Origin of the sequence: Lysinibacillus sp. A1, from assembly GCF_000801965.1 — a bacterium.
GTDB lineage: Bacteria > Bacillota > Bacilli > Bacillales_A > Planococcaceae > Lysinibacillus > Lysinibacillus fusiformis.
This window is the reverse complement of the sequence record NZ_JSZM01000023.1, coordinates 57672-115342: the sequence shown is the minus strand read 5'-3', so window position 1 is coordinate 115342 and position 57671 is coordinate 57672. Positions and strand designations below refer to the sequence as shown.

61 protein-coding genes and 1 riboswitch (2 of these 62 cut by a window edge) are annotated in these 57671 nt (G+C 37.4%); of the genes, 19 read left to right on the top strand and 42 right to left on the bottom strand.

The genetic code is table 11. The features are described from left to right. From PI85_RS18130 to mutY, 7 genes are all read right to left on the bottom strand, one after another. Positions 1–512, bottom strand: partial view of an ABC transporter substrate-binding protein gene (locus PI85_RS18130; protein WP_036120507.1) — the 5' end (the start) only. The gene continues 1108 nt to the left of window position 1, outside the view; the window shows 512 of its 1620 coding nt (coding positions 1–512); it begins with the start codon at positions 510–512; the stop codon falls past the left edge of the window. 31 nt (positions 513–543) lie between these two features. Then, positions 544–1524, bottom strand: coding sequence for an ABC transporter ATP-binding protein (locus PI85_RS18125; protein WP_036120511.1), 981 nt, complete (start codon positions 1522–1524; stop codon positions 544–546). After that, positions 1499–2512, bottom strand: coding sequence for an ABC transporter ATP-binding protein (locus PI85_RS18120; protein WP_036120514.1), 1014 nt, complete (start codon positions 2510–2512; stop codon positions 1499–1501). Before PI85_RS18120 ends, PI85_RS18125 begins: the two co-directional genes overlap by 26 nt. A 305-nt stretch (positions 2513–2817) precedes the next feature. Further along, complete coding sequence (locus PI85_RS18115; protein WP_196244069.1) at positions 2818–4542, bottom strand: ABC transporter ATP-binding protein; 1725 nt, start codon at positions 4540–4542, stop codon at positions 2818–2820. 226 nt (positions 4543–4768) lie between these two features. Further along, a complete protein-coding gene (locus PI85_RS18110) occupies positions 4769–5317 on the bottom strand; it encodes a DUF402 domain-containing protein (RefSeq protein WP_036120520.1) in 549 nt (182 codons plus the stop codon). Positions 5318–5597: 280 nt separating this feature from the next. Further along, entirely contained in the window at positions 5598–5774 is a 177-nt protein-coding gene (locus PI85_RS24005) for a gamma-type small acid-soluble spore protein (RefSeq protein ID WP_008173504.1), read from the bottom strand. Positions 5775–5854: 80 nt separating this feature from the next. Continuing rightward, positions 5855–6901 (bottom strand): A/G-specific adenine glycosylase, encoded by a 1047-nt coding sequence (gene mutY / locus PI85_RS18105; RefSeq protein ID WP_036120523.1) that lies wholly within the window; start codon positions 6899–6901, stop codon positions 5855–5857. Between the two features lie 200 nt (positions 6902–7101). On the opposite strand from mutY, the gene PI85_RS18100 reads away from it, so the two are divergent. Beyond that, positions 7102–8088, top strand: coding sequence for a metal-dependent hydrolase (locus tag PI85_RS18100; protein WP_036120524.1), 987 nt, complete (start codon positions 7102–7104; stop codon positions 8086–8088). A gap of 35 nt (positions 8089–8123) precedes the next feature. Here PI85_RS18100 and PI85_RS18095 read toward each other — a convergent pair whose 3' ends face one another. From PI85_RS18095 to recX, 3 genes are read right to left on the bottom strand one after another with little or no spacing between them, the layout of a single operon-like run. After that, positions 8124–8393 carry a YfhJ family protein gene (locus tag PI85_RS18095; RefSeq protein ID WP_036120527.1) on the bottom strand — a complete coding sequence of 90 codons (270 nt, stop codon included), beginning with the start codon at positions 8391–8393 and terminating at the stop codon, positions 8124–8126. Continuing rightward, positions 8394–8723 (bottom strand): YfhH family protein, encoded by a 330-nt coding sequence (locus tag PI85_RS18090; RefSeq protein ID WP_008173513.1) that lies wholly within the window; start codon positions 8721–8723, stop codon positions 8394–8396. Continuing rightward, entirely contained in the window at positions 8720–9523 is an 804-nt protein-coding gene (gene recX / locus PI85_RS18085; RefSeq protein WP_081937138.1) for a recombination regulator RecX, read from the bottom strand. Before recX ends, PI85_RS18090 begins: the two co-directional genes overlap by 4 nt. A gap of 159 nt (positions 9524–9682) precedes the next feature. Here recX and PI85_RS18080 point away from each other — a divergent pair, with 159 nt between their 5' ends. The 3 genes from PI85_RS18080 to rlmD are packed head-to-tail and all read left to right on the top strand — an operon-like array spanning position 9683 to position 12883. Then, a complete protein-coding gene (locus PI85_RS18080) occupies positions 9683–10591 on the top strand; it encodes a TIGR01777 family oxidoreductase (protein ID WP_036127359.1) in 909 nt (302 codons plus the stop codon). Positions 10592–10647: 56 nt separating this feature from the next. Next, complete coding sequence (locus tag PI85_RS18075; RefSeq protein ID WP_008173518.1) at positions 10648–11472, top strand: polysaccharide deacetylase family protein; 825 nt, start codon at positions 10648–10650, stop codon at positions 11470–11472. 37 nt (positions 11473–11509) lie between these two features. After that, complete coding sequence (gene rlmD / locus PI85_RS18070; protein ID WP_036127362.1) at positions 11510–12883, top strand: 23S rRNA (uracil(1939)-C(5))-methyltransferase RlmD; 1374 nt, start codon at positions 11510–11512, stop codon at positions 12881–12883. Positions 12884–13219: 336 nt separating this feature from the next. Here rlmD and PI85_RS18065 read toward each other — a convergent pair whose 3' ends face one another. Together PI85_RS18065 and PI85_RS18060 are read right to left on the bottom strand one after the other, a co-directional pair. Then, positions 13220–13855, bottom strand: coding sequence for a hypothetical protein (locus tag PI85_RS18065; protein ID WP_036120535.1), 636 nt, complete (start codon positions 13853–13855; stop codon positions 13220–13222). Between the two features lie 236 nt (positions 13856–14091). After that, positions 14092–15276, bottom strand: coding sequence for an MFS transporter (locus PI85_RS18060; RefSeq protein ID WP_036120538.1), 1185 nt, complete (start codon positions 15274–15276; stop codon positions 14092–14094). 362 nt (positions 15277–15638) lie between these two features. Here PI85_RS18060 and PI85_RS18055 point away from each other — a divergent pair, with 362 nt between their 5' ends. Beyond that, positions 15639–15824 carry an SE1561 family protein gene (locus PI85_RS18055; protein WP_008173529.1) on the top strand — a complete coding sequence of 62 codons (186 nt, stop codon included), beginning with the start codon at positions 15639–15641 and terminating at the stop codon, positions 15822–15824. 44 nt (positions 15825–15868) lie between these two features. On the opposite strand, the gene PI85_RS18050 is transcribed toward PI85_RS18055, so the two are convergent. Further along, positions 15869–16669 (bottom strand): YwqG family protein, encoded by an 801-nt coding sequence (locus tag PI85_RS18050; RefSeq protein WP_036120541.1) that lies wholly within the window; start codon positions 16667–16669, stop codon positions 15869–15871. A 190-nt stretch (positions 16670–16859) separates the two neighbouring features. On the opposite strand from PI85_RS18050, the gene PI85_RS18045 reads away from it, so the two are divergent. Together PI85_RS18045 and PI85_RS18040 are read left to right on the top strand one after the other, a co-directional pair. After that, positions 16860–18395, top strand: coding sequence for a fumarate hydratase (locus PI85_RS18045; RefSeq protein ID WP_036120543.1), 1536 nt, complete (start codon positions 16860–16862; stop codon positions 18393–18395). Between the two features lie 260 nt (positions 18396–18655). Next, complete coding sequence (locus PI85_RS18040; RefSeq protein WP_036120545.1) at positions 18656–20560, top strand: heavy metal translocating P-type ATPase; 1905 nt, start codon at positions 18656–18658, stop codon at positions 20558–20560. 64 nt (positions 20561–20624) lie between these two features. Here the strand turns inward: PI85_RS18040 and PI85_RS18035 are convergent, their stop codons facing one another. Further along, a complete protein-coding gene (locus PI85_RS18035) occupies positions 20625–21542 on the bottom strand; it encodes a YihY/virulence factor BrkB family protein (protein WP_036120547.1) in 918 nt (305 codons plus the stop codon). A gap of 22 nt (positions 21543–21564) precedes the next feature. Next, the gene (locus PI85_RS18030) at positions 21565–21891 is read right to left on the bottom strand and encodes a hypothetical protein (RefSeq protein ID WP_025115821.1); all 327 of its coding nucleotides are present in this window, start codon (positions 21889–21891) and stop codon (positions 21565–21567) included. 178 nt (positions 21892–22069) lie between these two features. On the opposite strand from PI85_RS18030, the gene PI85_RS18025 reads away from it, so the two are divergent. Next, on the top strand, positions 22070–22291 hold the full coding sequence (locus PI85_RS18025) for a DUF1128 domain-containing protein (RefSeq protein WP_036120551.1): 222 nt from the start codon (positions 22070–22072) through the stop codon (positions 22289–22291). 56 nt (positions 22292–22347) lie between these two features. Here the strand turns inward: PI85_RS18025 and motB are convergent, their stop codons facing one another. Next, complete coding sequence (motB, locus tag PI85_RS18020; RefSeq protein ID WP_008173542.1) at positions 22348–23112, bottom strand: flagellar motor protein MotB; 765 nt, start codon at positions 23110–23112, stop codon at positions 22348–22350. After that, a complete protein-coding gene (gene motA / locus PI85_RS18015) occupies positions 23096–23899 on the bottom strand; it encodes a flagellar motor stator protein MotA (protein ID WP_036120556.1) in 804 nt (267 codons plus the stop codon). Before motA ends, motB begins: the two co-directional genes overlap by 17 nt. Positions 23900–24088: 189 nt before the next feature. On the opposite strand from motA, the gene PI85_RS18010 reads away from it, so the two are divergent. From PI85_RS18010 to PI85_RS18005, 3 genes are all read left to right on the top strand, one after another. Further along, the gene (locus tag PI85_RS18010) at positions 24089–25330 is read left to right on the top strand and encodes an aminopeptidase (protein ID WP_036120560.1); all 1242 of its coding nucleotides are present in this window, start codon (positions 24089–24091) and stop codon (positions 25328–25330) included. A gap of 138 nt (positions 25331–25468) precedes the next feature. Further along, positions 25469–25603, top strand: a complete 135-nt coding sequence (locus PI85_RS25080; protein WP_255350107.1) for a hypothetical protein — start codon at positions 25469–25471, stop codon at positions 25601–25603. Between the two features lie 177 nt (positions 25604–25780). Continuing rightward, complete coding sequence (locus PI85_RS18005) at positions 25781–26344, top strand: carbonic anhydrase (RefSeq protein ID WP_008173550.1); 564 nt, start codon at positions 25781–25783, stop codon at positions 26342–26344. Between the two features lie 71 nt (positions 26345–26415). On the opposite strand, the gene PI85_RS18000 is transcribed toward PI85_RS18005, so the two are convergent. After that, on the bottom strand, positions 26416–27003 hold the full coding sequence (locus PI85_RS18000; protein WP_012292083.1) for a GNAT family N-acetyltransferase: 588 nt from the start codon (positions 27001–27003) through the stop codon (positions 26416–26418). 174 nt (positions 27004–27177) lie between these two features. Then, positions 27178–27987, bottom strand: a complete 810-nt coding sequence (locus PI85_RS17995; RefSeq protein WP_036120566.1) for a polyphosphate kinase 2 family protein — start codon at positions 27985–27987, stop codon at positions 27178–27180. Between the two features lie 200 nt (positions 27988–28187). Here PI85_RS17995 and PI85_RS17990 point away from each other — a divergent pair, with 200 nt between their 5' ends. Further along, entirely contained in the window at positions 28188–28901 is a 714-nt protein-coding gene (locus PI85_RS17990) for a hypothetical protein (protein WP_036120569.1), read from the top strand. 27 nt (positions 28902–28928) lie between these two features. On the opposite strand, the gene map is transcribed toward PI85_RS17990, so the two are convergent. Together map and thiT are read right to left on the bottom strand one after the other, a co-directional pair. Then, positions 28929–29684, bottom strand: coding sequence for a type I methionyl aminopeptidase (map, locus tag PI85_RS17985; RefSeq protein ID WP_036127365.1), 756 nt, complete (start codon positions 29682–29684; stop codon positions 28929–28931). Positions 29685–29854: 170 nt separating this feature from the next. Next, positions 29855–30415: an energy-coupled thiamine transporter ThiT gene (gene thiT, locus PI85_RS17980; protein ID WP_036120572.1), complete on the bottom strand. Its 561-nt coding sequence runs from the start codon at positions 30413–30415 to the stop codon at positions 29855–29857. A 134-nt stretch (positions 30416–30549) separates the two neighbouring features. Then, a riboswitch (TPP riboswitch) is annotated at positions 30550–30657 on the bottom strand. Between the two features lie 125 nt (positions 30658–30782). On the opposite strand from thiT, the gene PI85_RS17975 reads away from it, so the two are divergent. Beyond that, positions 30783–31106 (top strand): DUF4870 domain-containing protein, encoded by a 324-nt coding sequence (locus tag PI85_RS17975; RefSeq protein WP_008173564.1) that lies wholly within the window; start codon positions 30783–30785, stop codon positions 31104–31106. 52 nt (positions 31107–31158) lie between these two features. Next, positions 31159–31284, top strand: coding sequence for a hypothetical protein (locus PI85_RS25075; RefSeq protein ID WP_255250400.1), 126 nt, complete (start codon positions 31159–31161; stop codon positions 31282–31284). 40 nt (positions 31285–31324) lie between these two features. On the opposite strand, the gene PI85_RS17970 is transcribed toward PI85_RS25075, so the two are convergent. The 9 genes from PI85_RS17970 to PI85_RS17930 form a co-directional block, all read right to left on the bottom strand. Further along, on the bottom strand, positions 31325–34405 hold the full coding sequence (locus PI85_RS17970) for an SbcC/MukB-like Walker B domain-containing protein (protein WP_036120576.1): 3081 nt from the start codon (positions 34403–34405) through the stop codon (positions 31325–31327). Continuing rightward, positions 34402–35559, bottom strand: a complete 1158-nt coding sequence (locus tag PI85_RS17965) for an exonuclease SbcCD subunit D (protein WP_036120579.1) — start codon at positions 35557–35559, stop codon at positions 34402–34404. The genes PI85_RS17970 and PI85_RS17965 overlap by 4 nt, the downstream gene beginning before the upstream one ends. Positions 35560–35682: 123 nt before the next feature. After that, positions 35683–36594, bottom strand: coding sequence for an SGNH/GDSL hydrolase family protein (locus PI85_RS17960; protein ID WP_036120581.1), 912 nt, complete (start codon positions 36592–36594; stop codon positions 35683–35685). A gap of 31 nt (positions 36595–36625) precedes the next feature. Next, entirely contained in the window at positions 36626–37855 is a 1230-nt protein-coding gene (locus PI85_RS17955; protein ID WP_036120582.1) for an aminopeptidase, read from the bottom strand. A 1-nt stretch (position 37856) separates the two neighbouring features. Then, positions 37857–39005 carry a DEAD/DEAH box helicase gene (locus PI85_RS17950; RefSeq protein ID WP_036120585.1) on the bottom strand — a complete coding sequence of 383 codons (1149 nt, stop codon included), beginning with the start codon at positions 39003–39005 and terminating at the stop codon, positions 37857–37859. A gap of 218 nt (positions 39006–39223) precedes the next feature. Continuing rightward, positions 39224–39925 (bottom strand): aspartate/glutamate racemase family protein, encoded by a 702-nt coding sequence (locus PI85_RS17945; protein WP_036120588.1) that lies wholly within the window; start codon positions 39923–39925, stop codon positions 39224–39226. Further along, the gene (locus PI85_RS17940; RefSeq protein WP_036120591.1) at positions 39922–41154 is read right to left on the bottom strand and encodes a hypothetical protein; all 1233 of its coding nucleotides are present in this window, start codon (positions 41152–41154) and stop codon (positions 39922–39924) included. The genes PI85_RS17945 and PI85_RS17940 overlap by 4 nt, the downstream gene beginning before the upstream one ends. A 57-nt stretch (positions 41155–41211) precedes the next feature. Next, positions 41212–42201 (bottom strand): C39 family peptidase, encoded by a 990-nt coding sequence (locus PI85_RS17935; protein ID WP_036120594.1) that lies wholly within the window; start codon positions 42199–42201, stop codon positions 41212–41214. 178 nt (positions 42202–42379) lie between these two features. Further along, positions 42380–43876, bottom strand: a complete 1497-nt coding sequence (locus PI85_RS17930; RefSeq protein WP_081937139.1) for a class I adenylate-forming enzyme family protein — start codon at positions 43874–43876, stop codon at positions 42380–42382. Positions 43877–44123: 247 nt separating this feature from the next. Between PI85_RS17930 and PI85_RS17925 the strand changes: the two genes are divergently transcribed. Continuing rightward, positions 44124–44729 carry a metallophosphoesterase gene (locus PI85_RS17925; RefSeq protein ID WP_036120597.1) on the top strand — a complete coding sequence of 202 codons (606 nt, stop codon included), beginning with the start codon at positions 44124–44126 and terminating at the stop codon, positions 44727–44729. A 45-nt stretch (positions 44730–44774) separates the two neighbouring features. Here the strand turns inward: PI85_RS17925 and PI85_RS17920 are convergent, their stop codons facing one another. The 6 genes from PI85_RS17920 to PI85_RS17895 all read right to left on the bottom strand — a co-directional run bounded on the left by PI85_RS17920 (position 44775) and on the right by PI85_RS17895 (position 48447). After that, on the bottom strand, positions 44775–46526 hold the full coding sequence (locus PI85_RS17920; RefSeq protein ID WP_036120600.1) for a protoglobin domain-containing protein: 1752 nt from the start codon (positions 46524–46526) through the stop codon (positions 44775–44777). 277 nt (positions 46527–46803) lie between these two features. Next, positions 46804–47388 carry a DUF305 domain-containing protein gene (locus PI85_RS17915; protein WP_036120603.1) on the bottom strand — a complete coding sequence of 195 codons (585 nt, stop codon included), beginning with the start codon at positions 47386–47388 and terminating at the stop codon, positions 46804–46806. A gap of 103 nt (positions 47389–47491) precedes the next feature. Then, the gene (locus tag PI85_RS17910; protein WP_225316096.1) at positions 47492–47668 is read right to left on the bottom strand and encodes a cysteine-rich CWC family protein; all 177 of its coding nucleotides are present in this window, start codon (positions 47666–47668) and stop codon (positions 47492–47494) included. A 79-nt stretch (positions 47669–47747) separates the two neighbouring features. After that, complete coding sequence (locus PI85_RS17905) at positions 47748–47945, bottom strand: hypothetical protein (RefSeq protein ID WP_008173593.1); 198 nt, start codon at positions 47943–47945, stop codon at positions 47748–47750. Positions 47946–47958: 13 nt separating this feature from the next. After that, on the bottom strand, positions 47959–48171 hold the full coding sequence (locus PI85_RS17900; RefSeq protein ID WP_191967641.1) for a hypothetical protein: 213 nt from the start codon (positions 48169–48171) through the stop codon (positions 47959–47961). Between the two features lie 42 nt (positions 48172–48213). Further along, a complete protein-coding gene (locus PI85_RS17895) occupies positions 48214–48447 on the bottom strand; it encodes a hypothetical protein (RefSeq protein WP_036120611.1) in 234 nt (77 codons plus the stop codon). 122 nt (positions 48448–48569) lie between these two features. Between PI85_RS17895 and PI85_RS17890 the strand changes: the two genes are divergently transcribed. Beyond that, positions 48570–49064 carry a L,D-transpeptidase family protein gene (locus PI85_RS17890; protein WP_036120614.1) on the top strand — a complete coding sequence of 165 codons (495 nt, stop codon included), beginning with the start codon at positions 48570–48572 and terminating at the stop codon, positions 49062–49064. A gap of 39 nt (positions 49065–49103) precedes the next feature. Here the strand turns inward: PI85_RS17890 and PI85_RS17885 are convergent, their stop codons facing one another. Next, positions 49104–49868, bottom strand: a complete 765-nt coding sequence (locus tag PI85_RS17885; RefSeq protein WP_036120616.1) for a DUF2935 domain-containing protein — start codon at positions 49866–49868, stop codon at positions 49104–49106. A gap of 282 nt (positions 49869–50150) precedes the next feature. Here PI85_RS17885 and PI85_RS17880 point away from each other — a divergent pair, with 282 nt between their 5' ends. Continuing rightward, on the top strand, positions 50151–51755 hold the full coding sequence (locus PI85_RS17880) for a ribonuclease J (RefSeq protein ID WP_369794270.1): 1605 nt from the start codon (positions 50151–50153) through the stop codon (positions 51753–51755). Positions 51756–51804: 49 nt separating this feature from the next. On the opposite strand, the gene PI85_RS17875 is transcribed toward PI85_RS17880, so the two are convergent. Continuing rightward, on the bottom strand, positions 51805–52491 hold the full coding sequence (locus PI85_RS17875) for a restriction endonuclease subunit S (protein WP_036120621.1): 687 nt from the start codon (positions 52489–52491) through the stop codon (positions 51805–51807). Between the two features lie 201 nt (positions 52492–52692). On the opposite strand from PI85_RS17875, the gene PI85_RS17870 reads away from it, so the two are divergent. Beyond that, positions 52693–53082 (top strand): helix-turn-helix domain-containing protein, encoded by a 390-nt coding sequence (locus PI85_RS17870; protein WP_025115796.1) that lies wholly within the window; start codon positions 52693–52695, stop codon positions 53080–53082. A 32-nt stretch (positions 53083–53114) separates the two neighbouring features. On the opposite strand, the gene PI85_RS17865 is transcribed toward PI85_RS17870, so the two are convergent. Beyond that, positions 53115–53990: a radical SAM/SPASM domain-containing protein gene (locus PI85_RS17865; protein ID WP_036120625.1), complete on the bottom strand. Its 876-nt coding sequence runs from the start codon at positions 53988–53990 to the stop codon at positions 53115–53117. A gap of 180 nt (positions 53991–54170) precedes the next feature. On the opposite strand from PI85_RS17865, the gene PI85_RS17860 reads away from it, so the two are divergent. Next, the gene (locus tag PI85_RS17860; RefSeq protein ID WP_036120628.1) at positions 54171–54581 is read left to right on the top strand and encodes a hypothetical protein; all 411 of its coding nucleotides are present in this window, start codon (positions 54171–54173) and stop codon (positions 54579–54581) included. 53 nt (positions 54582–54634) lie between these two features. Here PI85_RS17860 and PI85_RS17855 read toward each other — a convergent pair whose 3' ends face one another. The 3 genes from PI85_RS17855 to PI85_RS17845 all read right to left on the bottom strand — a co-directional run. Then, the gene (locus PI85_RS17855; RefSeq protein ID WP_036120631.1) at positions 54635–56038 is read right to left on the bottom strand and encodes a SpoVR family protein; all 1404 of its coding nucleotides are present in this window, start codon (positions 56036–56038) and stop codon (positions 54635–54637) included. A gap of 45 nt (positions 56039–56083) precedes the next feature. After that, on the bottom strand, positions 56084–57241 hold the full coding sequence (gene yhbH, locus PI85_RS17850; protein WP_025115793.1) for a sporulation protein YhbH: 1158 nt from the start codon (positions 57239–57241) through the stop codon (positions 56084–56086). 173 nt (positions 57242–57414) lie between these two features. Further along, positions 57415–57671 carry the 3' end of a PrkA family serine protein kinase gene (locus tag PI85_RS17845; protein WP_036127370.1) on the bottom strand. Its footprint extends 1639 nt past the window's final position, so the window shows 257 of its 1896 coding nt (coding positions 1640–1896); its start codon lies off the right edge, out of view; it ends in the stop codon at positions 57415–57417.

Here is a 57671-nt window from a genome sequence, read left to right as displayed (position 1 = left end):
GTATAGTCACCCTCTGCAGTTACTGAGTCAATGATTTGCTTGTCACCAATTAGAAATTGCGAACTAAAGTATGGGTGTTTATCCGCGCCTGATTTCCAACGTTCAATATTCTTAACAACAGCCTCAGCATTGAAGTCTGTGCCATCATGGAATTTTACACCTTCCTCTAGCTGGAAAGTATATGTTAAACCATCCTCTGATGCCTCCCATGATTTTGCTAACCCTGGCTGAATCGTTACATCTTTTTCACCAAAGTTTACTAATGTTTCATAAATATTAGCTGTCACCGTAAAGGATTCACCATCTGTGACAACAGCAGGGTCAAGTGCTACAGAATCTCCTCCACGACCATACACTAAAATTTTTGGATCGCCACTGCTAGCTGTATCGCCACTAGTTGAAGTATCTTTACTACCCGTATCCTTTGTATCAGAGCCGCCACAAGCTGCTAAGATCGTCGAGAGAATAAGGAGCAGCATTACACCTAAAGTCCAGAGCTTCTTTTTCTTCATTCAATTTCCCCCTATGTGGTTTTTATATCATTTAATGTTGGAGTGCCTCATATAGATGGCAAGCAACATAATGACCTGGTTTCACTTCTTGCATTTTAGGTACTACCTGTGAGCATTGTTCCATTTTAAAAGGACATCGCGTATGGAATGTACAGCCACTCGGCGGATTGGATGCACTCGGAATATCTCCAGTAATAATCATTTGTTCACGTTCAAACGTTGGATCTGGCACTGGGACCGAAGATAAGAGTGCTTGTGTATATGGATGAAGCGGTTCAGCATATAAGTCCTCACTCGCTGTCAACTCTACTAATTTACCTAAATACATGACGCCAACACGATTGCTAATATGGCGCACAACCCCTAAATCATGAGAAATAAAAATATAGGTTAGCTTTAAATCCTTTTGTAGCTTTTGCAATAGATTTAATACTTGTGCCTGTATGGACACATCCAATGCCGATACCGGCTCGTCCGCAATGAGCAAACGAGGATTGGTCATTAACGCACGCGCGATGCCAATTCGTTGCCTCTGACCACCACTAAACTGGTGAGGATAGCGTTTGATATGATATTCATTCAATCCAACAATCTCCAGTAGCTCCAACACTTTCTGTTTTCGCTCCTTGGCATTACCTATTCCATGAACAATAAGAGGCTCCTCCAATATTTTCCCGATGTTATGGCGAGGATTTAATGAAGCATAGGGATCCTGAAAAATCATTTGAATATCTCTACGCGCCTTCCTCATTTCATTGTTGGATAATTCTGAAATCATTTTACCTGCGAATTCAATGTTTCCTTCAGTAGGCTCTAGTAACCGCATTAGTAAACGACCTGTTGTCGATTTACCACAGCCTGACTCACCAACAATCCCTAATGTTTCTCCTTCAAAAACTTCAAAGGAAACATCATCTACTGCCTTTACATCCCCTGTTTGTGTATTTAGGACTCCTTTGCGGATCGGGAAATATTTCTTTAAGCCATCAACCTTTAATAACACTTTCGACACGTTGCTCCACCCCCTGCTTCTCTAGTAAAAAACATCTCGATTTATGCTGCTCTGCTGCTTTAAATAAAGGTGGTGTTTCCTGTAAACAACGTTCCATTGCGTATTCACAGCGTGCCGCAAAACGACACCCTACTTGAATACTTCCTGGTTTTGGTACACTTCCAGGGATTGAATATAAATTATCCTTTTTAAAACGCATATCAGGCACTGATTGAATAAGACCTTGTGTATAAGGATGCTTCGGATTAGAGAATATTTCTTGAATCGGTGCTTCTTCTACAATTTGTCCAGCATACATGACAATCACACGCTCACATGTTTCTGCTACAACACCTAGATCATGTGTAATTAACAGGACTGCTGTATTCAATCGTTTATTTAAGTCCTTCATTAGCTGTAAAATTTGAGCTTGAATCGTAACGTCCAAAGCAGTTGTCGGTTCATCCGCAATTAAAACCTGTGGATCACAGACAAGTGCCATAGCAATCATGACCCGTTGACGCATACCACCCGATAGCTGATGCGGGTAATCCTTTAGTAAGTCTTCAGCACGTGGTAAACCTACAAGTTTCATAATTTCAACAGCTCTGGCAAACGCTTTCTTTTTCGACCATTTTGGATTATGGATTAAAATGGCTTCTTTTAATTGATCACCAATTGTAAACAACGGATTTAGTGAAGTCATAGGCTCCTGAAAAATCATAGCTATGTCTTTTCCACGTATTTTCTGCATTTGTTTTTCTGTACAATTCACTAGATTTTTATTATCCAGCAATATTTCACCACCTGTTATTTTGCCTGGGGGTGATGGAATTAATCCCATGATGGATAGTGACGTAACACTTTTACCACTTCCCGATTCGCCGACAATCCCTAATATTTCTCCTTCTTGGACAGAAAAATCAATATCATCTACAGCAGGAATTTGTCCATTATCTGTGAAAAAGGTTGTTCTTAACCCTTTTATTTCTAGTAGCTTTTTCCTCATGCGCAACGTCCCACCCTACCTATATTTTACTTAATTGTATAAATTATATTAACAGAATACTATAACTTTTGTTAAATTCCCTATTTTCAGATAATTCTAACTAAAAATCATCACTCTTTCAATCATTAATATTCTGCAATTTACGTAGTTTTTCTGCATCATTCGCCTTCAGTATTAATTACATCTTATAAAGTAATATTTTTATATAGATTTTCAAAAAAAAATAGCCTTCCATTTTTAAAAAATGAAAGACTTTTTTTGAAAAAAATTTCACAATTGATGATTTTTGTGTACATTCACTACTATTACTCCAAATGTTGCACTTGGAATAAATCATAATATGTCCCTTGCTTTGTCATTAATTGCTCATGATTACCGCTTTCGATTAATTGACCATGGTCTATAACAAAAATTTTATCAGCATGAGTGATGGTCGAAAGACGATGAGCAATAATTATAGTTGTTCGCTCATGAGCTAGCTCCTCTAATGATTCTTGAATCAATGCTTCACTCTCTAAATCGAGCGCTGAAGTTGCTTCGTCAAGAATTAAAATCGGAGGATTTTTTAAGAATACTCGAGCGATGGCAACTCGTTGTTTTTGCCCACCTGATAGTTTTACTCCTCGTTCACCTACTTTAGTGTCATAACCATTTGGCAGAGTCATAATAAAATCATGGGCATTCGCCGCTTTGGCAGCCTCTATCACTTGCTCATCTGTAGCATCTGGTTTTCCCATTAGAATATTTTCTTTAACGGAGTCACTGAAAAGTATATTATCTTGGAGGACAATTCCTATTTGAGAACGTAGTGAATGCAATGTAACATCTCGTACATCCTGTCCATCAATCGTTACGACACCATCGGTTGCATCATAGAAACGAGGAATTAAGCTAATAATCGTGGATTTACCGCCACCACTCATTCCAACGAAGGCGACAGTCTCACCAGGATTAATAGTGAAATTGATGTTATTTAAAATAGGTACGCCTTCTTTTTCATATTGGAAAGATACATGGTCAAAACGAACTTCCCCCGTAGCGGATCGTAAATCACGCGCATCAACTTTATTTTTCACTTCATATGGTTCATCCATTAAATCAAACATTCGATCCATGGACGCAATGGATTGTGTCAACGTTGTTGAAGAACTAACAAGACGGCGAAGTGGGCCATACAATCGTTCGATATACGCGATAAAGGCAACCATTGTTCCAACAGATAAAGTACCATTTATGACTTCATAACCTGCATAAGCAATGACTAGTAAAGGCGCTACATCTGTAATAGTATTTACCACAGCAAAGGATTTAGCATTCCACTTTGTTTGATCAAGGGCCTTCTCTAAAAACTCCCCATTTGCTTCATCAAATAATTTTTGTTCATGCTTTTCTAGCGTAAAGCTTTTTATAATACTCATACCAGCTACTCGTTCATGTAAATAGCTTTGTACACCTGCAAGTGCTTGAGAACGTTTACGTGTTAAGTCCCGCAGTTTTCCAAAAAAGTACTTCACACTCAATGCATAAAACGGGAACGCTAATAAGGCCACTAATGTGAGCTTAATATCCATGGTTAGCATAATAATTACTGCAATCACAATAGTTGCAAGGTCTAGCCACACATTCATTAAACCCGTCATCACAAAGTTCTTCGTTTGCTCAACATCATTGATGACCCTAGAAATAACATCACCAGCACGTGTATTGGCATAATATTTTAAGCTTAATCGTTGTAAATGTGCGTAGATTTCTTTCCGAATATCAAACAGCACCTTATTACTAACATGTTGTGCAAAATATTGACGATAGTACTCGATTGGTGGACGAATAATAAAGAACACAATAATCGTTCCGCCCAGCCAATATAACAGCTCTTTTGTTTTTTCTCCATCTGTTAAGTCGTCCGCAGCAATAATATCATCCAACACAATTTTAATGAGTAATGGAATAAATAATGGAATAGCAAATTTAACTATACCAATAACAATCGTTAGAACGATTTCCCAAGAATAAGGTTTTACAAAGCGCATATATCGCTTTATGCTTCCCAAATTTTCATCACATCCTTACAAAAAGAAACAGGCATCCATTGATGAATGCCCTATGTATTATAGCAATATTTTGCTTAAAATACAGTTAAGATGACTTTACCGCTAACTATTTTGTATGTGCCTTCCCTAACAGTGTAAAAGATGCTCATTAAGAGTGGCTAAAAGAGGCAATATAAAACACCTATTAGTAAACTAATAGGTGTCACTAACAATCATCTGACTGCATATCAAGCTGGAACTTATAACGATTTGTCCAAACATTGATGAAATCGGGTGCAAATGGTCCTTTTTTTTGTTGAATCCAGCTTATTAGCTTATCGACATTGCGCTTTAAAATTTTATCAATCACATCAGGATAAGACATTTCCTTACGATGAAGCTCATATTCATCCTCGTCTAAGAGCGTATAAGACATGTCAGGAAAAACTTTAATATCTAGATCATAGTCGATATATTTAATGGCATTATTATCGAACACAAATGGTGAGCTTAGATTGCAATAATAATACACGCCGTCTTCTCGTAGCATACAGATGATGTTAAACCAGTGTTCCGCATGGAAATAGCAAATAGAAGGCTCTCTCGTTAGCCATGTACGACCATCGGATTCTGTCACAAGTGTCCGTTCATTCGCACCGATCACAATATTTTTTGTTCCTTTTAAAACCATCGTTTCTTGCCAAACACGGTGGATGCGGCCATTGTGTTTATAACTATGTATTTGTATCGTTTCTCCTTCTACTGGTAATGCCATTTTAAAGCCCACCTTTTCGTCTATGCTACCTAAATCTAGCAGTCTCTAGTATATTATAGCAATGTGTACGCGAAAGGTGTAGTTAGAAAACCACAAATTTCACTACGCTATTTTGAATTTGTATAAAATTTCGTTAACTTTAAGCGAAATTTAATAGTAGCTCCACCGTTTTGGTATTTATTGGTTTTTTAAATAAATATAGAAAGGAGCTGTCTTTTTCATCTTTTCGGATTTTTAGACAGCCCCTTAGAGGTAAATGCAATTATGCAATTACAAAGTGTTACTCACCTAAATCTTGGTTAGTTTTAGAGAAACGACCTGAAGCTGGAGCTTTCTTTTGCTCTGCTTTAGCATTTTGCTTTTGCACTTCATTTACGTCCGTTTCATAACCAAATTCTTCACTTTGACGTTGCATGTTTTTATTCGGTTGGAAATTTTGGTTGTTTTGCTTTTTCATTATTCATTCACCTCCACGCTAATTATTGTGTACCGAGGTGATGAATTTTATGCTCACTAATTTATTGTTTAAAGCAGGATTTATTTTCCTGTTAATTCTTTTACCTCTTCCCAAATTTTTAACATAGGAACAGGCATCGGCAATTGTTCGATTTGTTCTTGAGTGAACCAATTGCCCATCAATGTAGATTCACACTTCATATAATAGCTATTTACATGCCATGTTAAATGTGAAAACACGTGCTTAAACTTAAGCAGTTCATGCTTAGCTTGTACACTGATGGAATATTCCTTTATGAAGCTTTCTACTGAAACCTGACTAGTATCAAACATTGGGAATTGCCAAAGATTAGCTAATAACCCTTCTTCAGGACGTTGCTCCATAAAAAAACGTCCTTGTTCATCTTGACAGACCAGAATATCATAACTCAAATGCTTCATCTTTATTTTTTTCGATTTAACTGGCAGTTTTTCTGGTTCCCCTTCATTAAACGCTGTACAATACTCTCGCACAGGGCATAATAAACATTTTGGTGACGTAGGTGTACAAATAAGTGCCCCTAGTTCCATTAAGCCTTGGTTAAAGGAAGATGCATTAGTAGGATCAATAAGCTCCTCCACCGCAGCTTCAAAAATTTTTTTTGTTTTTGGTATGGCTATGTCCTCACTTATATTCAGCACTCTGCTTAATACGCGCATAACATTGCCATCTACTGCATGTTCGGGCTTGTTATAGGCAATACTTAAAATAGCACCAGCGGTATACGGTCCTACACCTTTTAATTTTGATATTTCATGGCGATTATCGGGGACCACGCCTCCGTAATTTTCTAAAACCTCACGTGCACCTGCCTGTAAATTACGCGCTCGTGAATAATAGCCAAGTCCTTCCCAATGCTTTAATAAATAATCTTGCGGAGCTTCCGCAAGCAAATCTAATGTTGGAAAACTTTCCATAAAACGATTGTAATAAGGAATAACTGTGTCGACACGTGTCTGCTGTAGCATCACTTCAGAAACCCAAATTTTATAGGGGTCTGTAGTATGTCTCCACGGTAAGTCGCGTTTCTCAGCGTTAAACCATTCGACCAAAGAATGTCGAAATTCTGTTACATATGGGTAATTCACAGTGACCTCCAAAGTTTTTACGATTTAATTTATGTTGAAAAGGGTATACAATTAATAAAGAATGAACATTCGTCCATAACTGACAATATTCGTCATTACCGAATGTCACCATACTAAAAATTGAATAAAGTTATTTATAAATGAAATAAAGATGTATGCAAATTGTACTCGATTTTACTGCATACTAGGAGTGGATATTTTTGGATTCAGGTACACATTTCGTTATGGGTATTGCCCTTGGCGGTCTTGCATTAGCCGACCCTATAGTAGCAAATCACTCGATGACCTTTACTGCCGTCATGGCAGGTACGATAATTGGCTCACAAGCTCCGGATGTTGATACTGTGCTAAAACTACGCAATAATGCTATCTATATTCGACATCATCGCGGAATTACACATTCACTACCAGCAGTAGCTATATGGCCGATCTTAATTACAGCTGTTATATCCCTTATTTTGCAAGACGTAAATGTGTTTCATTTATGGCTTTGGACATTTTTAGCTGTCGCTCTTCACGTCTTTGTCGATATTTTTAATGCGTACGGCACACAAGCAATCCGGCCATTCTCCAGAAAATGGGTTGCATTAGGTGTTATCAATACATTTGATCCAATTATTTTTTCCTTGCATTGTATGGGTATTGTATTATGGGCTTTTGGAGCCAATCCTGTTTGGACATTTAGCATCATGTATATCATTATCGTGATTTATTATATGTTACGATTCGCTGTTCAAAAAGCAGTAAAAAATGCAGTCCACAGTACGATACAAGATGAAGAATATGTTATCGTAGCACCAACTATGCGCTTCTTCCATTGGCGAATTGCTGCCAAGTCTAAAACACATTATTATGTTGGCAGGGCTTATGGCAGGACTGTTAATATTTATGATAAATTCGAAATTAAACCTTTACCTAACACTGCCCTTATTCATGCAGCCATGAAAGACCCTAACTTAGCTGCCTTCGTGTCGTTCTCCCCGATGTACCGATGGGAGATTTCTGAGCTAGAAAACGGCTTATTGGAGGTACGTTTAATCGACTTGCGTTATCGGAGTGACAATCGCTACCCCTTTGTGGCAGTAGCACATTTAAATGACGATAATGAAATCGTTACATCATACACGGGTTGGATTTTTACAGAAGATAAGCTTCAGAAAAAATTACAAATTGGTGCAAGTAATTAAGCAGTAAACCCTGACCAACATTGGTCAGGGTTTTATTATTGTATCATATCATCGCTAGCATCTAGGAGATGGGCATATTTTGGATTACGCCCTGCAAAAGCATGTAGTTTATCACCATAGCTTGTAATTAATTGGCGGACAAGATTTTCTGTATAATCTGCCCCACGATACTCATATCCTGCTTTGGCTGAAGTTGATTCAAAGTCGCTCCATAATAATTCAACCCAGACACGGGCACGTCCAACTGACATTTGTGGATTTTTTGCCAGCAATTCCGCTGTCAATTTTTCAATTTTCTCCTCCACTTATTTGCCCACCTTTACAGGAGACAGCATAGATACAGGTAATGCCTCTTGATATTTGTCACCGCCTAAACGATGTCCCCATGCAAAGCGTCCCTTTAAATAATCGACTTGGAAAAATTCATTATCTGAACGATCAATACGATACATTTCACCAGGAACAATTGTGTCTAAATCTACTAAATAAGCCGCTGCCATTAATGCTTTACGCTCATATACAGCAAATTCATTAATGATCCCAAGCTGCTCTGCCTTTCTTGCCTTTTCTTTTAAAAACGCAATTTCCTCACGCAGTTCATGCTCAGACATAGCAGCATAATTCTTTTCGTTCATTCTTCATTCTCCTTCTCTTCTATAAAACGGTCTATTACTTCTATAGGAAAACCCTTTTGATAGAGCGTCTGCTTCACCTTCATTTTTAGCTCATAACCAGTATACTTCGATACGTACTTTTTCCAAACCTTTTCGCCTTGTGCTTCGAGTAATGGTTGCCAGTTATCCTCATCTTGCTCAAGCTCTATTTGATTAAGCACCTCTTCTACAATCGGAAATGCGTAGCCTTTTCTTAACAAATAATCTTGAATTTTAGCCTTTACTTGTGCTGGCGTCTTTCTTTTTTCTGAACGTACAATTTTTTCCGCCAACTGTAAAGCCAATTTGATTTGTTCTTCCAAACTATATGTGGCAAGTACCTCATCTTGAAGGTTTTTATCAATTCCTTTTTTAATGAGATCTTGTCTAATAGCTCTTGGTCCTTTTTTCATTGTGGCCTTTTTTGTATCCAGTAAAGCTTTGGAATAGTTTTCATCATTTATAAAGCCATACGATTTTAATTTCTGAATCGCTTCTAAAGCTACCGCTTCACCAAATTCTAAAGTAAGCAGTTTTTTCTTCACCTCGTGCTCACTTCGCATTTGATAAGAAAGAAAGTTTAATCCTTTATTAAACGCCTTCCGTATTTCATCCTCATAGGCAATTTCCTGAATTTCAAATTCATCGAGAACCTTTCCCTTTGTTAAACCAAATTGAAGAAGAATAGCCTCGTCAACAGGAAATGCATATTCTTCATTTAAGTAGATATTATAACGTTCAGGATTGTTTTTTTGACGTGCAATTTTCGTAATCATACGCATAGCCAACACCTCACCTGTCCATTATAACATTTCTTTTTATGGTATCCGTTATTCGATGCTATTCATCCCCTTCTTCTAGGGGGTGCTTTAGATGTTCACCTACGTGTTAAATGATACAATTATTAGGAAGTGTAATTTTTGAAAAATGGGGTGATTCTTATGAAAATTGTGATTGCGGGTGGAACTGGTTTTGTGGGAAAAGCTTTTATCAAGCTAGCACAGGAAAACGGTCATAATATTTTTGTCTTAACTCGGAGTGCATCTTCCGAAAAAAATGGCATTCATTATGTACAATGGTTGCAGGATGAAATCCTACCAATAGAGGCATTAGAAGGAGCCGATGCCTTTGTAAATTTAGCGGGAGTTTCTTTAAACAATGGTCGATGGACAAACAAACAAAAGAAGGATATTTATTGGAGTCGGATGCATGCGACACTTGAAATCGTGCGCATAATGGAAAAGCTCACGAAAAAACCTAAAGTCCTTGTTAATGCAAGTGCCGTAGGTTTTTACCCCCATTCTTCAGAGATTATTTATGATGAAACATTTACTGATGTGGCGAACGATTTTTTAGGCACGACTGTTCATGATTGGGAACGCCATGCGAAACGAGCAGAACCATTAGGAATCCGAGTCGCCCTTGCACGCTTTGGGGTCATTTTAGGTAGAAAGAGCGGGGCATTACCACCAATGCTATTACCATATCAAATGCATGTTGGCGGAACAATCGGTTCTGGTAATCAATGGCTTTCGTGGGTACATATTGAAGATGTGGCACGTGCCTTATATTTCGCAATCCTCCATGAAAATATTCGTGGGCCTTTCAATGTAACCGCACCTCATGCGACGCGCATGAAAGAATTCGGGCAATCAATTGCAATGATCATGAACAGACGACATTGGCTGCCTGTTCCTAGTTTTGCCATACGTTTGGCGCTTGGAGAACAAAGTACTCTTGTTTTAGAGGGTCAACATGTACGACCAGCAGTGTTAGAAGAGCATCATTTCATATTTAAATATCCGCATTTAACAGAAGCACTTGAAGACTTATTAATTGCTCAGAATTAGTGGATAATTTATAGCTATTTTACGCATCCTAATGAAAAAGAAAGGATGCGTTTTTTATGTGGAAACAACATATTGTAGGTGCGGTGATCGCTACATTTATTATTGCCGCAGGTATTAGCATTAATCCATATTTTGCTGCAGGTTCTGATGAACATCATTGGGGCTTTAAACGTGCAAAAAATGGTGAACAGGCAGAAGCTGGTGCACAGCTTGATCAATTACTTGATAAATACGGGGCTATTTATAAAGGAAAGGCAGATAAAAAAATTGCTTACCTAACATTTGATAATGGCTATGAAAACGGCTTTACCGAAAGTATTTTGGATACATTGGAAAAAGAGGATGTACCTGCTACTTTCTTTTTGACTGGGCATTATTTAGACAGTGCCAGTGACCTAGTAAAACGGATGGTGAAGGATGGACATACTATTGGCAACCACTCGTATGGTCACCCTAATATGGCTCGACTTTCACCAGAGGGCATGCGTGCAGAATGGCGAAAATTTGATGGGAAATTACGTGAATTGACTGGCATAGACCGCACAACCTATGCTCGCCCACCAGAAGGAACCTTTAATGCAAAACTGCTAGAAGTAGGAAATGCGGAAGGATACCGTCATATATTTTGGTCTGTTGCCTTTAAGGATTGGATGAAAGATGAACGACGTGGTGCAGATTATGCCTACAATGCGCTCATGGAGCAATTGCATCCAGGTGCCGTTATTTTAATGCATACTGTTGCACAAGATAATGCCGAAGCTTTGCCAATGTTTATTGCAGAGGCCAAAAAGCAAGGCTATACCTTCTTATCACTTGATGATTTAGTATTAGAATATGAAGATTTCCCTGTTGCTTTGCAATCGTCTGCTCCTTCGTTATAATGGGGAGATGACATTATAAAGCAGGGACGTGGAACGTTTGACGCAGCAAACAACAATGACCGTGGGACAACAATTCCCACTAATAATAAAAAGACTTGGCATCAATGGAGAAGGTGTAGGTTTTTATAAAAGAAATGTAGTATTTGTCAAAGGAGCTATTCCTGGCGAAGAAATTACAGCTCAGGTTACGAAAACACAACGTAATTTTGCTGAAGCTGAGATTTTATCCATTCGTAAAGTCTCTAAGCACCGTCAGGAAGCACCTTGTCCAGTCTACAATGAATGTGGTGGCTGTCAGCTTCAACATATGACATATGAAAAACAGCTAGTGGAAAAACGTGATATTGTCATCCAAGCTTTAGAGCGTTATGCGAAACCTCTAGCTGAAACGGTGGAAGTACGAAAAACAATTGGAATGGATAATCCTTGGCATTATCGTAATAAAAGTCAATTCCAAGTACGCAAGGAAGGCAAGCGAGTCTATGCAGGCTTATTTGTTGAAGGCAGTAATAAGCTTCTAAATATTAACGATTGCCTTGTACAGCACCCTGTCACTTCTAAAGTTACTGTTGCAATACGTAAGATTTTACAAAAATTAAATATTACAATTTATGATGGACGAACACTGGATGGCTTAGTGCGTACAATCGTAGTACGTACAGGGATTCGTACAGGCGAAACACAAGTTGTACTTGTAACTACTCGTAAAGAAATTCCTCATTTAGCTGAACTAATTACACGGATTAAAAAAATCGATCCAAGCATTGTCTCCATTGCACAAAATATTAATCGTGATAAAACCTCTTTAATTTTTGGTGATGAGACAATCGTTCTTGACGGTAAAGAAACGATACATGAAGAGCTTGGGGAACTAGCCTTTGACTTATCGGCTCGTGCCTTCTTCCAGCTTAACCCTACTCAAACAGTTCATCTCTATAATGAAATTAAAAAAGCAGCTGCATTAACTGGTAAAGAATCAGTAGTGGATGCATATTGTGGAGTTGGGACTGTCGGACTTTGGCTAGCAGATCAAGCGCAAGAAGTTCGAGGGATGGATGTCATTCCCGAAAGCATTCAAGATGCCCGTAAAAATGCGCGCAACCATGGCTTCAAGCATACCAAATATGCTGTTGGTACTGCTGAAAGTGTCTTAGCAAAATGGCGCAAAGAAGGCTTTACACCAGATGTTATTACAGTAGATCCACCACGTACAGGTCTAGCATCCGAGTTTATCCAAACCGTGCTTAAGCTTAAACCAAAGCGTTTTGTTTATACATCCTGTAATCCATCTACATTAGCGAAGGATTTACAGCAACTTTCGAAGCTTTATCATGTCGAGTATATTCAACCTGTTGATATGTTCTCACAGACTGCACAGGTAGAATGTGTTGCAAAGCTGGTATTGAAATAAGTAATCATAAAAAGGACGTCTCAAAATAAATGGAGACGTCCTTTTTTTATGATGCACAGCACGAGCTGCCTGGTGGATGACGGATGGTCTAGAAAAGTCGATACCTCAACCATTACCCCAGGATTTAAAAGATTTTTAAAGGTTCAATTTTCAACTTTTATAGATAGATTTTTGAAGCGTAAACTTTATACTTTAACCTTTAACCTTTAAGCTTTTAGGTTATTTTCATTGTAAGTTTCATTTGTGTAAGGCATGTTTGATGTTTAAACTCACACACATGCCTTGAAGCGCGAGCGACTCTTCGTTTTCCGTTTTCGCAAGGCCATGCATATCCCTTTAAGCTTGGACTTCAATAAATGTAGTGGCGTTCGATTCAGATAAGACTGCATCGACCTCTGATTCGAACTCCTCGATCCGACGACTTAATGTCTCTATTTGCTGTTTGACATTTAGTGGATCAATGATTTCAAATTCATTTCTTTTCATAAATGTGTCCGTATGTAATTTTACTTCTTCCGGAGATTGTTTATCTTTATTGCCTAATATATTAATTAAATAGGTTTCCAGTTTAGCTGGTAAGGCATCATTTTCTTTGGCGACTGTATGAATAGCAGAACGATATTGATGTTGCATGACTTCTAGCAAATCCTTTTCATATTGAATAGATTGTTTCCGCTCAATGGCCTCCGCGACAGTCATTTCTTCCTTGCCAACGATTACCTTTGTACAGGCATTCGATTGTACAACTAAAGCTTTTATTTTATGTCTATAGCTAATTAAACCCATTACTTTATCGTAGGATGCTTGCATTTGTTTCTCATACTCAACTATTTCTATTCCATTTATTTTCTGATTACTTTTACGATTGGCTACTACAGCGCTAACCTCATTTGTTGCCCCTTCAATCCGTTGCTGTAGCATTTTTAATTCTGTTAAAGCGCGATGAATAGATAGTTTTTTCATTTCGGTCATGATAAAACCTCCTTCTTAAGCAAGTGTTCTTTCATTATATTTAAAAATAGCAGCAATGTCCAAAATATCCCTTTTTATTTTTATTGATTTCATAAGAATTTGTCTGTATAATTCTTTTTTAGGTGCCAAACCTATGTAACTTGGACGGAACATCCTTGTTACGCAAAAAACGCCATAACAGCACGGATTTGCTGGGCGTTTTTTTGTTTTTGAGCGGGAGATGAGCCCCGCTCTTTTTATTTTGCCATCGATGTCTGTTTACTTTTAAGACGTCCAAATAGGAGTAATATGAAAGCCACAACTAGCAACAGCATGGCTACAAGTAAAAGGAAGCTATAGTTTTTTACATATTCTAAATAAACTCCACCTAAGAACGGTCCTGTTAAACTACCTATACTTAGGGCAATCCCACAGAGTAAATTCCCAGTAGGCAGAAGCTCCTTTGGCGTTAAATCTGCCATAAATGTAATCCCCAAAGAGAACATCGAGCCAACTAGCGTACCCGTTAAGAAAAACGCTATAGCGACGGCCATTTGTGAATGTTCTAAAAAACTGGCAATTGTGAAAATAATAGCGCCGCCAAATGACCCTACCATCAAAATATTCCTTCTTCCTACTTTATCGCCCAGTGCACCTAATGGTACTTGAGTTAAAATACCGCCAAATGTAAAGACCGATAAAATAATTGGTATCATGCCTACCTCAAATCCTTTACGTAGTGCATATACGGGGAATAATGCATTTAATGAAGATTCGAGGAATCCGTATACAAAAGGCCCTAAAAAGGCAATCCAACCAAATAAAATAGCCATTTTGTAACGCTTCCACCCTCTTGCATGTAAGTCCCCTGTTAAACGCTCAGGTTTTTCATTTTGTAAGAAGAATACAAAAGACCACGCCATCAAACACATGATTGACGACACAATAAACGGTAAAGCTTCACCTATTTCAATCAACTTTACCATCAGGGGCCCAACGGCAAAACCTATACTAAAAGACAAGCCATAGATAGCCATCCCTTTTCCCAAGTTTTTATGATCAGCAGTACTAGTAATCCATGTTTGAGTGGCATAGTGCAAGGCATGATCCCCAACACCAATCAGTAAACGAAGCACAAACCAAAATGTGACGCTTTTCCATAAAGGAAATGCCAATAAGGAGATAAAAACAAGTGCGCCCCCCATTAAAATGATCGGTTTATAGCCCCATTTTCGTAATGGTTGCTCGATAAATGGTGAAATTAATAATGTCCCTATGTATAAGCCCGTTGCATTCAAGCCATTTAATGCTGAGGAAACGCCGTCACGTTCAAAAATTATAGAAATAAGCGGTAATAACATCCCTTGCGAAAAGCCCGATATGGATACAATTATTACTAATATGGTAAATCTTTTTTTGCTGTAGTCTGAGAAGTATGTCATCTTTTCCTCCAATCAATCTCCCAAAGAACAGCATACCAAAAAGCCTTAGCGCTCACCACATGTGATTTTACGCTAAGGCTTAACGAATACTTATAGTCATTTAATTGTATAAACACGAAATTCGGCTTTTGATTATTACCGAGTACTTGTTTAAACTCCCTCCTTTTCGAGTTAGAGTTTTAAAGATGTTTTTAATCAGCTCCTTTACTTTATCTTAAAACAACTTTAACATACAAACTCAATATTGTAAATATTCTGTCTACTTATTTTTAAAATTAATCGCTTAGTCCTAGGTATCTACCTAAACATTGAAATTTCAGCCTAAATCAGCTACGATGAAAGGGATGAAATGAGGTGTACGAATGTCCAAGCCAATCACTGATAAAAAACAGCAAGTAACCTATTTAAGAGAGCGTCTTGAAATGTTTTTAGAAGTATTAGATGCCCTAGATCCTGAAACAGCTGAATTAGATGATATTGATCGTTTAATTCAAATGATGGATGACCTAGAAGACAAAATGGAGCAATTTAATGCTCGTGAACAATAAAAATTAAAAAAACAAGCGAGCACAATGTATGCTCGCTTGTTTTTTTAATGACAGTCCCAATTGTAAAGAACATTGCTAAAGTCTTTATTTTTTAATTCTTCCTCAGTAATGAAGAAATTGCCAACTCCACAATCGCCCCATAGTATATCATCCCCCACACTATCTATTTGCAATAGCAAAATTGTAGAGTCTGTATAATCACCGTATGCACGTGGATCTTCTTGTGTAAAGAAAGGATAACCACCGATTTTAAGTCCATCCCCAGTTAAAGCATCATAAAAGGCATCTTCTAATGTTTCGTTATCTTCAATTGTCGTTAAGATATGACTGTAAATGTCATTAGCTCTGTAATCATCAATCGATAAGGGTTCAAAACCTGTTTTAAAGGATAATGTCATTTCACGCTCTACTGGAAAATACATTTCCTCATCTTCCTTTTCTACAAATGAAAAATCTTGAATAAGCTGCGCTTCATCATGTATAACGGTATCATGAAAAATGACACGAAAACCTTCTTGATTTTTTCCATTATCAAAGTCCATTCCTAATACATCGTCATAGCCATCAATATAAAACTGCACTATCCCCTTTTCTGGGAAATTCGGCAAATGCTTAGGCAATTCTGCAAAATTAACTTGGGCTAAAAGCTTTAGTGGTTGTCCACTTGCATTTTTAGGATATTCCATTGCTAGTGGGAAATAAGGGTCCCCGGCAAACTTACTCTGAAACAAGGTTGTTTTTCCAGCATCCGCATCAATAAGGACAACAGGCTTCATTGTTTCCTCTATTAGCGGTCTATATTGTTCAAATTCTTTCGGTAATTCAAGTAAAGTTTTAGCAGACATACAAATTCCTCCTAATTGTGGGTTATTATTATTTTAGAACAAACGTTCTGTAAAATCAACTCTCTATTAAATTACTAGTAAACTATGCGTAAATTTAGCCCTCATAGGTAAGGACTCTTTTTTTCATTAGTTGAAAAGAGTATAATGTTACGTGGAAATAATCAAATTTTCTATGGGGGGCAATACACGAATGAATCAACAAACTTTGGAGAAAAGTCTTTATGATTTAATTACTGAAACATCCACGAATTTACCTAAGGATGTACGTCGTGCGATTAAAAAAGCAAAAGAAGCGGAGAATGCTGGAACACGTGCGGCAATGAGCTTAGACACAATCTCAAATAATATTATTATGGCAGAAGATAATGTATCACCTATTTGTCAAGATACTGGTCTTCCAACTTTCAAAATTTATACACCTGTGGGCGTAAACCAATTAGAAATTAAAGCTGCGATTAAAAAAGCAATCAATGATACGACAGCTGATGCAAAACTACGTCCAAATGCAGTAGATTCATTAACTGGTGCCAATAGCGGTAATAACCTTGGCGATGGTTTACCAGTTATGAAGTTTGAACAATGGGAAAATGATTACATTACGATTAAATTAATTCTAAAAGGTGGAGGCTGTGAGAACAAAAATATTCAATACAGTCTTCCATGTGAAATAGATGGTCTTGGTCGTGCAGGTCGTGACTTAGATGGTATCCGTAAGTGTATTTTACACTCTGTATACCAAGCACAAGGTCAAGGCTGTTCAGCTGGTTTCATCGGTGTTGGTATTGGTGGAGATCGTTCTTCCGGCTACGATTTAGCAAAGGAACAATTATTCCGTCATGTTGAAGATACAAATCCAAATCCTGATCTTGCCAAATTAGAAGAGTATGTGGTGAAAACTTCTAATACATTTGGTATCGGTACAATGGGCTTCGGTGGCGAAGCAACATTACTAGGCTGTAAAATCGGGGTTATGCACCGCATTCCAGCTTCCTTCTATGTATCTGTAGCATATAACTGCTGGGCTTACCGTCGTATGGCTGTGGACATTGATCCTCAAACTGGTGAAATCATTAAATGGCACTACCAAGAAGGTGAAAAAATTACTTTCAAGGATGAAGTGGCAGCTACAACAGAAGACAACACAACAAATGTAGTAGAGCTTACTGCACCAATTACAGAAGAACAAATTCGTTCACTAAAAGTTGGAGATGTAGTTTCTATTACAGGACGTATGTATACTGGTCGTGACGCTATCCACCATCATTTAATGAGCCATGATGCACCAGTGGATCTAAATGGACAAGTTATTTATCACTGTGGTCCAGTTATGGCAAAAGATGAGGAAGGCAATTGGACAGTAAAAGCAGCTGGTCCAACTACTTCTATTCGTGAGGAGCCATATCAAGGTGATATCATGAAGAAATTCGGTATTCGTGCTGTCATCGGTAAAGGTGGTATGGGACCAAAAACATTAAAAGCTCTTAATGAACATGGTGGTGTTTACCTAAATGCTATCGGTGGAGCAGCTCAATATTACGCAGACTGCATTAAAGGTGTAGATGGTGTTGATTTAATGGAATTCGGTATTCCAGAAGCTATGTGGCACTTAAATGTTGAAAAATTCACAGCAGTTGTCACAATGGATTCACACGGTAACTCCTTACACGCAGATGTCGATAAATCATCTTTAGAAAAACTTGCATTGCACGCAGAAAGAGTTTTCTAATTCAATATAAGTAAGCAGTAGCCCTTCTGACTGCACACTTTGCTAAGGCACAGAATATTCCTAGTGAATAGACTGTGCCTTTTTCTGTTAATAAAAAATGCACCTTTTTTAACTCTCCTCTTTATTTCTATAAATTCCTTTGTTATAATAATTCTAAATAAAAGATATGGTAATTGAAATCCATTTTCAATTAAATATCACATTTAAGTGTTTATAGTTAGAGGTTTTGATATTGATTTTCATTATCAGGAGGGATTAGAATGGAATACTCTAATCGAGAAAATATAAATTTAATTGAGAAAATAAAGGAGCATGCAGAATTAATTGCTGCGTTAATCGCTGGTATATTCATCTTACTTGCATGGCGTTTAGATACAAGCGGACAAACAACCGCTTCTGTTCTTCTTTATGTCATTGCCTTTTGTGTAGGTGGATTTGCCAAAGCGAAAGAAGGTATTGAAGAAACAATAGAAGATAAGAAATTGAATGTTGAATTACTAATGGTATTAGCAGCTATCGGTTCCGCAGCCATCGGTTATTGGACAGAAGGTGCTATTCTTATTTTCATTTTTGCAGTAAGTGGTGCACTTGAAACTTATGCTATGAATAAAAGTCATCGTGAAATATCTGCATTGATGAATCTTCAGCCAGAAGAAGCCTGGTTAGTTCGAGGCAACTTTGAGCCAATGAAAGTATCCGTCTCTACCTTACAAATTGGTGACCATTTATTGATTAAACCTGGGGAGCGTATTCCAGCTGACGGTATTATTTTTAAAGGACAGTCTTCCATTGATGAATCAGCTATAAGCGGTGAACCATTACCCGTTTTAAAAAGTGAAGGTGATGAAATCTTTGCGGGTACCGTAAACTTAAATGGTGCGATTACGATGGAAATGACGAAGGCCAATTCAGAAACACTTTTTCAAAAAATTATCCAGCTTGTCCAAAGTGCTCAAAGTGAAAAATCTCCGTCTCAACAATTCATCGAAAAATTTGAGGGAACTTATGTGAAATTTGTTTTACTTGGTGTAGCCATCATGATGTTCCTTCCCCATTTCGTACTAGGTTGGGATTGGACAACAACTTTTTATCGTGCCATGGTTTTATTGGTTGTTGCATCTCCATGCGCACTTGTCGCAGCCATCATGCCCGCGACACTTGCAGCTATTTCAAATGGTGCCAAAAATGGTGTGCTATTTAAGGGTGGCTTACATTTAGAGCATCTCAGTGTTTTAGGAGCATTAGCAGTCGATAAGACGGGAACATTAACACAAGGTAAACCTGTCGTGACAGATTTTATTGTCCGCGATGGATTCGAACCTCAGATGGCTTTAGCTATTCTTGCAGGAATTGAAACACAGTCCAACCACCCTCTTGCTCAAGCCATTACTTCCTATGCAAAAGCGGAAGGAATTACTGCCTTACCACAAGCAACAATTGAGGATATCCCAGGATGGGGTATTAAAGGGATCGTTCACAACAAGGAATATCAAGTTGGTAAACCTGAATTTGTGAATGCTCAACATGCCAACGATTTTGCAAATGGCGCTGCGGCAAAACTTGCTGCACAGGGTAAAACGGTTATTTTCATCCGTGACCAAAATGGCATTGTCGCATTAACAGCTTTAAAGGATACTGTCCGTAACGAAGCGAAAAAAGCTGTGTCATTATTAAAAGAGCTTGGTATTGAAGTAGTCATGCTTACTGGCGATAACGAAAAAACAGCGAAAGTAATTGCAAAAGAAGCTGGTGTCACAGAGTATGTAGCAGAGTGTCTACCTGAAACGAAGGTAACAGAAATGAAACGTTTGCTGTCCCAACATCACTTTGTAGGAATGGTTGGTGATGGCATCAATGACGCGCCTGCATTGGCTACCGCAACTACTGGAATTGCGATGGGTGAAGGTACAGACGTTGCGTTAGAAACAGCTGATGTTGTATTAATGAAAAACGATCTATCTAAAATCGCTTATGCCGTTCGCCTATCTCGTAAAATGCAACGAATTGTCAAACAAAATATTATCTTTTCTATTGGGGTAATTATTTTGTTAATTGCCTCTAACTTTTTACAAGTGGTCGATTTACCTTTAGGTGTAATCGGGCATGAGGGTAGTACCATTCTCGTTATTTTGAATGGCTTACGCATGCTGAATAAAAATGTTTAATCACAAAAAATGCCTCGCTTCTCTCCTACGAGAAGCGAGGCCATTTTTTAATCTGGTCTTTTCCTTATCTATTAATTTCCTTTTGTAACGCCCTTTTCTGCATTGTAGCATTTAATACTCCACCAAAGATTAAAATAATTCCCGTAAAATATAACCAGAGCATTAAAATAATAACGCCACCAATACTACCATATGTAGCAGAATAATTCGCAAAGTTATTAATATAGAAAGAGAAAGCATATGTGACCACTAACCAGGCAAGTGTAGCAAACATCGCCCCTGGCCAAACACCCAATATTTTCAACCTTGGGCTTGTATTAGGCACGAACCAGTAGATGCCCATTAAAACAATAAAAATAAGTATCGGTGGTATTGACCATCTTAAATTATGCCAGACCGATTCAAATTGTTCCTCTATGCCGACGATTGAAAATAGGAAATGACCTATTTGCTGTCCAAATACTGGCAACAGAAGAGCGACTGCAATGACAATAACAAGAGCCACTGTAAAAACAAGAGATAGCCCTCTATCTAATATACCTGCTCTTCCTTCTGTATCGTATGCTTTATTCAAAGCTCGAATTAGCGCGTTAATACCTTTAGATGCCGACCATATCGTACCTAGTACCCCGATGGACAATAAACTACTATTACGGTTTGTTAAAATTTCATTCAACGTATTTTCAATGAGCTTATAAACTTCATCTGGCAATACATTTACTAAAAATGAATAAACCTGCGTTGTTTGCAAATTAAGATATGGTAGTAATGTCACAAGGAAGATAAGTAATGGGAAGAATGATAGTAAAAAGAAATAAGCGAGCTGTGCGGAAAGCGCTGAAATTTCTACTCGCTTTAACCGACCTATCAAATCTTGGACAAAGCCCTTGGATGTCATGACATCAATCGCTTCCCCCTCAGGAGAAACAAATGATTTGACGAATCCAAAGGCATTTTGCATTGTTGCCTTTTTCTTTTCCATACAACTCCTCCTAAAACTACAATTATTCTTTATGAGGTAAAGTAAAAGCTGACTTTGTATCATCAATCATACTTTGAATCGTAGTTGGCAATTCTTTAAATTCCTCTACCTTCTCTGCAATGGTGTTGACATTATCTGACACACTTTCACAAAGCACCTTCGCAGCCAGTACTTTCTCCTCCACTAGAACCTGTAATTCTTCACGATTTGTTGCATAGTACGTGACAGCTTCTTTCATTTTTTTAGTTGTATCGATTGTTTTTTCACGAGTAGTACGATCAAGCATACTTAATGCTGCACCAATTGCTGCTCCTGCTACGATTGATACTAATAATTTACTTTGACCCATATTAAAACCCCCTGCTTGTGTAATTGCATATTCCCTAATATTTCATAAATAAACTAGTCTACTGCCCTTATTCTACCCAATAACAGTCTATTTTTAAAGCAATGCTCAAATACGGAGTTGACATTTTTTTTATTCAATGAAATGATTATTGCGAAGAGTACGAAAGGTAGGGTAAAAAATGGATTTATCAGTCCCATCAAAGGAAAACGTTATTTATATGATTGATCAAATGAAGGATAAGCTTCGTATGGTAAATGTCGATGCAATGAAATCGGAAAATTTCAATGAAGCAAACTATGAAGACTTAACGTATTTATATGAAATGGTTATGAAAAGAGATTCCTTTAGCCCAAGCGAAATGCAAGCGATTGTGGCTGAATTGGGTTCTTTACGTAAATAAGCAAACAAAAAAGCTATGAGCATGAGACAAAGAGTCCGTGCTAATAGCTTTTTAATTTACTGTGTATTCTTCGCTTCCGAGCCATCCTCAGTCACTAGCGGTTGAATAAGTACTTCAACACGGCGGTTCTTCGCACGGCCTTCTGCTGTATCATTAGGTGCAATCGCTCGGTTTTCGCCGTAGCCTTTTGCACTAAAGTTCTCAGATTTTAATTGAGAATTACTGTCTAATAAAACCATATAAAAATTAGAGGCACGCATTAATGATAGCTCTAAATTCGAAGAGAAGTTAGGGCCCGCTGGAACATTATCCGTATGACCAGTAATAACAATATTACGTGGAGGATTGGATACTAATACACCCGCAAGCTCCTTCGCAATAGGAATATACTCTGGTTTAATCGTTGCTTGTCCAGGATCAAATAAAATACTATCACGAATTGTCACAAGTAAGCCTTCATCTGTCATTTCTGTAGCGAATTGACCTTCCATTTCATTGACAGCGATAAAATTATCGACACTATCTTTAATTTCAGCCAACTCCTGTTGATCCTTTAAGTAGGCTGAATTTTGTTGTGGTGTTTGGTCGCTATCCGCATTTGGACTAGGTACTGGTGAAGGCTGCTCTAAAAAGCTTGTTCCACCATCAAACACTTGACTAAAAACGGCTGACATTCTTTCTAGCTTTTCTTGGTCTACTGAACTTGAAGCAAATAGTATAATAAACACAGCTAGGAGCAATGTTAAGATATCGGCATATGGTACTAGCCAAGACTCATCTATATGCTCATCATGCTTTTTTTTCTTAGCTTTCTTTGCCAAGGCCACCCGCCCCGCTTTCACCAGAAATTTGACGACGTTCTTCCATCGTTAAGTATGATGATAGTTTTTGTTCAATTACACGTGGAGCCTCCCCTTCTAATACTGAAAGGATACCCTCAATCATCATTCTCTTTTGTTTCACTTCTAAAGCAGATTTACGTTTTAATTTATTCGCAAATGGGTGCCATAAAACATAACCAGTAAAGATACCGAGTAATGTAGCCATGAAAGCGGCTGAAATAGCGTGTCCAAGCTTTTCGATATCGTTCATATCAGCCAATGCGGCGATTAAACCTACTACTGCACCAAGAACCCCAAGAGTTGGTGCATATGTACCTGCTTGTGTAAAAATGGCAGAACCACTAGCATGACGTTCTTCCATCGCTTCTACTTCCTCTGTTAATACATCACGGATGTAGTCTGCATTTTGTCCATCAATCGCTAATGTAAGACCATTTTTCAAAAACGGATCTTCAATTTCTGATGCTTTACTTTCAAGAGCTAATAGCCCTTCACGACGAGCTAAGTCAGCCCATTGCGAAAACATCTTAATAATTTCAATATCATTTGCTAATTTAGTTTCTTTAAAAAGAATCTTAAATAGCTTTGGTACGCGCTTTAACTCTTGCATTGGAAAGGCAATTGTTACTGCGGAAATAGTACCAAAGATGATAATTAGGATAGCTGCTGGGTTATAAAAAGCTGTTAAACTTACACCCTTCATTACCATCCCTGTTAATAGCGCTATAAACGCAATTATTAACCCTATGACCGACGACTTATCCATTCTAGAACCTCCAAATCTACTATTACTCTTAATTTCGTCTGTTTTTCCATATTTTAAATATATAATGCTAGTATAAATGTATTTTAAATATTTTTCGATGTAATTAATGCTTTTTATTCACATTTCGACCATTTTTGATTATATTGAATTAAGAATATTACACTAAACTGTCTTATTTCGAAAGGGGATATGAGTTTGTTATTATCATTTAACACAAAATTACTAAAATATGCCGAATTAGCGGTAAAAGTAGGAGTAAATATCCAAAAAGGTCAATATCTTTATATAAGCTGTTCGACTGATAACTTAAAATTAGCTCAAATTATTACTAAAATCGCCTATGAAAATGGTGCAAAACAGGTATTTGTCGATTTGTCTGATGACGAACTTGTTCGTGCTCGCTATGAAGGAGCACCGAAAGACTCATTTGATTTCTTTCCACCGTGGAAAGTTCAAGAGCGCGAATGGCTGGCTGAAAATGGTGCAGCTTTCCTAAGCATTAGTTCACAAAACCCAGATTTACTGAAAGGCATTGAACGAGACAGAATTATGGCGTTCCAAAAAGCTTCTGGCCAAGCATTAGCGAACTATTATCAAATGTTACAATCTGATAAATTTAGTTGGTCAGTTATCGCCGCTCCATCCAAAGCGTGGGCAGCAAAGGTGTTTCCTGATTTACCAGATGATCAGCAAATGGATGCCCTATGGGAAGCAATTTTTGCGGCGACGCGTATTGATCTTGAACATTCAGTGGAGGCTTGGTTAGCTCATGATAAGGAGTTACACGACAAAGCCGAATATTTAAACAGCAAACAGTATAAGTCCCTTCACTATACGGCTCCAGGCACAGATTTAACAATCGAGCTACCTGCACATCACATTTGGACAGGCGGTAGCAGTGCCAACGTACAAGGTCAAACATTTATGGCGAATATGCCTACTGAAGAAATTTTTACTGCACCGTTAAAAACTGGTGTGGATGGATTCGTATCCAGCACTAAACCATTAAGCTATGGCGGTAATATTATTGATAATTTCACATTAACGTTTAAAGATGGCCGTATTATTGAAGTAAAAGCTGAGGAAGGTCAAGAAATTTTAGCTTCTCTTATTGAAACAGATGAGGGGGCGCATTATCTTGGTGAAATAGCATTAGTACCTCATCAATCCCCTATTTCACAATCAAATTTATTATTCTACAATACATTATTTGATGAAAATGCCTCTAATCATTTAGCCATTGGTAGTGCTTATGCATTTTGTATTGAAGGTGGTAAAGAAATGACTCCAGATGAGTTAGCCGCGCATGGCATTAACCAAAGTTTGACACATGTAGACTTTATGATTGGTTCCAATAAAATGAATATTGATGGCATTACCCATGATAATCGAAAAGACCCAATATTCCGTGATGGAAATTGGGCATTCTAAATAATCCATTCTTACTAATAGTATTCTAGGCTAGTATGTTATGGATGTCATAAATTATCCTTAGATTTTCCTAGTATCCTATTGTATAATTAGTTTAGGGTAATTAGTAGATCATTTAAGTAGAGAGGAGCTCTAAAAATGTTCATTACAACTGTTATTGGATTTTCAGCAGTTTTATTAATTTCAACTGGATTCTTCATCCACTACCTACAAGTTGGTTTAGATAGCAAGTCTTCAGTAACTGTAGATCCAAAGCCAAGCGAAAAATTTTAATGTAAAAAAACAGCTACTGTAAAGGTAGCTGTTTTTTTATAGTTTCAACATTTTTCATCTGCTAAAGTGTATGAAGTTTGCTTCTTTATTGTAAAAATTGTCTGAATAAAGTCTTTATTGTTTGCATAATGAAAGTTTTGCTCTAAAATATTTTTTGTAAGGAAGGGAGCAATTTTCATGACAATGTTACATGATATTTTAGAGTTTAACAAAGAGTTTGTACAAGAGAAAAAATATGAACCATTCATCACTACAAAATATCCTGATAAACGTATTGTTGTTTTATCTTGTATGGATACTCGTCTTGTAGAGCTTTTACCAAAAGCGATGAATCTCCGTAATGGCGATGTAAAAATTGTGAAAAGTGCCGGTGCATTAGTAAGCCATCCTTTCGGTGCTGTGATGCGTAGTTTATTAGTTGCTGTCTATGGACTACAAGCAGATGAAGTTTACGTAGTTGGACATTATGACTGTGGTATGAGCGCAGTTGATCCTGATGCTATGTTAAGTGAAATGGTTAAAAGAGGTATTAATCCAGAAACCATCAAAATGCTGGAGTATTCTGGTTTTGATTTAAAAGAATTTTTACGTGGTTTTGGTGATGTAGCGACAAGTGTTAAGAAAAGTGTCGACACGATTCGAAATCACCCATTAATGGTAAAAGACGTTCCTGTACATGGTTTAATTATTGACCCAAATACAGGTCATCTAGATTTAATTGAAAACGGTAACCATCAATAGTTATTCTAACTTGATTTATAGCAAATCAATAAACAAGTGCCTTTCCATCAAATAGCAAGGCACTTGTTTATTTATTCATCCTCTAAACGGGCATACATATAATGATCGACCCAATGACCATTTATATACAGAAGCTTTCTTAAAAGACCTTCCTGTTGAAAGCCTGCCTTCTCTAAGACACGCATAGAGGGATTATTTTGGGTAGATACATATGCCTCTACTCGATGTAGCCCAATTTGATCGAATGCAAACCGGACTACCATGTTCACTGCCTCAGTGACAATTCCCTTACCTACGTAAATTTCATCCATAGCATATCCCACAAATGCACTTGAATAGGGTAATCGTTTTACAGCATATAGTGCAATATGTCCTATTAGATTATTAGTACCATGCTCAAAAATACCAAAAGTAAATTCTCGCTTTGAATCCATTAAATATAAACTTTCTTGAATTTTTTTATATTGCGCGTCGATTGTATAGTATTCAGGTCTTTGTAAAGGCTCATATGTTGACCAAAAGTATTTATTGCGGCTTACGAGACCTGTTAAACTTCGTGCATCATTTTCTTGGAATGTGCGGATGTAGCATTTTTCCCCCTTTATTGTTACCACATTCCCACCCTTTTTTCTTAATAAATTCCAAATTTTAAGCACCATTTCTCCACACTAGCCTTCCAATCAATATCGATAAAAATTTATACTACCTTCTCAACCATCGGAAATGAAGGGGGTTACCCCTAGTTTTACCTTATTGTATGTAAAAAAAGATGCTGCTACAACTAAAACAGCTCATGTCTTCATGTCATAGCACCATCATTCACATTTTATTTTTTACTTCTTTTTCTCATGTAATAGGTCCAGGCTAGATGACTCAGCATCCTCTAAATGCGCCTTGTCTAATACATTAGTTAAATGAAGTCCACGTTTCAGTGCCTCTCGTTCAATATGTGCAAGCGTTTCTTGTAGCACCTGCACACGCGCATATTTTTTATCGTTTCCAGCTACTAAAACCCACGGTGCATTTTTCTTATCGGTCTTTTCAAACATTTCATTGGCAGCCTCCACATATTGCGGTGACTTTTCTCGATTACGCCAATCTTCATCTGTCAGCTTCCAAGATTTGTATGGATTTTGTTCTCGTTCCTTAAAACGTTTTAATTGCTCTTCATCTGAAACATGAAGCCAGAACTTAATAATTATGTAGTCTCCCGCAGTTAGAATCTTTTCAAAATTATTAATTTCCTCATAAGCACGAGACCATTCATCCTTCGTCGCGAATCCTTCAATTCGTTCTACTAATACACGACCATACCATGAACGATCGAAGACAGCGATTTGCCCGTGCTGAGGTAGCTTTCTCCAGAACCGCTGTAAATAGTTATAGCGTAATTCATGTGGCTGTGGAGCTGAAATTGGATGGACGACATAGCCACGTGGATCGACACGTTCAATTAAACGTTTTATCGCTCCTCCTTTACCAGCTGCATCCATACCTTCAAACACTAAAATTAAACCTATTTTATTTTTCAATAAAAATTGTTGGGCATTTAACATTTCATATTGGAGTACTTGTAATTTCTTTTTATACATCTTTTTATCTAGTTCAATAGATAGGTCTAAATTTTTTATGTTTTGCGTCATAAAGCTTCACTCCTTTAATCTGGATATATTCTTATTGTACTAAAGAAATAAATGGATGCCTATTGAGATGGTAAATTGTAGATAGTATTAGCAAAACAACACGATACATTGATGGACATTTCCGTTATAATAAATTGAGTGACGGTACTATACTTATTTGTCTTTTCCCTATACAATCTAACACGAAGGGAGAGGAAAGCATGCCTCGGTTTTTATTGATGACAATTTCTTATATTGTCTCACTCATCCTAACCTTTTCATCCTTTTTCATGAAACTTAACGGTCAATCATTTTTAGAAATTTCTAATCGTTTTTCGGTGGTATTTGCACCTGTTGATGGAAGTCATATAATTTGGATTGTCATTTATTTATTGATCGGTTATTGGTTAGTGATGAACATCAAAAAGACATCTATGAAACAGTCTGCGCTCTTTAGTTGCATAAATATTTTACAAGCATTAACGATATACGTATGGCATCATGAATTATTTATTGTTTCTCTCGGCATTACCTTACTCTTAGTCTTGTATTTATTTATGTTGTACAATACGTATCCACTTCATGACAAATCACTGTCGGGTCGTATTCCTTTCGCCATTTATTTTGCATGGATGACATTTATTTTTATCACAAATATTAGCTTTACGTTAACAGCTTATGGTTGGAACGGTTTTGGTCTAAGTACTCCTCTTTGGGCAGTTATTTTACTGACCTTAGGTGGAGCCATTGCGCTACTTATCCGCTTTCATCACTTTGATATCATGTATCCAAGTGTTTTTATATGGGCTTATATAGGAATCGCTTTACATAATGGTTTTGATGAGCTACTCGTAACAACTGCTGCGTTATTTCTATGTGGTGTACTCTTAGTTGGTATTTTATTCATTAAAAAAAATCCTGCCTACCAAAAATAATTTGGTGTGCAGGATTTTTTTGTAATCCTATTCTTCGTCTAATGAAGTAAGGATAATTGGTTTATCTTTTGTAACAATTACTGAATGTTCAATTTGAGCAACAAGAGACTTATCAGGTGTAATGAATGTCCAACCATCACCAGCTTCTACAATATGCTCTGCTTTTGCTGAGATAAATGGCTCGACTGCAAGAACCATACCTTCTTTCATAATCGTAGAGTCCCATGCATCATAATAATTTAAAATGTGATTGGGCTCATCATGTAAAGAACGACCTAAACCATGGCCTGTTAAATTCATAATCACTGTTAAGCCATTAGCATTCGCTTCGCGCTCTACAGCTTTACCGATTTGATTTAATTTAGAGCCAGCCTTTACCTTTGTCATAGCACGATCAAAAGCATCTTTGGCAACACGACATAGTTTTTCTTTGTCTTCATAGCCATCACCAACTACAAATGAAATACCCGTGTCCGCAAAGTAGCCATCTAAAGAGCCTGAAACATCGATATTGACGATATCTCCCTCCTGAATAACACGTTTTCCTGGGATACCATGTGCTACTTCCTCGTTGACACTAATACAAGTATATCCTGGGAAGTCATATTCTCCTTTTGGTCCTGAAATGGCACCTGCCTCAGCAAACATTCGACCAGCAATTTCATCTAGTTCAAGTGTTGTGACACCTGGTTTTGTAGCAGCCTTCATCGCTTCACGAATCTCTGCACAAATGCGTCCAATTTTTTTAAAAGCTTCAATTTCTTCTTGCGTTTTTACAATCATGTATAACGTCCCTTTCATCTAATATCTACTCTTTAATATAACATAACTTTTTACGCGTATAACGCTAAACGCTTTAAATATTGTATGCCTGCCTTCTTGGCAAAGTGCTAAAAGCGTTATTCTCTTACGACTACATAAAAAACCCCTTCACCAATATGAAGGGGGTGGCATTACGCTTTACGTTGCATTAGCTGTGGAGCCGCTGTGAATAATAACGCTCCCACAATGGCTGTTAATACTGTTGCGGGCAGCATATAGGTACCATTATAAATTATCGAGTAGATCCACGCATTTTGATCGCCGGCATACTCTGCAAAAAATACCGCGCCAGCAGTAGTGTGCGCTGCATATCGCAAGAAGCCTGCAAATACCGTACCTACAATAATATAAAACGCCATTTTTGTTTTGTTTATTTGACTTGCTGCTTCCAGTAAAGGTCTGCGTACAATGGCTGCTAACCCTACAACTGTGAAAGCAACACCGTAATCTAATAAACCTTGAAGCCAGTGTACTATATAAGCTCCAAACATGGTTTGCATCACACCTACAAGCAAGCCTGTTATTAGGCCAGCTACTAGACCCCAGCGAAATGCAATTAACATAATTGGTACCATGACAAGACTAACAGAGCCACCTTGTGCCCATACTTTAAAGGAGACCTGATCAAGCACAAGGCCAATCGCTGCAAATATTGCAATCTCCACTAGCATTAATAGTCTTTTTTTGTCCATACATATTCTCTCCTTTGTTCCGATGTAGGATACAAGAGCAGGAATAGAAATGCGCTGATTTGATTCTCTCTGACACCTTTTTATTCTTAAGAATGAAAAAACGATGTCAGGACAGAGCCTCACATCGTAAAAGTGTCGGTTTCTATCCACATCCCTACGCAAGTGTTAGCTTACAGGTTCAAAGAGTCAAGGCATTACGTGCCCAGTCTCAGCTGACATCATCAGCTCCCCTTGTGGTCGTTACATCTGAATTTAATTTGAACACTTTCATTGTACGCAAAGCAAGGAATGATTACAACCTCTTCCATACTTAATTTTGAAACTTTACTGTTTTCCATGCGTAAATATTAAAAAAGGAGGTACAACTATGGAGAACCAAAAAATTTTATCTGCCTTTAGTTATCTCAGTATTTTCTTTGCTCCTTTCATCGTACCATTAATTGTTTACTTCGTTACGAAAGATGCTGACATTAAAAGACATTCTATTCGCGCATTAGTGTCCCATCTAATTCCTTTTGTATTTGGGATCTTATTTTTCATTGTTTTTGTCTTTTCTACATTTAGTTTAGACCCTACTTCAAGTAATAGTACAGTCATGATCATTTGGTTCATTTCGTTCGCCATTTACGGAATTGTCTCGCTCGGAATTGTTATATGGAATATTATTCAAGCCGTTCGAGTTATCCGCTAATGTTTCATTTTTAAAATAAACAGGTAGAAGTAATTAAAAAGGAGCTGTGTTTTTGATGAAAGTATCAAAAGTAGTGAAAACCGCTGTTAAATTAGCGCCTATTGTTATACCAATCGTAAAAAAAGTAATGGCAGCAAAAAAAGGGACAACTTCTACAGTCAGTTCTCGAAAAAAATAAAAGGAGGGCGTATTTCCTTAAACCGGAAATACACCTTCCTTTATTTTATTTCAAAATGTGTTTGACTATGTCCATTCAATGTTTTTTCGACATGTAAAACGGCTGGCATCGCTGATTTTAATTCAGGTACATGAGAGATGACACCAATCATTCGTCCAGAATCTTGTAAATCAATTAATGTGTCTATTGCTTTATTTAATGATTCCTCGTCGAGCGAGCCAAAGCCCTCATCGATAAACATTGTTTCAATATGAATATTGCCTTGGAAGCTTTGAATAACATCTGCCATTCCTAGAGCAAGGCTTAATGATGCATTGAACTTTTCACCACCGGATAACGTTTTAACATCTCGTAATTGATCTGTGTAAGCATCATATACATCAAGCCCAAGTCCACTTTGCTTTGCATGCTTTTCAAGCCTGTCTGAACGTCTAAGCTCAAATTGACCATTAGACAAATGATAAAGACGAATATTAGCTGCCTCTGTAATTTGATCTAAATAATTAATTTGAATATATCGTTCAAAGGACAGTTTTTTCGAATTTTGCCCATTTAATAAGCCATACAGCTCCTTCACTCGACCTGCCTCACTCTCAAGTAAACGAAGCTCTCTCTCTGTTTCTTCTACTTTGTTGATGAAGCTTTGACATGATTTCGCAAATCCATCTATTTGTTGAAGTTGTTTAAAGGCATCCTCATAGGCGATTCGGAGATTTTCCACAGTTGCCTCCATCTGGGCTAAATCTTGCTCCTCTTTCCCTTGAAGATGTTTTTCTCCTTCTGAAATTTGAATTTGTAACGTATGAACATGTAACGTGTAATCATTGCATGCCTTCCGAAGTTCCTCTAATTGAGTGGCACTTCTTTTCGCAGTTGCATAGTCTCCGTAGTTCACAAAGCCTGCTTCCTGCATGCTTATTGAAAACTGCTCACGCTTGTCATTCATTTTGAGCTTTAATTCTTCAAAATTCTTTTTGGCGATTTCCACCGCTAGTTTTGCATTACTGGCAGCTTCCTTCGCGGCATGTAAATCTTGCTGGCTTTCCTGCCATAATTTTTGTAAATCCATTTTCTGTTTACTAACATCGGTAAGTGTTTGTTTTAATTGCTGTAAGGTTGGAATAGTTGTTGGCATTTGCTTATGCTGTTCTTCTACAATTGCCTGCAGTCTTGTCCAGCCTTTCATCTGTTCAGTTAAATATTCCTCAAGTTTGACTTGTTTATGTTGCAAATGCTCTATTGCTAAACGCTGTTCCTTCTGGTTAATCCTTGTTTGAGCTAACTGTTGATTGATAATCTTTAAGCTAGTAATCTCTTGTTCCATTTTTTCTAAGGAAGCTATTATTTGTGCTTGATCCTGTTGCTTCATCGCGTATGCTTCTAATTGTGTCAGTGCCTCTTGCTGAAGCTGTTGTGCGGATGTTAAAAATGCCTCTTTTTCCAAATATAAACGCTCATCTGAAGAAGCTTTTCTCCTTAACGTTTCCACCTGAGCAAGCTCAACAATTTCCAATTGCTCACTATGTGTTTGTTGATGAGTCGTACTCCCACAAACCGGACAAGGTTGCCCTTCTTTAAGCTCCTGAGCTAAAATGCTTGCTTGGCTTGTCAGCCAGCGTTGCTCTAATTGTAGAAGCTCCTGTCTACTGGCCTGATAATGAGCTTTAGTAGCGATAACATCCCGTTTCGCTATCTCTACCGTTTTTGTATATTTCTCCACCTGCATAAGCAAAGCTACTTGCTCCCGCAGTTTTGGTAGTTGCTCTAAATAACCTTCATATGGTTCCAATTGTTTTTCAAAGTACTCAATTGATTGTGAAAGCTCCTCTAATTGCACGCTTTCTTTATCGATTAGCGCCAGGTTATCCGCTGCCCCTTGTTTAGCCGTTTCAACATATTGCTCAGCAATTTGCAGTTGCTGTACATTGCTGTCATAAGCCTCGAACTTAGGAAGCAATGCTTGGAGCTGCATTTCCTGCTGCAAAAGCTTTTGACGTTCTGACTCTTTTGCCTCTTCCGCTTCATATTTTCCTTGGGCTCTTTGTAAAAGCTCCTTGGTTTGTAATTGACTACTGTTCGCTTGTTGATAGGCTTGTTCTTTTAAATTTTGTTCCGCTCGTAAATCCAAACATTGTTGCTCAAGTAGTAGTAAACGCTCCGCTTGTTCTGCTAAAGCTATCTCCCGTTCCTTTGCACGGTAGTTGTCTTGCTCATTTAATAGCAGTTCTAGTCGTTCTTGACGTTTGGACTGCTCCTCAAATTGTTCATTAAGCGTTTTAGCTAAACGGTAAAACTCCTGTTCTTTTTGATGATGATTATAGGCTTCCTCATACTGTCGCTGTTCATCTTCAAAACATTTTCTATAATAAGTAAGCTCCTCTTCCAGTGCTTGCTTTAGCTGAAACATATTTTCCGTATTATTAGCAATTTGTGTGAACAAAGGAGAGGAACGATGTGGAAGTGCACCAACAATTTGACCAAGTAAATGTTCTTTTAATTGCTTGGCATGTTCAAGATCACTTTCTGCCTCTTTTCGTTTCGCATCAAGCAGTTTTGTCATAACACCAAAGCGATCTGTTTTGAAGATTTTTCGTAATATGACCTCTTTGTTTGTAGAATCCGACGTTAATAATTTGCGGAATTCACCTTGAGGTAGCATCACAATTTGGCTAAATTGATCCTTTGTCAGACCAATAATATCCTGAATCTTTTTATCGACTTCCAGTGTTTGCTGCTTTTCAACAATGTTATAATCGAGCTTTCCCTCTTTTACTTCCGCTAACTCCACCTTTTTACCAGTAGCTGTTTTATTTTTTTCCTTTATATGCCCAGGCTGACGTAAAATCTGATAGATTCTTCCATGCATTTCAAAAATAAGTTCTACTGCTGTATATACATCATCATCAGCAAAGCCACTTCGCAGTAAAGCCGTATCCTGACGATCCTCACCACTGCCTGACCCATAAAGTGCATAACAAATCGCATCAAAAATCGTCGTTTTCCCTGCACCGGTTTTGCCAGAGATGGCGAACAAACGATGTTCCCCTAATTGTTCAAAATCAATTATTTCCGTATTTTTATAAGGACCGAACGCCGTAATCGTTAACTTTAATGGCTTCATTTTACTGTTTCTCGCTCCTTATCTAATAATTCCTGTAGCATTTCCGTAAACAGACGCTCGGTATCTTCATCTGGTTGAATTCCAATTATATCTGTAAAGAAAGAGCGGAATAGATCGATATCTTCTAGCTTTTCTGCTTCTACTACTTGAAGCTCACTTGGTTTCTCTTGTCGTAAAATCTTACGTTCAACATGCATGGCATGTGGAAAAACGGTACGAATACGTTCCATTGGCGAAGACACGGACGTAGCATCCGTCAATCGAACAAATACATAATCATCACTTGGTGGAAGCATTAATAAATCCTCCAACTGCCCTTCCACTACACGTAAATCTCGTCTTGGCATGAACTTCCTTTTAGTTACAGTACAATCCCCATGCTCATCTAGATCGACGATTAAAAAGCCTTTTTCATGTAGATGCTCAGACAATGAGTATTTTAATGGTGAACCAGCATAGCGAATTGTTTCATTTAAGACAAAATGTGCCTTATGTAAATGTCCGAGTGCTGTATAATGAAATGGTTTAAATAAAGCAGCATTCACACAATCTGAACCCCCAATAGAAAGCGGACGCTCTGAGTCACTAGTATTGGCTTCTTCCTCACCGTATTTGGTCACAAAGGCATGTCCAACAAATATATTGCGTTTATTTGTATCCATACCTGCTGTTATATGTTCAATAATTTTCTGCATCGCATCATGGTGAGAACGAATGGTCTCCTCTTCAAAAATACTGCGAATAGTGGCAGGCTCTGCAAATGGTACAAGATGAAAATGCACCTCTCCATATGGATCATTGATAATAATGGGTGCATGATCTTTCGTAAACTGCCCCTTAATATATAAACCACTATCACGCATCAAACGACTACCAAAGTTTAATCTGCCTGCACTGTCATGATTCCCTGCAACGGCTAAAACAGGAATCCTCTTCTCTAAAACTATTTTTGCTAATATATCATTTAGTAAATTCACTGCCTCAATAGGGGGCATGGAACGATCGTATAGATCACCTGCTATAATAATTACATCTGGTTTTTCTTCATCGATAGCTTGTATAAATTGTTGTAAGATATATTGTTGATCCTCTGTCATATAGACGCCTTGAACGAGCTTTCCTAAATGCCAATCTGCTGTATGAAATATTTTCATTCCTGTACCTCCTGTCCTTTTATTATTTTATCATGGCTTGTAACGGATTGTTTTTTCCTTTGTTTGGGGAATTTAGTACACACAAAAAAAAGCATCCTCTAAGATGCCTTTACTCATCATTATTTATCTCTTTTCCAACTTCCCCATAAAAGCTGTATAGCCGTGAAATCCCTGAATAGAACGTATGTTTTCAACAGACTGGGAGGTTGTTACCTTTTGTTGTTTAGGCTGTGTGGAAGTTCGCTCTTTTAAAATTTCTTCAAATGACAGAGGATTGGGTTGCGGTAATTGTGATGAAGCAATATTTAAGGCATCACTACCACTATATGCCTTTAAAAATGCATTGGCCATTTGGCGATAGCCTTCCATATTTGGATGGACATCTGCATAGTTTGGTAAGTAGTTAGTGGCATTTAATCCAAAGCTGTCATACACATTTACATAAACAGCTCCGGCTAGCTCTGCCTGTTGCTGTAAAATCGTATTTAATTTCACAAGCTGTGCATTTGTTCCTTCTTTTTGAGTGAGATGAACAGCTGGATAGGCAAAATAATAGCCTATAACATATACCTGAGCCTTTGGCGCAAGTACTCCCAATTCATTTAAGATAGCTTCCATATTTTTTCTCACTATATTTAAGGCGTAATCTGCTTGGAGTTGAGAAAAAGTTAATGTTCCAGCCGTTGGATTTAGCCGGACAAGGCTTAATAAATCATTGGCACCTGCCGAAACAGTCACTAAAGTGGCATTGGCTAATAAATCTCTTGCTTCCTCAGTTTTAATCCTTTCTAAAACATTAGCTGTTGTAAAGCCAGGAAAAGCTAGTTCCTTTGTATAAAATTTTAATTGATCCATTGCCTGTAATCTCATAGCAATTAAATCACTATATCCAGCATCAATTTGTTGAAAAGGGGTTTGACCAGCAGCTAGGGAATCCCCAATCGCTACATAGCTTTCGGTTTGAGCAAAAGCAGATGAACCCCAGCATGTCATTACTAAAATAATCATCCCGATTAAACTACCTAAGTGCTTCATCTGCTCTCCCCCATTCTCGATTGGAACTAAGTTAGAAAGCCCAACTACCTTTGCGGAATATCGGCTCTACTGTTCCATCTGGTAAAATACCATCAATGTCCATTTCACCATTACCAATCATAAAGTCTTCATGTGTGACAGAAATATTTGCCCCTAATGCTTCTAGTTGACCGTTTTCTAAGTCTCTACCGCCCTCTAAGCAAGTCGGGTATGCTTCTCCAATTGCTAAATGGTTTGAAGCATTTTCATCGAACAATGTATTGAAGTATAAAATCTCTGATGCTGAAATGGGTGATTCATGCGGAACAAGTGCTACTTCACCTAAATAACTAGAACCTTCATCTACTTGAATAAGCTCTTGTAATAAATCTTGACCTACTTCAGCTTCCGCCTTCATAATCTTTCCTTCTTTAAATGTTAATTTAAAGCCATCAATGATATTGCCTTGATATACTAAAGGCTTTGAATTACTAACATAACCGTCTACACCTTGCTTCATTGGAAGTGTATATACTTCTTCTGTTGGCATATTGGCAATAAAAACATTGCCTTCAGGCGTTTTACTGCCGCCAGTTAGCCATTTATGCTGTGGAGCTAAAGCAATTGTTAAATCTGTTCCTGGTGCAGTATAGTGTAGCTTCGCATACTTTTTATTATTTAATAGTTCTGCACGAGATTCTAAATTCGTTACATGCTGATGCCAATTGTCAACTGCATTTCCTTCTCCGATATGAACTGTTTTAAAGATAGCGTCCCATAAAGCAGGCACTTGCTCATCGGCTGTCAATTGAGGGAATACCTTTGCCGCCCACTTTGACGAAGGAACTGCAATAATTGACCACGCAATTAAATCCTTCATAACCGCATTTCGATAGTTTTTCAATGCCGCTCCTGATACCTTTTGATGAGTAGCTAATCGATCCGCCGAAATTCCTGTTAATTTATCAGGATCTGCAGCATCAATCCATAGTAATGCCCCTTTACGTTCAATGACTTCATCACGCATTCGTACGACCCATTCAGGGAAACGGTTAAATTCTTCATCAGAGGCATGTTCAAAATAGGCACGATCCATTTCATCATCTGAAAAATTAACATGGACACGTCCAGCGCCAGCCTTATACGCCTCTTTAACGACCAAACGAGCAAAATCTAAAGCATCAACTGATGTGTTGACTAACAAATATTGACCTGGTTGAATGTTTACTCCAACTTTTACTGCAAGCTCTGCGTATGCCTGTAATTTTTCTTCAAATGTCATATTATTTCCCTCGCTTTTGTCCAATTGTTTTAGAATTACCTTCCATTAGCTTACCATCATGCCATATTTTCTGCACTGGCTTACCAGGAACTTCTCTTGTCCATTTTTTATAGGTTTTTTCGTCTTGATAAGATAGTAATGTTAATACTTCACCATCTGCACCTGCACGACCTGTACGACCCGAACGGTGTAAATACTGCTCAATTGTTCGTGGAACATCAACATGAATAACATGTGTTAAACCGGCAATATCTAAACCACGTGCAGCAATATCTGTCGCGATTAAAATACGTGCGTCCCCTTTGCGGAAAGCATCTAAAGCCTTTTTACGTTCTTCCTTTTTCATGTCAGAATGAAGTGTAACGATTGGAGCAGAGCGATACTGTAGCTTCGTTTCTTTCATTAATAATTGATCAATATTATTGACGAAAGCTAGTGCTCTCAGACCTTCTGTATGCGATAAACGGCGAAGGAACTCTGTTTTATCACGTTCTTCCACCTTCACAAACGAGTGGATTACTTTGCCAACCTTTAGCATATCCTCGGGCTTAATTTTAAAACGAACTGGCTCAAACATCATGCGACTTGCCACTAATTCAATTTCCTCTGTAATAGTAGCTGACACAACTACAACTTGTCGTCCGAAGGCAGAACCTTCAATAAAGGATTTAATGACAACACGATATTCACGACTTAGTAATTGATCACATTCATCTAAAACAACTGTTTCAATTTCCTTAAGCTTTAATTTACCTGCACGTGCTAATTCATTTAAACGACCAGGTGTTCCAACAACAATCGTTGGCTTTTTCTTTAATTTTTCAATTTGACGAGCGGAATTGGCCCCACCAATAAGCTGCTGAACCGTAATATCCGTACCTGCCGTCCACTCACGGATAACTTCTACAATTTGCATGGCTAGCTCTTGTGATGGAGCCACGATAAGACCTTGTGTTTGCTTTTTCGCCCCGTTTACTTTGTTCAGCAATGGTAAAACATACGCTAACGTTTTACCAGAACCAGTAGGTGATTCCGCTACGATATCCTTTCCTTCAAGCATCGCTGGTATCATTTCCTCTTGAATTTTCATAGTTGCTTCAAAGTTCCATTTTGCTTGTAATTCTTCTTTTAATAAATTGATTACTGACATGTTATTTCCCACCTTCTATCTGCTTGACACTAGTTTAACACACTCGGTAGCTTCCTACTTTATATGTACGCAAACCTTTGTCCAATCGTTTCACCAAATGAAACTTTCATCCATAAAAAATCTGCCTAACTTCACACATGGAAATGTAAGCCCGTCCACAATTTTTTGAAGACTTACAGCCTACCCATGTAAAGCAAGCAGATTCTTTCTATACATTCCTAATCGATTAGCTCATAACCACATGCTAAAATCGCACGCTCTGCTAAAACGATTAATGAATCGATATATATATTACTTAATTTTAAATCTCGATTGACAATAGATAGCTCCGTACAACCCAATACGAGACGATCACAGTTTAGAGCTAGCATGGCATCTTCAATAGGTTGCCAATCATCCTGTGTGACATTCTTACCAGCTTTAACATAATCGTAAATAATGGACATCACATGGGCTCTCATCTCATTATCTGGTACAACCGGTGTTATGCCATATTCTTCTAACGCATCTTGGTACATATGTGAAGTCAATGTACCTATTGTCGCTAAAATACCAACACGCTCTGCTCCCAGTTCAGATGCACGCTTTGCCGTTTCACGAATCATATGCAAAACAGGAATCGGGGAGCCTTCCTGAATCTCATCATAAAAAGTATGAGCCGTATTACACGGAATGGCAATCATATCAGCTCCTACAGAAGCCAACTTTTTTGCATCCTCAATTATAACAGGCACTGGGTTTTCTTTCGTATTATCTAAAATAAAAGCCGTACGGTCAGGAATATTTGTATCATTATCAATAATGGTATGTAAATGCTCCTGATCTTTTTGCGCCTTTGTACGTCTTACAATCATTTCACCAATAAACATCGTTGCTAGTGGACCAACTCCACCTATTATACCTAAAGTTTGTTTTTTCATGAGTTAGACAGACCTTTGTTATTAAAATATTTCTTATATTTGCGATAAAAATTTAAATTATCAACGGTTACATTCAACCAACGTTTGGCATTCATATCCTTATAATTAAAAATAGAATCTGTCGCCATTCCTTGTCGAATTAGACTTTTTGCTTCAATAATAAGTTGTTCATCTTGTACATATTTGAAAAGGACACCATTTGGTACGATTGTCCAAAGATGTTTATTTTGCACGTATGTTAGTGGCTGTTTACTTTCTCGAACATAATCGTCTGCAACATATTGCATAAGGTTATAGCCACTAGCGGTCACATAATAATTGGAAAGCTCATTATGTAATTCAATACTTAACAATTTATAGTGTCCATCACGCTCATCATATTTCATATCAAATGTAGCAAATCCATAGAATTGAATAGCTTCTAGAAATGACTTCACATTTTCCATTAAAGCCGGATTATAGGCTGTCATAATAGCCACATAACGACCAATACCCTCTGGTGAATGCTCTTCTAAAATCGGATTTCCCACAGCAAGAAGCTTCGCCTTCCCATCTTGTCCTACATAAGCATTCACAACACACATATTCGCATCTTCTCCAAGAATATACTGCTGAATCATAAGATCATCTCGATAGGCTGATTCCTTATAAATAGCATGTAATATGCTATCCTTTTCTTCCTTATCATGTGCAATATATACTTTTTTCTTTCCAGGAAAAATACATGTGGCATACTTTGTCATATTCATCGGTTTAATGACAATTGGATAGTCAAATGTCATTTCGTACTCTTCATAATCATTAACTGTGCATACATGCATAGCTGGGTATTGAAAACCAAATTGTGCACACAGCTCATACATACTTTCACGAGTTAGCAGCTGATGTGCAAGAGTAGTATCCACATAAGGAACTAAAAAATCCTCTGTTAATTCATCTTTATGTTCTACGATTTTTTTGACATAAAATTCATCACAGGCTAATAGCAGTAATTTTTTTTCTGGGAATTCCTGCGCTATTGCCTTTAGTGCCGTCACAAATCGTTCTTCTATATGAAGTCTCGGCACTTCACGGAAGGTCAGTAAATCACTTTGTTGAATTTTTTCCATATTCGTATGGTTTAATGCAAGTGGCTTCACACCATAGGCTTCGTAAAATGCTCTGGCCATGCCATAAGCATTCATTTCATCGCCTAGTAAAACCGGTAAAAAAGCGTGCTCAATGGCCATTCTACTCAACTCACTTTTTACTTTTTTATTAGTGTAACATACTTCCTAATAGCTAGTTTATTTATGTACAGCTACTGCCTGTTCACCTAATTCATGATAGCTTTTAAAGAACTGGTCCACATTATAAGTGACATAGCCTTTTAACGGGTCCATTACTACTACCTTATCGCCTAAATGCCCAGTTAACACAACAGCGTGTAAATTCATAAAAGCGTCCTGCGAAGTAGTCGCTCCTTTATAAATCCAACCTCTATCAGCATTTTTTTTAGGCTTCGATAAATCCAGCGTTACCCATGTCACGACAGGAATTCCCTCACGAACAAGCTGTAAAATATCTTCCTGTGAGGCATTTCTCATATCTGTCACACGTAAATCAGCTTGTTTATCTGCAATCGCTGCCTCCGCTGCCTTGACAATCGGAGCAGCAAATACATACATGCCATGAGCCTTATCACGAGGATTACCTGCAAAAGCTTCATTTGGATTTGGTCCAAAACGTTGATTGCCTACAATACGTATTTCTTGCTTTGGTAAATAGTTATCAGCCATTTCAAGCTTTGACACATTCATTCCATAGTAATTTAATACGGCTGTGAGTGAAGTTATTTCACAGCCATGTGGAAGCTCAGGATTTTGCATCACCACAGGAACATCTAGCTCTTGTTCGTCTCTTGTAAAATGGGTCTGCAATCTAAAATATGGTCTTGTTGTATCATACGTAAAATTTTCGATGGTTGTATAGCCATCATTTGCCGCACTATTTTCAAGGGTCGTTGCCGCAACAGCATATTCTCGTCCCTCTTTGAGTTTCGAAAATATAGCTTCTCCCTCTTCAGAACCAATAGCTTCTTCTACAACATTGCCAGTCTGTACATCTGTGACCGTGATATAAAGATTAGCAATTGGTGCACCACTATTAAATTCTACTGTTAATACTGTTAATTGATTTTTATTTTCCGCATCTTGCTGTGAAAATGGCTGACAGCTAGAAAGTAACATTATGATTAACATGCCGATAAGTAAAAGGCGTTTATACCCCGTCCACAAGACAAATTCCGCTCCTATTCTAAATCGAAGGGTCACCCCTTCTCCATTCTTTTAATTTAATTTGTCGTAGACTTTATTATACGATACTTTGAAAGAGGTTCCTATTTTATCTTGTTTCAGATAATTTTTTTTGCATGAAAACGAAGCTTCGAGAAAAGTTAACAGTTCATACTTTTTCTCAAATCTTACTTACTTGAGGTCGTAATGTATGCTTTAGAACTTTACCGGAAGCATTGCGTGGCAGTTCAGTTAAACATTCTATTTCATACGGTACTTTATATTTGGCAAGCTGTGATTGACAATAGGATAAAATGTTTTCCTCATCAAGTGACTTACCTTCCTTAAATACGACAAAGGCTTTGGGTACCTCTCCATATACTTCATGCGGTAATCCAACTACTGCTGCCTCTAAAATTTCAGGCAATTGATACAATACTTCTTCGACTTCAATAGGGTAAATATTTTCACCGCCTCGGATGATCATATCTTTTTTCCGATCAACAATATATAAATAGCCTTCCTCATCAAAACGTCCTAAATCTCCTGAATAAAGCCAACCATCTATAATCGTTCTAGCTGTTTCTTCAGGATTACGTAAATAGCCCTTCATCACCTGTGGTCCCCTTACGCATATCTCACCTACCTCACCAGCGGGAACTGGCTTACCTTCACTATCAACTACTCGAACCTCTGTCTGCCCTAATGGCTTCCCAACAGAGCCTATTTTCGTTAAGGCATCTGTATCTAATAAAGATGTGGCTGCAGGTGTATTTTCTGTTTGACCATATAAATTTTGTACGTTCACATTTGAAAACGCCTCTTTCACTTGTTTAACAAGCTCATAGGGCATTGGGGCAGCCCCGTAACATAATAAACGCAAATGGCTAAAGCTATGTTCCTTAAATCCTGGCGTATTTAATATGATCGTATACATAGATGGAACACCAAAGAAGATGGTTGCCTCTGTTATGGCAATCTGCGCTAATGTTTTGGTTGGTGAAAAGGCTTCTTCTATCACGACTGTCCCTCCTTGATAAAACATGGGCATAGCAAAAACATGAAGTCCTGCACAGTGAAATAATGGTGTACAAATAAACATCTTGTCCTTGTTAGACATTTTCATGGAAGATGACCAAATATCGGCTGTAGCCACAATATTTTCATGAGTTAGCATCACGCCTTTTGGTTTACCAGTTGTACCTGAAGTGTACATAACAACCGCAGTATCATGGGCCTCCAACTGTACTACAGCTCTTACTAAGTTAGTATTTTTAAAGATATGGTTCATAGCTTGAAATCCAATAACATGTTGGAATGAATAGGATATATCCTCTAGCGCTTCAGCTAATCTTTCATCATAAATGAGTCCCTTCGCTTGTGAATGATTAAAAATAAATTCAACCTCTGGAGCTGCTAATTTAGTATTAATAGGCATAGCTACGTAGCCGGCTAATTGCACACCTAAATAAGCAATTAAGAATACATCTGAATTGAGTGTATATAGCGCAATGACATCGTCTTTTTTATAATTTTGCTCCTGTAAATAAGCTGCAAATCTTTCGACACAATTGTAAAACTCACGATAACTTAGCTTTTTCCCATCATATACGGTCGCAATTTCCCTAGGCTGTTGCACAGCATACTTTTCAAGAATATCCGTCATGTACATCGTCATTATAAGCCCTCCAAAAATTTGTTTTTTACTGCTAGATAGAGTCATCATCAATGGCAAATTACTTGAATGCTGAAATTTCAGAAAATTATGATTTTATTTTATCAAGCATTGAATTCCTTGGCAATTTTCCATACATTCAAAATATGAAGGCAAACTAACGAAATATTCTTAGACGTTTTACTTTTCTAGCAATTTCTATTAGGTGTATGATATTTATACGATTATTTATAGGAAAGGCCGGGTTTGCATGCTATATGCACTTTTAGGAGATTTACATTCTAATATAGAAGATACGAAAGCTGTTCTCACTCATATTCAGCAGACAGCAAAGGAAGCAAAAATCATTGGATTAGGTGATTTATATGAATGCACGATTAGTAAGAAGAAAGCCCAAACGATGTCTGGGTTATCTTTACAAAGAGCAGCGATCGTTGAAAGTAAATTTGAGGAACTGTTAACCTTCCCCTCTATACGGGGCAATCAAGAAGAGCGTATTACACAGGTGACGGGCATTGAGCGCTTTAGGGCGTTACCGGAAACAATGGAGATTGATGGCGCCACACTTATGCATGGGCATCAATTTAAATGGAGTGTAAGCTGGCAGCCAACATTCCCACCCTTTCAAAAGCCATTGTTCTTCTTTGGTCATAGTCATGAATCAGGTCTTTATCACCAGCAGAAAAAATTACCGATTCGTATTCGCTACGGACAGCCCATTGTCTTACAAAATAAACAATACGGTGTAAATGTTGGCTCCGTTGTAGATCACCGTGAATGGTGTCTGTATGATAGTGATAAGCGCACCGTAACCTTTATGTGTGTACCTTCTGTTGATGAAGGAACAGTGTCTTAAACATAAAAAGAGCAAGCTAATCTGCTCTTAGCTTGCTTCCCGTTTTTAATGAATATATTGTTTTTTTCCGTCCAATAGAATTTCCTTTAACGCTTTCAGTTTGTCAATGACTACAAAGGATTCTTCCGAAATTTCCTTCAAGTATTTTTCTGCCTCATTTTTACGTCCTGCATTATATTCACGCACTGCTTTTTTAGCAATTTCATGGACATGAATAAACGACTGTTCTAATTCTACATACGCACGTTCATCACCTAAGAGCTTTTTGCCAGTGCCATAATACCATTCACCAAGACGTGATTCTTTTGGCGAGCCTACATCTTGCTCTGTCATCGTTTCAAAGCCTAGCAGTAAATTATAAATTTTCCAGCGCCATAATAAATGGTCGGTAATGGCTAATTCAATGATATCCTCTTGGCTAATAATAAAGTTTTTAGAAATCGTTGAAGAACGATATCCATCGATCATTTTACTTAATTTATATATAGCAGAGCCCATATCAAAAACAATGACTTTACTTTTTTGCATACTTTCTGTAATTGTATGGTTGCGTTCAGAAATAGTTGTAGCGGATTGAGCTTGTACCTTTGTTGTTGTAGCTATTTCCTCAAAGCGAGCCCCTTGCTGCTGTAAATTTTTATTTAACTCTGCAAGTGTTTGAGTGATATGTAGTGTATCTGTAACACCTTGATGTAAGTCTTGTGAAAATTGTGTCGTTAAAGAGCTAATGTTGTTAGTAATATGCAGTAGCTCCTGTATATCTGTATGTATGGATTTGACAGATGTACTTGTATCATCGGCAAGCTTCCGAACCTCTTCTGCGACGACAGCAAAGCCCTTTCCTGCTTCCCCCGCGCGGGCTGCTTCAATCGATGCATTTAAAGCTAATAAGTTCGTTTGATCTGCAATTCTTTGAATCAATTCCATCAGCTTCGCTACACTATTTACACGTTCAACGAGACGTTTAATATCCTCCTGCATGGATTTATGTCCTTCATCTGTTGTTTGTAAGATCGTTGATACTTGGTGTAACGAATCTAAATCCTGGTTTAATTTTTTTAAAGCAAGCTTTGTTTGCTCTGAAATATCGCCTACAGATGTAGCAATATCTTCAATGCTTTCATCTAGTTCATGCATCGATTGATCTGCTGCAATGATTTCCTGCTGTTGTATTTCTTGAAATTCGATGAGTTCCTTCACCGTATCCAATTGTGTGTTATACGTAATGATTTCACCTAATCCATTCACTACGGAACCAGCTTGTATTTCTATATAGGTTTCTAGAATAATTTGCTGATCGATTGTTACTAGGCTATCATACGACAATAGGACATCCAGCATCTTCTCTTGATCACGTGATAATTCTTTTACTATTAATGGAATAATCAACTGATTAATTAATGTATAGGCAGAAATCATCCAGTTCGGTAATACGCCTATTCGTGCATGTATATATGCTATTTTACGTCGCTTAAATACATAATCTAAATCTAATTCATCGTCAAACAGACTTATAAAGTGTGAATCGAATAACCCTTTTAAACGTTCCACAGTTGAATGTGTATGGATTACTTGATTAAATTCTGGTATTTCCAGCAAACGATCATAAAAATTATCAAGTATATGCTGTCGATTGTCTTCATAAATTTTACGTAAGAACCCAACAGATTCTCTCCTAATTCTTGATAGCGCTAAAAAGTCCAATTTTTCTTTAAAGCGCTCATTCGCCTCAATGTCAGAATTTTTGGCGGCTGAGAAATAATCATAATTTTGATTAATCTTCTTCCTTTTGAACACAATAACCACTCCCATTTGTCTAAAGTACATGCATGTAAAAACTACTAGTTAAAAACGAATAATCGAATTTCCTTCATTACCTTCATCTAATAAAACATATATATTTTACCAACAACAGAAAGACAAAAATAGATTCTCAAAAAATTCTTTACACTATCTTATTTACTTGTCCACTTTATTGACATTTTTCTTTGATAAACACTATTTTCACGCAGAAAAAGCGCTAAAACCATGATTGATCTTAGCGCCTTCTTCCTATAAAAACAGTTAGTTACTACTAGCACTCGCAATCGCAATTTTGTAAACTATCCAGTAACTTTTCCATAGCCTCTAGTTGCTCACAAAGCGTTTGAATCATGCATTTTAGAATTGGGATTAATTCTTGGCAAATACAAAATCTCAGCACATTTTGCGCTAATCGTATTCCTCCCTGATGATGGACAATCATTTCCCTTAAGTAGTTGATGTTAATACTATTGGAAACTGGTGGTGCACACATTGCATTAAACATAGCTTCCGTAATTTCTTTATAAGCACACATATACTCGTATAATTCATACTCTGAATTTTGTACAACACAGCATCTATTTTGTAGTGATTCAAGACTTTCAAGCATTTCTGTATGTGTTCGGATGATTTCTAATGCAAGATTTTGTACAGGAATATTTGTCGTGAAGCGTAAAACATTTTCTGACATTTGAATTGCTGCTATTTGATATGGGATGATTTGCTTTATAAAATTTTCTGAAATACTACAAGTAATGGTTACATAGGTCATGCCCTGCATCATCTTTTTGAGGATGCGTTGATATTCCTCTAAATATATCTGTGTGACATTACTAAGTTCAATAGGTCTAGCCATTAGACACACTCCTTTCAGAGTAATGTATGCCCGCTAGGTTGTTGTGCGATGGACAATTGTACCAATTGCGTAATTTTTACAGGAACGTCATGATAGGTATAAGTTATACGGACTCTTCTTTATATGTATCTAAGCACGCTTGACAAATACATGTATTCGTCATGGTCATATTTAACAATTGCTCTGGAAAGTTCTGTGTCATACACCAACATTCTTTTTCCCCTTTGACGACTCCACAATGATTTTCTTTGCCACATCTTGGGCATCTCTTTTCCGACATAGTCTGGACCTCTCTTTCTTTTCTCATCATTGTAAAGGAAAAAAGGAAGAGCACTCAAGACCCTACTCCTCCCCAGTCACTATTGATGCTTGTGAATTTCTTGTTTTACTTCATCTATATTGGTGTCACTATATATAGCCGTCCCATGTCCACCTTGTTTAGCCAATAATGCTTTTACCTCATTGTAGGATAAACCTGCCTCGGCATTTTTCTGCTTCACTTCATGAATATCTGTGCCCGAAACTGTGAATGGAGCTTCTCCACTTTCTCTATTCATTGTTTGCTACCTCCTATAATTCATCCGGCTGTAATTCAATCAATTCATCGCCTTCTCTTCCCACTCTCTTATTGAGTTCCTTAATAGGGATGGCATCAACAGTTTGCATATCCTCATGCAAATCGAAAAGACTAATTGTATCTGAATCAACCATGTCAGGTTTGTCTTTACTACTTAAATTCATAAATATTTTCTTTTCATGTGGTATTTGTTCTTTGTCCATCATGCCACACTCCTTTCTTCTTTAATGTGTGTAATGATGAACAGATTATGTGTCTTTCCTTTTAGCACTTTTATCGATGCGATGGTATTCAGAAATTTGAATGACACGCACATGCCTAGTATGCAATTCATGATAAATGCCCCTGCTATCTGTAAAGGAGATATATTGATCTCGTTCACCCTTTACCAATTTCTCTGCTTCTTGCTGCGACTCGATAAAGATAAACCTTCTGACATAATGTATTTCATCAAAAAAATACGTAATTTTAAATTCTCTCATGATATATGCTCCTTAACAATACGGTGTTACTGCTTATTCTATCCAAAGTCCTGAACAATCCATAACATCATTCATAAGTAGCATATAGTATAATCATAACCTGTATAAAGGAGAGATGGACGTTGATTCATACCGTTAAACCCGGCGAAACGTTAACTCAAATTTCCCGCGATTATCGTACATCATTGTCTTCCATTATTGAGGCAAATCCAGGCATTCAACCAGACACTCTTTACGTCGGTCAACAAATTATAATACCTGGCTTTCCTGATCCTGAGACAATCCCATACCGTATAGAAATTTCTACAGAAAATCGTTGGCTACGTCTCTACAGAAATAATACTCTTCAAAAGCAATATGCAATAGCAGTTGGACGTATGCTACACGAAACACCTGTTGGTAGTTTTATTATTATTAACAAAGATCCAAATCCTGGCGGCCCCTTTGGAACTATGTGGATGAGCTTATCAAAGGAACACTACGGGATTCATGGCACGAATGACCCTAGCTCCATTGGGCATGCTGTTTCTCATGGTTGTATCCGAATGCAAAATCAAGATGTTGAAGAATTAGCTAGTATTGTTCCTATTGGGACTGAAGTAGTGATTCATCCATAATAATAAGGCTATCCATTGTGATAGCCTCCTCGCCTTCTTCTATTCTTCTCCTCTTGACTGTGCAAGCTTCATTAAATAGTATTGCTCTTCACGCCACATATGATCCGCCATAGGTGCAGTAAATGTACCTAAAACCTCTGCACTCAATTCCATCTCTTCTAACTCTTTTAAAAATGTTTTGAATAATGTCATTTCCAACTCAACATCCTTATTAAACCGGCTTAAAGCAGGAAAGGAATGCATATTCGTTCGTAAATAACCTGTTAATTCTACTGCCTTTAAATAAAATTGTTCAAAGTGTTTGGCAAACTCATTACTCTTTTGCTTCAATCTTTTTTCGACACCATCTAAATCATCCTGAATAATACCTGCATGTCCTGAAGCATCTAATAGCCAAATTAAATGATGATGAAGCTCATGAAATATTGGTGGTACTTCGCCTTTTTTTAAATAATTGAGCACATTTTGATATTCTTCAAGTTCATTAACCATATGATTGACAAATGTTGGTGTTAAATGAATCCCAATATCTCCTGACAATTGATGTCTCAGTAGATGAAGTTTAAATTGTTTAAACTGCTCGACATTGTCATCAACAGTTATGGAGAAAGAGACTGCATTGGTACCATCGATGGATGACACATAGGTAAGCAACCGAGAGAATTGTTGGATAAAACTATTTGCCCTTTGAATGTCATCCTGTTCAGATGGATATAATGCGTCATGAATAAATTGTGCATGATTTTGCATGATTTCTAGCCAAAAACTATGCTCAAAAATTGCATGTTGCACAAAATTAGACATGGTTAAACCTCCTTTGTTTTTCTTCACTATGAAAGAAGCTTGACGCGATCGTGCCAAGTTTTTGTCCCCTCTATTCTATTCCTCGTGAAATACAAATAGTATTTAATATTCTACAGTTGTTCATGATCGTTTTCGTATAGGATGAAACACTAAAAGCTATACTACCAATGGCTAAAGTAATTATTAGATGAAGTTACAACTTTAGGAGGGAGTATTTTGTCCACAAAGAAACAGTTATTATCCATTTTTGCCTTAGGTGGCATTAATGAAATTGGCAAGAATATGTATGTAGTTCAATATGCAGATGATATGATTCTTATTGATTGCGGAGCAAAATTTCCAGATGAAACCTTGCTCGGTATTGATTTGATCATCCCTGATATCACCTATTTGCTTGAAAATAAAGAAAAAGTTAAAGCTTTAATTGTGACGCATGGACATGAAGATCACATTGGGGGCATTCCATATCTCTTAAAAAAATTAAACGTTCCTGTTTATGCTACCCGCTTCACTTTAGGGCTGATCGAATTAAAATTAAAAGAACATAAGCTGCTCAGAGAAACCGACTTAATTGAAATTCATGCTGACTCAGCACTCCATTTGGGAGAAATTGATGTAAGTTTCTTTAGAACTAACCATAGCATACCTGATTGCTTAGGAATCGTCCTTGCCACTCCTGAAGGAAATGTAGTGCATACTGGAGATTTCAAATTCGACTTAACACCTGTGAATAACCAATTCGCAGACATTCATAAAATGGCGGAAATCGGATCAAAAGGAGTGCTCGTTCTAATATCAGAAAGTACAAATGCCGAACGGCCAGGCTTAACGCCCTCTGAGCAACTTGTTGGTCATCATATTGAGGAGGCCTTTTTCCATGCTGAGCGTAAAATTATCATCTCAACCTTTGCCTCAAATGTTAATCGTATTCAACAAATTGTGCATGCAACCATTGCCGCTAATCGAAAGCTAGCTTTATTAGGTCGTAGCATGGTAAATGTTGTAGATGTCGCTATTGAACGAGGGTATTTATTTGTTCCGGATGATCTGTTAATAGATGCACGTGAAGTTAAATATCTTCCCCCAGAGGAGGTAGTCGTTCTATGTACAGGCAGTCAAGGTGAGCCGTTAGCAGCACTTGCTCGTTTAGCAAATGGTAACCATCGGGAAGTAAAGGTTTTACCTGATGATATGGTTATTCTCGCAGCGTCTCCTATTCCAGGCAATGAAAAAGGAGTTTCTCGCATTGTTGATCATTTATTTCAGCTTGGCGCAAAAGTCATATATGGTTCCTCCACTCATACGGGAATGCATGTTTCAGGACATGGCTATCAAGAAGATTTAAAACTTATGCTGACGTTTATGAAACCGCAATTTTTTATTCCTATTCATGGCGAATTCCGTATGTTGCATCAGCACCGTTTATTAGCTGAATCTGTTGGTGTTCAAAAAGGCCATACGTTTATTATGAAAAACGGAGATGTCGTGGATATTGAAAATGAGACAGCGAGACAAACACGCAAAGTTCCATCTGGGGATACGTATGTGGATGGAATCGGCATAGGAGAAGTAGAAGGTATTGTCCTGCGTGATCGCAAGCAGCTTTCTGAGGATGGAATGTTGGTTATAGTCTTAACCCTTAGCAAAGCAGACGGTGCTATTATTTCAGAGCCTGATACTATTTCCCGTGGCTTTGTGTTTGCAAAGGATTTCGAGGAGCTATTAAATAAAGTAAATGTGCTGACCAAAGAAATAATCATCGAGTTACAGCAAGAAAGTAGACAAATACATGTCTTAAGACGAGAAATAAAAAAAGCTGTAGGTCAGTATTTATTTACACAAACAAAACGGAAACCTATGATTTTACCCATCATTATTGAAATATAATTAGTCGGTGCAAGGATTAACAAATCCACTATGCACCGACTGCTTTATATTAATGGCTATATAACTTCTGACACGCATGATATTCTGGAAAATCATGCAAATAATCACCATTAAAAATATGATTTAGCATAGCTATATAAAGATAATGCAACTGCTCAAATCCTTGATATAAGCTGTTAGAATGATGCTTCGCTTGTCTAGAAGTATCATCAAAATGCTTTGGTAGATTCTTAACTGCAGTAACTAAATATTCCTTATTCGCTAATAATTGTTGAGCAGCATTTAATACTTGAACTACTTGATGCTGAATGACTATAGAAGGTAACTCAATCATTAAACGATAATCATCACATTTTTTATTATTGTGTTGATGCCATTTAATAAAATGAAATAAATAGTCACTGCTTAGTATCGATTCATTCGGTATGATTGCAATGATTTCATGGCTAATACATACATCTGTTTTACATTGATATATACTCGTGTCCTTTAAATTCGTTTTATTTAGAAGGATACTTTGAGTCGGTACCAATGAAAAAGAATATTGTTCTTTCAATGTACTATCAACCTTTGGCAAACAACTAGTATCATCTTCAAGGGATAATTTATTTAGCGCTTCTTCGGTTATATAAGGAATACCTTCCCTAGTAAAGCATTTTTCACTCATGAACATTTTACCCATTTTAATTTTTGCTACCTCTTCTAACAAATACTTCACCTTGCTTTCATCCTCCAATCTTATGTTCTACTTTGTAAACTACTCTATAAACATTCACTTTCGATCTACTTCTAAAAGCTTCGATTAGGCCATTTGACTAAGGAAAGTGGCTACTCTAAAATTGTACCATTTTAATGTAACTTTTTCTCTATTATACCACTATAATAGTATAGTCATTTCCACTATTTTTCACTAGCTTTTAACATAGAGGTGAATCATATGTCAGATTTTTTAAAGCTAGTAGGTGAACAACTCCGTATTATTAGATTATCGAAGGGGCTAAGCCAGGAAGAAGTGGCCGAAAGAACAGGGAAATTGGGTTTCAGTAAAGGGAGAGTTTCCAATATTGAACACGGACAATCTAATATAACTTTGAGTACATTAGAAATACTTATGAAGGCACTAGATATCCCTCCTGAGGAGCTTTTTAATTTTCAAAAATTATCTGGCGTTACTGATATTGAGGAAAAGAACCTCATGCTAGACATTCATCGATCATTATTAAGAGAACGCAATTTAGACGAGGTTAAATATGTAGTTCGTATTACAAAGGATTTTTTAGATACGATTGATTCACAGTCAAAGAAAAACAGCCCCAATGGTCAATGACATTGGAGCTGTTTCTTCACCTATATAAATAATTACATACCAAACTTTTGACGATAGCCACATTTTCTACAAAGCTCTTCAACAGCCTCTCTTCTTGAAAAGCCATCGATTATATTATTGGCACGTTCCCCATCCACTATTTCTGAGAACGATTTTTCATGAACATTACCTAAATTAATGACCCCTTCACCATCTAAGCAGCAAGGTACAACGGTACCATCTACAAGAATCGCAGCCTGACTACGAAGAGCGTGACAAAAGCCTTTGCCTTCATCTTCTGGCTCCAGTAAGCTTGGCCATCTAAATTCATGATCCTGATTCAAATAAATATTCGAGCCGATTTTCACACCCTTACCAGGCTCTACTTTTTCCTCAATGCGATAATCAAGATTATACTCATTTTCTAGTATTTCTAATGTTTCGCGGTTGCGACGTGCTGCAACATCCGAAACGTGATCTTGTTGTAAATTCCATAAGCGGTAGGAAATAATCGTTTTGTATTCTCTAGACTCCCGTACAAAATCTAAAATATCGCCTAAATATTTTTCCCTGTTTTCCGAACCTTCGTGTCCATCAAAGCTATGTAGAGAAAAGTTTATTTGACGTAATGCTGGTTTCCCTAATATTTTTTCACGGTTTTTCTTAATTAACGTACCATTCGTTGTAATATTTACCTTAAACCCTTTCTCATGAGCCGCATCTAACAGCTGATCAATCCGTGGATGTAAAAGAGGCTCTCCCTTTACATGCAAATAAATATATTTTGTATGTGGTCGGATTTCGTCCAATATTTTATTAAATTGCTCTACCTTTATGAGTCCCTTTGCACGTTCAGTAGGTGGACAAAAACTACATGCTAAATTACAAACACTCGTTATTTCTATATAAACCTTTTTAAATGTTTTCAACTTTCCTTCACCGTTCCAGTTCCCTAGATATTCAAATCCCATTCATTTTAACAAATTTATAGGATAGATAGCAAAAAACGAGTGCTTCTCTTTAGTGAATATGGCTACACGTACAAATGGACTTTAAAAACTGTAATATCTTATTAGTATGAGTATGAATAGTCGAAAGGAGGACAAACGATGCAAAGTTTCAATTCTAGAAAATTTAATGAACCTGAGGAACCTGAAAACGATTCTACTGAAAAACATGCTAGAAACCATATTACATTCAATTTTACATTTAATATAGGAAATACAGACTTCCATTTTGAGCAACGTGCTGAAGGTGGAGGACAAATCAATGAGGATGTGGGGACAAATGCCAATCAAGGTGGGCAAAATGCTAGTCATGGCAGTCACACACGTAATGTAAATTCTCAGTTTGCAGATGGTAATCGCCGTAGCGGTATAGCCGGGAGTGATAACAACGAGGCTGGTGAACAGCAAGGTATAAAGGTAGGAGACAGCTTAGTCACTGATAGCGATATTCACTCCTCCTCTAATCATAGTGAAAGCCATGAAGAGGACAATGATTTATTAACGGAAGAATAGAAATAAAAACTTCTATCTGTTCATTGTCACACTCAACAGATAGAAGTTTTTTGTTAAACATTTCGTTTATAGTTTTTAGTACCATCATAGGAATACAACATCGGTTTACTATCCACATATGTCTCTAAATGCACGGGACGACCCCACAGCTGATATATATACGGTAGTACATTTTCTAAATAGTGAGGATCTAGCTCCATGCCTTCATAGCCATGCATTAAATAGAGCTCCCCATTCCGTAAATAATCACCATTTTTCACTAAAATATATGGGAATCCACCGTTGACCCGCATTGAAACAAGCTGGTCTCGAACCATCTCATGATCTTTGTCGGTAATCCGATATTCATTCCCTTTCTTTTGAAATAAATATAAATCCTCACGCTTCGCTAAGTCTTTTGATAAATAATTACGAATAAAGGAAATATCTGACTCAATCTCTCTTACTTCAAATATTTTTTCCCGTCCTGTGTTCGGCTGTACACCTAACCGCTTCATCTCATCAGTCGGGTTGTTATAGCGATTTTCTATATCCTCAAAAATTTTAATGCCAAGGTAATATGGATTAATGGATGTTTTAGAGGGCTGCACAACTCCTGCATTTAACTTGGCATATTCGATGGTTTCTGGGGTTGTTAGGTTCAACTCCCGCATAATTCGTTGATGCCAAAAAGATGCCCAACCCTCATTCATTATTTTCGTTTCTAATTGTGGCCAAAAATAGAGCATCTCTTCACGCATCATTGTTAATATATCTCGTTGCCAATCTTCCAGCTCGCGGCTATGTTCCTCTAGAAATAATAAAAGATCCTTTTCTGGTTTTGGTGGAAACTGCTTTAATCTTCGTCTAATTGGTTTATACACTTTATCTTTTTCTTCTAAGCTCCATAAATCATCATATGGCGATTTTATTGGTGCCTTTTCTTCCTCTTGCTCATCTTCCTCACTCCAAGATAGCTTCGGTCTCAAAATAGATGGATCAATATGTTCCTGAATCGCTAAAACGGCATCTAAAAACTGCTCAACCTCATCCTTACCATATTCTCTTTCATAGCCGGCAATTCGTTCAGCCGTAGCTGTCATGCTCTCTACCATATCTCTTCTTGTGTTGGAAAAACGTACATTATTTTTAAAGAAGTCACAGTGTGCTAAAACATGGGCGATAATCAATTTATTTTGCGTTAACGTATTCGTATCAAGTAAAAATGCATAGCATGGGTTAGAATTTATGACGAGCTCATAAATTTGACTAAGCCCTAAATCATATTGAAGCTTCATTTTATGAAATTGCTTACCAAAGCTCCAATGGGAAAAACGAGTAGGCATTCCATAGGCGCCGAATGTATAAATAATATCTGCTGGACAAATTTCATAGCGCATTGGATAAAAATCTAAGCCAAAGCCTGAGGCAATTTCGGTAATTTCATCTATTGCTCGCTGAAGCTCTTTTGTGTCCATTTTACGCCCCCTCCCTTGAACGTTGATACTAATATAACTTCCATATTACTCCTCATTTTTCTTGAAAAAGCTCTTTAAAGCATCATAGACATCGCCTTTTTTTCTCAAAATATGATGTCTAAATTTCGGATCATCAATTTTTTTATAGGTATACATAAGTGTTGAAAAACGATTATGCTGATTGACTTCTCCATACCCAAACATACTGGATACATCCATCAATTCAGCAACTAGTTTCAAGCACTTTTCATTATCCATTGAAATATTTTCACCATCTGAAAAATGGACAGGATAAATATTGTAGCGTGATGGAGAATATTTTTCCTTAATTAATTCCAGTGCTTTTTTGTAAGCCGAAGAACAAATAGTCCCTCCACTTTCTCCCTTTGTGAAAAATTCCTCTTCTGTAACTACCTTTGCTTCTGTATGATGGGCAATGAACTCAATTTCAACCGTTTCATATTTGGAACGCAAAAACTTTGTCATCCAAAAGAAGAAACTGCGAGCACAATACTTTTCAAATGCTCCCATTGAGCCACTCGTATCCATCATGGCAAGGACTACCGCTTTCGATTCTGGCTTTACCACTTCATCCCATGTTTTAAAACGTAAATCATCATTATGAATAGGTGTAATTTCAGCTTTTCCGTGCATCGCATTGCGTTTTAATGCATTTAAAATGGTGCGTTTTTTATCCACATTACCCATTAACCCTTTTTTGCGAATATCGTTGAACTCTATTTTTTCAGTGACGATTTCTGCCTTTTCCTTCTGCTGCAAATTAGGTAGCTCCAGCTCGTGGAATAAGACATTTTGAATTTCCTCAATACTGACCTCTGCTTCATAATAATCTTGGCCAGGCTTGTCACCTGCCTCTTTTCCTTTACCTTGACCTTGATTTGCTTTACTGCCATCTCGTGCTACTACATCACCAACATTGCTATCTCCTTGTCCTTGCCCTACATGCTTAGAGTTATCATAGTTATATCGAATTTTAAATTCATCAAGTGAACGTATAGGTATTTTAATAACCTCGCGACCATTAGACATCACAATGCTTTCTTCACTGACTAAATCAGGTAAATTGTTTTTAATCGCATCTTTCACTTTTTCCATATGTCGTTGTTGGTCCTGGTGTCCTTTACGATGGAGGGACCAATTTTCCTGAGAGATAACAAAGCGTTTATTTTCGTGTTCAGTCATTTTTATCCTCACCCATCTATCAAATTCGCTTTTTCTATACTATGCTTGAGAAGTACTTTCTTGAACGTTTTTTATAAATTCAATAGTTCATTCCTTAAAAACCCCTCATTTTGATAGTAAAAGGAGTGCCCTAATTGGGACACTCCTATCTGACTTGGAACAATAAAAGTTGTTTATCGATTCAACAGGCTTCCTACATATTGCAGCAACTCGTTAGCAGAAGTTGTATTATAACCATGCTCATCAACAAGTCTTGCGACTACCTCATTAATCTTCTTGAGTTGCGATTCATCCGGCATTTTAGATGAAGTTGTAATTTTCACTACATCTTTTAAATCGGCAAATAATTTCTTTTGAATGGCTTCTCGTAATCTTTCGTGAGAATTATAGTCAAAACGTTTGCCTTTTCGTGCATAGGCAGAAATACGAA

Bases quoted from the DNA above. Each gene is read 5' to 3' on its own strand.
- PI85_RS18120 (WP_036120514.1), bottom strand. From the start codon at position 2,512: ATGAGGAAAAAGCTACTAGAAATAAAAGGGTTAAGAACAACCTTTTTC.
- PI85_RS18115 (WP_196244069.1), bottom strand. From the start codon at position 4,542: ATGCGCTTTGTAAAACCTTATTCTTGGGAAATCGTTCTAACGATTGTT.
- PI85_RS18110 (WP_036120520.1), bottom strand. From the start codon at position 5,317: ATGGCATTACCAGTAGAAGGAGAAACGATACAAATACATAGTTATAAA.
- PI85_RS24005 (WP_008173504.1), bottom strand. From the start codon at position 5,774: ATGAAAAAGCAAAACAACCAAAATTTCCAACCGAATAAAAACATGCAA.
- PI85_RS18090 (WP_008173513.1), bottom strand. From the start codon at position 8,723: ATGAACGAAAAGAATTATGCTGCTATGTCTGAGCATGAACTGCGTGAG.
- recX (WP_081937138.1), bottom strand. From the start codon at position 9,523: ATGCGTATGATTACGAAAATTGCACGTCAAAAAAACAATCCTGAACGT.
- PI85_RS18080 (WP_036127359.1), top strand. From the start codon at position 9,683: ATGAAAATTGTGATTGCGGGTGGAACTGGTTTTGTGGGAAAAGCTTTT.
- PI85_RS18075 (WP_008173518.1), top strand. From the start codon at position 10,648: ATGTGGAAACAACATATTGTAGGTGCGGTGATCGCTACATTTATTATT.
- PI85_RS18065 (WP_036120535.1), bottom strand. From the start codon at position 13,855: ATGACCGAAATGAAAAAACTATCTATTCATCGCGCTTTAACAGAATTA.
- PI85_RS18060 (WP_036120538.1), bottom strand. From the start codon at position 15,276: ATGACATACTTCTCAGACTACAGCAAAAAAAGATTTACCATATTAGTA.
- PI85_RS18055 (WP_008173529.1), top strand. From the start codon at position 15,639: ATGTCCAAGCCAATCACTGATAAAAAACAGCAAGTAACCTATTTAAGA.
- PI85_RS18050 (WP_036120541.1), bottom strand. From the start codon at position 16,669: ATGTCTGCTAAAACTTTACTTGAATTACCGAAAGAATTTGAACAATAT.
- PI85_RS18045 (WP_036120543.1), top strand. From the start codon at position 16,860: ATGAATCAACAAACTTTGGAGAAAAGTCTTTATGATTTAATTACTGAA.
- PI85_RS18040 (WP_036120545.1), top strand. From the start codon at position 18,656: ATGGAATACTCTAATCGAGAAAATATAAATTTAATTGAGAAAATAAAG.
- PI85_RS18035 (WP_036120547.1), bottom strand. From the start codon at position 21,542: ATGGAAAAGAAAAAGGCAACAATGCAAAATGCCTTTGGATTCGTCAAA.
- PI85_RS18030 (WP_025115821.1), bottom strand. From the start codon at position 21,891: ATGGGTCAAAGTAAATTATTAGTATCAATCGTAGCAGGAGCAGCAATT.
- PI85_RS18025 (WP_036120551.1), top strand. From the start codon at position 22,070: ATGGATTTATCAGTCCCATCAAAGGAAAACGTTATTTATATGATTGAT.
- motA (WP_036120556.1), bottom strand. From the start codon at position 23,899: ATGGATAAGTCGTCGGTCATAGGGTTAATAATTGCGTTTATAGCGCTA.
- PI85_RS18010 (WP_036120560.1), top strand. From the start codon at position 24,089: ATGAGTTTGTTATTATCATTTAACACAAAATTACTAAAATATGCCGAA.
- PI85_RS25080 (WP_255350107.1), top strand. From the start codon at position 25,469: ATGTTCATTACAACTGTTATTGGATTTTCAGCAGTTTTATTAATTTCA.
- PI85_RS18005 (WP_008173550.1), top strand. From the start codon at position 25,781: ATGACAATGTTACATGATATTTTAGAGTTTAACAAAGAGTTTGTACAA.
- PI85_RS18000 (WP_012292083.1), bottom strand. From the start codon at position 27,003: ATGGTGCTTAAAATTTGGAATTTATTAAGAAAAAAGGGTGGGAATGTG.
- PI85_RS17995 (WP_036120566.1), bottom strand. From the start codon at position 27,987: ATGACGCAAAACATAAAAAATTTAGACCTATCTATTGAACTAGATAAA.
- PI85_RS17990 (WP_036120569.1), top strand. From the start codon at position 28,188: ATGCCTCGGTTTTTATTGATGACAATTTCTTATATTGTCTCACTCATC.
- map (WP_036127365.1), bottom strand. From the start codon at position 29,684: ATGATTGTAAAAACGCAAGAAGAAATTGAAGCTTTTAAAAAAATTGGA.
- thiT (WP_036120572.1), bottom strand. From the start codon at position 30,415: ATGGACAAAAAAAGACTATTAATGCTAGTGGAGATTGCAATATTTGCA.
- PI85_RS17975 (WP_008173564.1), top strand. From the start codon at position 30,783: ATGGAGAACCAAAAAATTTTATCTGCCTTTAGTTATCTCAGTATTTTC.
- PI85_RS17970 (WP_036120576.1), bottom strand. From the start codon at position 34,405: ATGAAGCCATTAAAGTTAACGATTACGGCGTTCGGTCCTTATAAAAAT.
- PI85_RS17965 (WP_036120579.1), bottom strand. From the start codon at position 35,559: ATGAAAATATTTCATACAGCAGATTGGCATTTAGGAAAGCTCGTTCAA.
- PI85_RS17960 (WP_036120581.1), bottom strand. From the start codon at position 36,594: ATGAAGCACTTAGGTAGTTTAATCGGGATGATTATTTTAGTAATGACA.
- PI85_RS17955 (WP_036120582.1), bottom strand. From the start codon at position 37,855: ATGACATTTGAAGAAAAATTACAGGCATACGCAGAGCTTGCAGTAAAA.
- PI85_RS17950 (WP_036120585.1), bottom strand. From the start codon at position 39,005: ATGTCAGTAATCAATTTATTAAAAGAAGAATTACAAGCAAAATGGAAC.
- PI85_RS17945 (WP_036120588.1), bottom strand. From the start codon at position 39,925: ATGAAAAAACAAACTTTAGGTATAATAGGTGGAGTTGGTCCACTAGCA.
- PI85_RS17940 (WP_036120591.1), bottom strand. From the start codon at position 41,154: ATGGCCATTGAGCACGCTTTTTTACCGGTTTTACTAGGCGATGAAATG.
- PI85_RS17930 (WP_081937139.1), bottom strand. From the start codon at position 43,876: ATGACGATGTACATGACGGATATTCTTGAAAAGTATGCTGTGCAACAG.
- PI85_RS17925 (WP_036120597.1), top strand. From the start codon at position 44,124: ATGCTATATGCACTTTTAGGAGATTTACATTCTAATATAGAAGATACG.
- PI85_RS17915 (WP_036120603.1), bottom strand. From the start codon at position 47,388: ATGGCTAGACCTATTGAACTTAGTAATGTCACACAGATATATTTAGAG.
- PI85_RS17910 (WP_225316096.1), bottom strand. From the start codon at position 47,668: ATGTCGGAAAAGAGATGCCCAAGATGTGGCAAAGAAAATCATTGTGGA.
- PI85_RS17905 (WP_008173593.1), bottom strand. From the start codon at position 47,945: ATGAATAGAGAAAGTGGAGAAGCTCCATTCACAGTTTCGGGCACAGAT.
- PI85_RS17900 (WP_191967641.1), bottom strand. From the start codon at position 48,171: ATGATGGACAAAGAACAAATACCACATGAAAAGAAAATATTTATGAAT.
- PI85_RS17895 (WP_036120611.1), bottom strand. From the start codon at position 48,447: ATGAGAGAATTTAAAATTACGTATTTTTTTGATGAAATACATTATGTC.
- PI85_RS17885 (WP_036120616.1), bottom strand. From the start codon at position 49,868: ATGTCTAATTTTGTGCAACATGCAATTTTTGAGCATAGTTTTTGGCTA.
- PI85_RS17880 (WP_369794270.1), top strand. From the start codon at position 50,151: ATGTATGTAGTTCAATATGCAGATGATATGATTCTTATTGATTGCGGA.
- PI85_RS17870 (WP_025115796.1), top strand. From the start codon at position 52,693: ATGTCAGATTTTTTAAAGCTAGTAGGTGAACAACTCCGTATTATTAGA.
- PI85_RS17860 (WP_036120628.1), top strand. From the start codon at position 54,171: ATGCAAAGTTTCAATTCTAGAAAATTTAATGAACCTGAGGAACCTGAA.
- PI85_RS17855 (WP_036120631.1), bottom strand. From the start codon at position 56,038: ATGGACACAAAAGAGCTTCAGCGAGCAATAGATGAAATTACCGAAATT.
- yhbH (WP_025115793.1), bottom strand. From the start codon at position 57,241: ATGACTGAACACGAAAATAAACGCTTTGTTATCTCTCAGGAAAATTGG.